The organism is Peptoniphilus hominis (ex Hitch et al. 2025), from assembly GCF_040096015.1.
GTDB lineage: Bacteria > Bacillota > Clostridia > Tissierellales > Peptoniphilaceae > Peptoniphilus_A > Peptoniphilus_A hominis.
The window spans coordinates 1-45020 of record NZ_JBBMFO010000016.1; the positions used below are offsets into that span (position 1 = coordinate 1).

43 protein-coding genes are annotated in these 45020 nt (G+C 34.3%); 12 read left to right on the forward strand and 31 right to left on the reverse strand.

The window, feature by feature from the left end:
- Positions 1 to 75: 75 nt before the first annotated feature.
- From WMO19_RS05850 to WMO19_RS05860, 3 genes are all read right to left on the reverse strand, one after another.
- On the reverse strand, positions 76 to 966 hold the full coding sequence (locus WMO19_RS05850) for a DUF368 domain-containing protein (protein WP_349170692.1): 891 nt from the start codon (positions 964 to 966) through the stop codon (positions 76 to 78).
- A gap of 133 nt (positions 967 to 1099) precedes the next feature.
- Positions 1100 to 1822, reverse strand: coding sequence for a hypothetical protein (locus tag WMO19_RS05855; protein ID WP_349170693.1), 723 nt, complete (start codon positions 1820 to 1822; stop codon positions 1100 to 1102).
- 88 nt (positions 1823 to 1910) lie between these two features.
- Entirely contained in the window at positions 1911 to 2141 is a 231-nt protein-coding gene (locus WMO19_RS05860; protein ID WP_288166862.1) for a hypothetical protein, read from the reverse strand.
- A 139-nt stretch (positions 2142 to 2280) separates the two neighbouring features.
- Between WMO19_RS05860 and WMO19_RS05865 the strand changes: the two genes are divergently transcribed.
- On the forward strand, positions 2281 to 3627 hold the full coding sequence (locus WMO19_RS05865) for a DUF438 domain-containing protein (RefSeq protein WP_349170695.1): 1347 nt from the start codon (positions 2281 to 2283) through the stop codon (positions 3625 to 3627).
- A gap of 41 nt (positions 3628 to 3668) precedes the next feature.
- On the opposite strand, the gene WMO19_RS05870 is transcribed toward WMO19_RS05865, so the two are convergent.
- Positions 3669 to 4394: a hypothetical protein gene (locus tag WMO19_RS05870; protein WP_349170696.1), complete on the reverse strand. Its 726-nt coding sequence runs from the start codon at positions 4392 to 4394 to the stop codon at positions 3669 to 3671.
- 118 nt (positions 4395 to 4512) lie between these two features.
- Between WMO19_RS05870 and WMO19_RS05875 the strand changes: the two genes are divergently transcribed.
- Positions 4513 to 4863, forward strand: coding sequence for a phage holin family protein (locus tag WMO19_RS05875; protein WP_316718912.1), 351 nt, complete (start codon positions 4513 to 4515; stop codon positions 4861 to 4863).
- Positions 4864 to 4917: 54 nt separating this feature from the next.
- Here WMO19_RS05875 and WMO19_RS05880 read toward each other — a convergent pair whose 3' ends face one another.
- From WMO19_RS05880 to WMO19_RS05935, 13 genes are all read right to left on the reverse strand, one after another.
- Positions 4918 to 5223, reverse strand: coding sequence for a DUF4298 domain-containing protein (locus WMO19_RS05880; RefSeq protein ID WP_297393094.1), 306 nt, complete (start codon positions 5221 to 5223; stop codon positions 4918 to 4920).
- Between the two features lie 130 nt (positions 5224 to 5353).
- Positions 5354 to 5962, reverse strand: a complete 609-nt coding sequence (gene ttdB / locus WMO19_RS05885; RefSeq protein WP_349170697.1) for a L(+)-tartrate dehydratase subunit beta — start codon at positions 5960 to 5962, stop codon at positions 5354 to 5356.
- On the reverse strand, positions 5959 to 6855 hold the full coding sequence (gene ttdA / locus WMO19_RS05890; protein WP_349170698.1) for a L(+)-tartrate dehydratase subunit alpha: 897 nt from the start codon (positions 6853 to 6855) through the stop codon (positions 5959 to 5961). The genes ttdB and ttdA overlap by 4 nt, the downstream gene beginning before the upstream one ends.
- Before the next feature lie 13 nt (positions 6856 to 6868).
- Positions 6869 to 8143, reverse strand: coding sequence for an SLC13 family permease (locus WMO19_RS05895; RefSeq protein ID WP_019125641.1), 1275 nt, complete (start codon positions 8141 to 8143; stop codon positions 6869 to 6871).
- A 344-nt stretch (positions 8144 to 8487) separates the two neighbouring features.
- The gene (locus WMO19_RS05900; RefSeq protein WP_349170699.1) at positions 8488 to 9534 is read right to left on the reverse strand and encodes an AraC family transcriptional regulator; all 1047 of its coding nucleotides are present in this window, start codon (positions 9532 to 9534) and stop codon (positions 8488 to 8490) included.
- Positions 9535 to 9623: 89 nt separating this feature from the next.
- The gene (locus tag WMO19_RS05905) at positions 9624 to 9932 is read right to left on the reverse strand and encodes a M20/M25/M40 family metallo-hydrolase (RefSeq protein WP_435891051.1); all 309 of its coding nucleotides are present in this window, start codon (positions 9930 to 9932) and stop codon (positions 9624 to 9626) included.
- Complete coding sequence (locus tag WMO19_RS09930) at positions 9880 to 9996, reverse strand: HNH endonuclease (RefSeq protein WP_435891049.1); 117 nt, start codon at positions 9994 to 9996, stop codon at positions 9880 to 9882. Before WMO19_RS09930 ends, WMO19_RS05905 begins: the two co-directional genes overlap by 53 nt.
- A gap of 12 nt (positions 9997 to 10008) precedes the next feature.
- Positions 10009 to 10215 carry a hypothetical protein gene (locus tag WMO19_RS09935; RefSeq protein WP_435891050.1) on the reverse strand — a complete coding sequence of 69 codons (207 nt, stop codon included), beginning with the start codon at positions 10213 to 10215 and terminating at the stop codon, positions 10009 to 10011.
- Positions 10216 to 10465: 250 nt separating this feature from the next.
- Positions 10466 to 10873: a hypothetical protein gene (locus tag WMO19_RS05915; RefSeq protein WP_349170703.1), complete on the reverse strand. Its 408-nt coding sequence runs from the start codon at positions 10871 to 10873 to the stop codon at positions 10466 to 10468.
- A 407-nt stretch (positions 10874 to 11280) separates the two neighbouring features.
- Complete coding sequence (locus tag WMO19_RS05920) at positions 11281 to 14952, reverse strand: phosphoribosylformylglycinamidine synthase (protein WP_349170705.1); 3672 nt, start codon at positions 14950 to 14952, stop codon at positions 11281 to 11283.
- A complete protein-coding gene (purF, locus tag WMO19_RS05925) occupies positions 14942 to 16303 on the reverse strand; it encodes an amidophosphoribosyltransferase (protein ID WP_332086811.1) in 1362 nt (453 codons plus the stop codon). Before purF ends, WMO19_RS05920 begins: the two co-directional genes overlap by 11 nt.
- A gap of 286 nt (positions 16304 to 16589) precedes the next feature.
- Complete coding sequence (gene mprF / locus WMO19_RS05930; protein WP_349170708.1) at positions 16590 to 19106, reverse strand: bifunctional lysylphosphatidylglycerol flippase/synthetase MprF; 2517 nt, start codon at positions 19104 to 19106, stop codon at positions 16590 to 16592.
- On the reverse strand, positions 19106 to 19819 hold the full coding sequence (locus WMO19_RS05935; protein WP_070611010.1) for an alpha/beta fold hydrolase: 714 nt from the start codon (positions 19817 to 19819) through the stop codon (positions 19106 to 19108). Before WMO19_RS05935 ends, mprF begins: the two co-directional genes overlap by 1 nt.
- 269 nt (positions 19820 to 20088) lie before the next feature.
- Between WMO19_RS05935 and WMO19_RS05940 the strand changes: the two genes are divergently transcribed.
- Positions 20089 to 20358 (forward strand): transposase, encoded by a 270-nt coding sequence (locus WMO19_RS05940; protein WP_349170738.1) that lies wholly within the window; start codon positions 20089 to 20091, stop codon positions 20356 to 20358.
- 63 nt (positions 20359 to 20421) lie between these two features.
- Here the strand turns inward: WMO19_RS05940 and WMO19_RS05945 are convergent, their stop codons facing one another.
- From WMO19_RS05945 to WMO19_RS05965, 5 genes are read right to left on the reverse strand one after another with little or no spacing between them, the layout of a single operon-like run.
- Entirely contained in the window at positions 20422 to 21810 is a 1389-nt protein-coding gene (locus WMO19_RS05945; protein ID WP_349170709.1) for an ABC transporter ATP-binding protein, read from the reverse strand.
- A gap of 10 nt (positions 21811 to 21820) precedes the next feature.
- Entirely contained in the window at positions 21821 to 22495 is a 675-nt protein-coding gene (locus WMO19_RS05950) for an energy-coupling factor transporter transmembrane component T (RefSeq protein ID WP_349170710.1), read from the reverse strand.
- Positions 22479 to 23066 carry an MptD family putative ECF transporter S component gene (locus tag WMO19_RS05955; RefSeq protein ID WP_010815637.1) on the reverse strand — a complete coding sequence of 196 codons (588 nt, stop codon included), beginning with the start codon at positions 23064 to 23066 and terminating at the stop codon, positions 22479 to 22481. The genes WMO19_RS05950 and WMO19_RS05955 overlap by 17 nt, the downstream gene beginning before the upstream one ends.
- Positions 23067 to 23076: 10 nt before the next feature.
- Complete coding sequence (locus WMO19_RS05960) at positions 23077 to 24795, reverse strand: ABC transporter ATP-binding protein (protein ID WP_010815636.1); 1719 nt, start codon at positions 24793 to 24795, stop codon at positions 23077 to 23079.
- Entirely contained in the window at positions 24779 to 26533 is a 1755-nt protein-coding gene (locus WMO19_RS05965; protein ID WP_349170712.1) for an ABC transporter ATP-binding protein, read from the reverse strand. Before WMO19_RS05965 ends, WMO19_RS05960 begins: the two co-directional genes overlap by 17 nt.
- Before the next feature lie 153 nt (positions 26534 to 26686).
- On the opposite strand from WMO19_RS05965, the gene WMO19_RS05970 reads away from it, so the two are divergent.
- Positions 26687 to 27679, forward strand: coding sequence for a helix-turn-helix domain-containing protein (locus WMO19_RS05970; RefSeq protein ID WP_265237789.1), 993 nt, complete (start codon positions 26687 to 26689; stop codon positions 27677 to 27679).
- A 288-nt stretch (positions 27680 to 27967) separates the two neighbouring features.
- On the opposite strand, the gene WMO19_RS05975 is transcribed toward WMO19_RS05970, so the two are convergent.
- The 9 genes from WMO19_RS05975 to WMO19_RS06015 form a co-directional block, all read right to left on the reverse strand.
- Positions 27968 to 29290 (reverse strand): M18 family aminopeptidase, encoded by a 1323-nt coding sequence (locus WMO19_RS05975; protein WP_349170715.1) that lies wholly within the window; start codon positions 29288 to 29290, stop codon positions 27968 to 27970.
- A gap of 20 nt (positions 29291 to 29310) precedes the next feature.
- Entirely contained in the window at positions 29311 to 30747 is a 1437-nt protein-coding gene (locus tag WMO19_RS05980) for an APC family permease (protein WP_349170717.1), read from the reverse strand.
- Between the two features lie 391 nt (positions 30748 to 31138).
- The gene (locus tag WMO19_RS05985; protein WP_349170719.1) at positions 31139 to 31543 is read right to left on the reverse strand and encodes a hypothetical protein; all 405 of its coding nucleotides are present in this window, start codon (positions 31541 to 31543) and stop codon (positions 31139 to 31141) included.
- A gap of 8 nt (positions 31544 to 31551) precedes the next feature.
- A complete protein-coding gene (locus WMO19_RS05990; protein ID WP_349170720.1) occupies positions 31552 to 33153 on the reverse strand; it encodes a potassium/proton antiporter in 1602 nt (533 codons plus the stop codon).
- Positions 33154 to 33240: 87 nt separating this feature from the next.
- Entirely contained in the window at positions 33241 to 33522 is a 282-nt protein-coding gene (locus tag WMO19_RS05995) for a hypothetical protein (RefSeq protein ID WP_349170722.1), read from the reverse strand.
- On the reverse strand, positions 33509 to 34711 hold the full coding sequence (locus WMO19_RS06000) for a pyridoxal phosphate-dependent aminotransferase (RefSeq protein ID WP_349170723.1): 1203 nt from the start codon (positions 34709 to 34711) through the stop codon (positions 33509 to 33511). The genes WMO19_RS05995 and WMO19_RS06000 overlap by 14 nt, the downstream gene beginning before the upstream one ends.
- Positions 34708 to 35679: an ATP-binding protein gene (locus WMO19_RS06005; RefSeq protein ID WP_349170725.1), complete on the reverse strand. Its 972-nt coding sequence runs from the start codon at positions 35677 to 35679 to the stop codon at positions 34708 to 34710. The genes WMO19_RS06000 and WMO19_RS06005 overlap by 4 nt, the downstream gene beginning before the upstream one ends.
- A complete protein-coding gene (locus tag WMO19_RS06010) occupies positions 35654 to 36664 on the reverse strand; it encodes a DnaD domain protein (RefSeq protein WP_349170727.1) in 1011 nt (336 codons plus the stop codon). Before WMO19_RS06010 ends, WMO19_RS06005 begins: the two co-directional genes overlap by 26 nt.
- 3 nt (positions 36665 to 36667) lie before the next feature.
- Entirely contained in the window at positions 36668 to 37240 is a 573-nt protein-coding gene (locus tag WMO19_RS06015; RefSeq protein WP_349170728.1) for a GNAT family N-acetyltransferase, read from the reverse strand.
- Positions 37241 to 37430: 190 nt separating this feature from the next.
- Between WMO19_RS06015 and WMO19_RS06020 the strand changes: the two genes are divergently transcribed.
- The 8 genes from WMO19_RS06020 (at position 37431) to WMO19_RS06055 (ending at position 44854) form a co-directional block, all read left to right on the forward strand.
- Entirely contained in the window at positions 37431 to 37916 is a 486-nt protein-coding gene (locus tag WMO19_RS06020; protein ID WP_019125379.1) for an Lrp/AsnC family transcriptional regulator, read from the forward strand.
- An 11-nt stretch (positions 37917 to 37927) separates the two neighbouring features.
- Positions 37928 to 38632, forward strand: coding sequence for a response regulator (locus WMO19_RS06025; RefSeq protein ID WP_019125378.1), 705 nt, complete (start codon positions 37928 to 37930; stop codon positions 38630 to 38632).
- The gene (locus tag WMO19_RS06030; RefSeq protein WP_349170731.1) at positions 38632 to 40431 is read left to right on the forward strand and encodes a HAMP domain-containing sensor histidine kinase; all 1800 of its coding nucleotides are present in this window, start codon (positions 38632 to 38634) and stop codon (positions 40429 to 40431) included. The genes WMO19_RS06025 and WMO19_RS06030 overlap by 1 nt, the downstream gene beginning before the upstream one ends.
- The gene (locus WMO19_RS06035; RefSeq protein WP_349170733.1) at positions 40415 to 41752 is read left to right on the forward strand and encodes a hypothetical protein; all 1338 of its coding nucleotides are present in this window, start codon (positions 40415 to 40417) and stop codon (positions 41750 to 41752) included. Before WMO19_RS06030 ends, WMO19_RS06035 begins: the two co-directional genes overlap by 17 nt.
- Positions 41753 to 41756: 4 nt before the next feature.
- Complete coding sequence (locus WMO19_RS06040) at positions 41757 to 42605, forward strand: hypothetical protein (protein WP_349170734.1); 849 nt, start codon at positions 41757 to 41759, stop codon at positions 42603 to 42605.
- 48 nt (positions 42606 to 42653) lie between these two features.
- Positions 42654 to 43439 carry an MBL fold metallo-hydrolase gene (locus WMO19_RS06045; protein ID WP_070610930.1) on the forward strand — a complete coding sequence of 262 codons (786 nt, stop codon included), beginning with the start codon at positions 42654 to 42656 and terminating at the stop codon, positions 43437 to 43439.
- 24 nt (positions 43440 to 43463) lie between these two features.
- Complete coding sequence (gene surE / locus WMO19_RS06050; protein ID WP_311566004.1) at positions 43464 to 44210, forward strand: 5'/3'-nucleotidase SurE; 747 nt, start codon at positions 43464 to 43466, stop codon at positions 44208 to 44210.
- 206 nt (positions 44211 to 44416) lie between these two features.
- Entirely contained in the window at positions 44417 to 44854 is a 438-nt protein-coding gene (locus tag WMO19_RS06055) for a DUF4825 domain-containing protein (RefSeq protein ID WP_349170736.1), read from the forward strand.
- Positions 44855 to 45020: the final 166 nt, after the last annotated feature.

Sequence of the window (45020 nt, forward strand, 5' to 3'; positions counted from 1 at the left end):
GCGTCTAAGTATTGATTTTTAAATGAAAAGAGAGACTCGAGTTAACGAGTCTCCCCAATATTTGACATAGAGCCATTAATTTTCCCCAGTCTTATTTTTTTCTGTTCTTATTTTTATAATTTCAAGAATAAATAAAATTATTATGCCTATAAAAAATCCAAGTGGGCTAAAGGTATCTCTAGTAAGTGGTGCATTTCCACCTATAGTTGTTGGACCCATGACTATGGCATAAAGAGAGCCCACCATCATGCCGATGATGAGATAGATCATCTTGTCCCTGGTCCTTCTCATCCTATCTCTTATGACTCTAATGGACATAAAAATTCCAAATAAAATGCCAAGAGACATGACAAAAAGTGGCAAAATTTTTTCGAAATTAAAGCGAAGGACTTCCCCCACAGCTTCAACGACAGGTATGTAAACTCCAGCTATTAGTAAAATAGATGAGCCAGATATGCCTGGTAGGACCATGACAGAAATTGCCAGAGCTCCTGCCAAGAATAAATAAAAATACTCAAAAATATTGGGCTCTATTAAGTCAAAATTTCCAATGAGCCTGCTCTTGCCACGAAAATAAACTAGAAGGGCAACTACAAGGATGCCAATAAAAATAAAATAAAAATCTTCCTTGTGGTACCTTAAAATTTCCCTTTCGCTATTTATTACAAAGGGAAGAGACATGGTAGTCAGCCCCAAAAAAACTGATGACATAAAATAAATTTCACTTTGAAATAATTCTGACAGGAAAAAAATACTCAAAAGTAGTCCAAAGACCCAGCCCAGACCAAGTTTTAGGAGATAAAAAAAGGCGGGCTTTCTCTTATTTTTCTCTCCCTCAAAAAATAGGTGGAGAGCTTCTATAAATTTATCATAAAATCCAAGTATGAAGGCAATAGTGCCACCACTCACTCCAGGAACGGAGTCGGCAAGAGCCATGATCATACCGTGAAAAACATCAATTAACATAATTCCTCCATGCCTCTATGATAACATTAAATGATTGGTTTTATTATTAATTAATAGTAAAACTTCTTAAAATTCTATTAAAAATCGCATAAAATAAAAAATCCACTACTAAGTAGTGGAAAATTTATATAACTTATGAGGCTTCTCTGTCTTCTCCTATTTCATCATAAATGCTTTCGATATTATCTAAGTAAATATCAGAAAGTCTTGCAATATAGTTTGGTCCCACTATAACAGCTGCAATTGCTGCAACTATTAGGGCAATAAAGGAAACTGTCAAAATCTCTGGCATAGACTTTGCAGGAATTATCATGACAAGTGCCACAAGCGAAGAAATAATTGTAACCTTGAAATTTTTTAAGCCCATGATAAAAGTCTCTGAAAATAATTTAAAGCCTGCCTTTCCAATAAGTTTTAAGCAAGTAAAAAAGGGCAGGTCCCTATATCTTTCATCAGCCATAACAAAATTTGAATAGGCAAAAATAAGTGAAAGAAATACTGTTACTAAAATAAATAAAAGTGAAGCTAATAAAATCCCTCTCATGCCAGCATCAGTTAATACAGCCCCAGTTCCTGATGTTAGAGCTGAAAATAAAAGTGCAACAGAACTTATTAGACCAATTAAAATATTCATCAAGAAGACTTTTCCCGTAATTGTCTTTATTCCTCTAAAATATTCACTGAAGCTGCCTTCTCTATTATATAAAAGACCTCTACAGATTATGTAATTAATGATCCAAGCAAATATCGTTCCAATTACAGCAAGATTTCCGTCATAAATTCTTTCAAAAACTCTCGCTATAATTCCACCTAAAATCATTAAAAGGATAACTGAACCGTAATTAAATTTTCTCATTGTGACCTCCTATCTATGTCTGTTTTTATTTTAACACAAAATATACTTTAAAAACAAAAAAAGCCACTATCAAAGTGACTTTTTATTTTTATAAATCTTCTTCAACTGTCTTGGAATAAATCCCCTCATTGTTTTCTTCATAAATATCAGCTAGGCTTGCACGAAATCTTGGTGTGCAAAGGAAAAAAGCGATAGCAGCAATTCCACCAAATAAAAATGAAAATATAAGTCCTGATGGACTTTTAAAAGATAAAAATCCTGTGACAAGGGCTATGGGTAATGTTAGCAAGGAAATCTTATAGGTCCTAATTCCTGCCATAAAAGTTTCCTTAAATAATTTTAAACCTTCCCTTAGTCTATGATAACATTAATTCAAAATTTTTATTATTTATATGAGCAATTTTAATAATTTTTTATAAAAAAGTATTATAATGTCCTTAGGAATTTTAGGAGGAAGTATGAAAAATATAAGTATAAATGAACCTGTGGCAAGTCTTGTGGAAAAATATCCTGACTTGAAAAATATCTTAAAGGATATTGGTTTTAGTGAAATTACAAATCCCTTGGCACTTTCTAGTGTCGGAAAAATTGTTTCAATAAAAAAGGGAGCTGGAATAAAAAATATTGACCTCGACATAATTAGGGAAAAATTGCAGGAAGGGGGCTTTAATCTCATTGAAGACCAAGATCCTCAAGATAATCCTTCAGATGAAGGCAAGAGGCTTGAGCTTTTAAAGTCCTATATTGAAAGAGTTTCCAAGGGCGAGGACCTGGAGGCTGTTAGAAGTGACTTTGTTAAAAATTTTAAGGATGTTTCTTCAAAGGAAATTGTTGCGGCAGAAGAAAGCCTAATAAAAAGTGGTCTTCCCCTTGAAAAGGTTCAAAAACTTTGCGACATCCACTCTGCCCTCTTCCACGAAAGCAATATTATAGACGAGAGCCAAAAGGACCTTGAAAAAATCCCTGGTCATCCCCTAAATATTTTAAGCTTAGAAAATAAAAAAATTAAGTCCTTGGCTGATGGGGTTAAGGAAGGTGAAGACAAGCTAAAAAAGATAAGTGACCTTTTAAAAATAAATTCTCACTATGGAAAAAAGGCTGGACTCATCTACCCTCTTTTGAAGACAAAGTACAAGATAAGTGGTCCAAGTGATGTAATGTGGGCTGTTGATGACGAGATAAGAAGGGACCTATCAAAGATTATTAAGGCAAATTCTTATAGCCAAGAGGACCTCAATAAAATTTTAGACAGGGTTTATGAAATGATTTATAAGGAAGAAAATATCCTCTTCCCACTTTTAAAGGAAAACTTCACAGAGGAAGAGTGGAATAAAATCTATGGCGACCTTGGGGAGTATGGACTAGACCTAGTGGGTGAGCTTCCTCTTTGGAAGGACTACAAGCCTAAAGAAATTTCCCCAAAAGAAAAAATTTCTTCTGGAAGTCTAGACTTTGAAACTGGAAGTTTAAAGCTAAATGAGGCCATGCAAATCCTAAGGACCCTTGATGCCGAGCTTACCTTTATAGATAAGGATGACTTGGTTAGATTTTATTCTGAGGGGGAAGACAAGATTTTCCCTAGGCCTAAGTCCTGTTTAAATAGGGATGTAACTTCTTGCCACCCACCAAAGGTTGTGCCAATGGTTAAGTCCTTGCTTGATGATTTTAAAAACAAGAGGAAGGACCGTCTGGTGGTGTGCAGGAATATTAAGGGTAAGAAAATTCTTGTTAAGTATCTTGCAGTCTATGAGGATGGGGAATATATAGGCACCCTAGAAACAGTTGAAGACATAAGCCAATACTAAAGAGATTAAAAAAAAGCCACTATGAAAGTGACTTTTTATTTTTATAAATCTTCTTCAACAGTATTGGAATAAATCCTCTCATTGTTTTCTTCATAAATATCAGCTAGGCTTGCACGAAATCTTGGTGTTAAGAGGAAAAAAGCGATAGCAGCAATTCCACCAAATATAAATGTAAAAATAAGTGCTGCTGGACTTTTAAGAGATAAAATTCCTGTGACAAGGGCTATGGCTCCTGTCAGCAAGGAAATCTTATAGGCTCTCACTCCTGCCATAAAACTTTCCTTAAATAATTTTAAACCTGTCCTTATAATGAGCATAAAAGTGTCAAAAAATGGAAGATCCCTGTATCTCTCATCTGCCATAAAAAAGTTCACGTAGGCAAAAAGAAGAGATAAAAGAATTGTTATTAGTATAATTAAAACTATTGCGATTATAAGAACTCTTGTATTATTTATTGCAAAAGGCGTAAATAAAAATCCTGCTCCTGATATAAGTAGGGCAAAGATAAGTAGGATAACAGTTATAACTCCCACTAAGATGTTCATCAAAAAGACCTTGCCTGTCATAGTTTTTATTCCCATAAAATATTCAGAAAAACTTCCCTCTCTCTTATAAAGAAGTCCCCTGCAAATTATGTAGTCAGAAATAAAAGTGACAAAGCCTCCAAGAATTGACAAGTTGCCGTCAAAAATATTTTGCAAGATTCCAACAATTATTGCATTGGCTATAAGTATTAAGATAATAGATCCGTAATTGTACTTTCTCATAATGACCTCCTCTTTATCTGTGATTTTATTTTATCACAAAATATATTTATAAAAAACTTATTTATATTAAGTAGAATTTTGGGTATATAATAAAAGAAATATAATAAAGGAGGAAGACATGAAGAAAATATTAGGAGCTCTAGTGGCAAACTTTTTGTCCTTTTACATATTAGACATGATATTTGAAAATATTTATTTCTCAAAACCAAGTGCCTTTATAGCAATGGCAATAATTTTCTCACTAGTTAACCTTACAATAAAACCAATACTAAAAGTTTTATCCCTTCCAATAACAATAGTAACTCTTGGACTATTTTCCTTGGTTATTAACGCAGTGGTCCTTGAAATTGCCTTTCATTTTGTGAGATCTGCATCTATTGGAAGCTTTGGCACAGCCTTTTGGGCAAGTATAGTTTTGAGTTTTATTAATAGTACTATAAGAGAAATAATGAGTAAAAACTTTAAGTAAAATTTCATAAAGAAAAAATGCCGCAGTTATGAAAAATCACTGCGGCACTTTTTATTAACGATATTTTAAAACTTCTGTGGCAAGCTCTAGCATTTCAATGGCAACATTGAAATTTTCGCCAAAAAGATCGAAGACAGCATCTTCAGAAAGAACTCCACAAGGCAGGTCCTCTGGAATTTCGCCCCTGTCATATCTTTCCAAGTCTTCAAAGTAAGTTTCAGAAGAATAATAATCGCTGAGCTTTTTGTATTCCTCTTGATGAGCTTCAAACCTTTCAATGGCAGCTCTCAAATTTTCAATGAGATCATTGTGGTCATTTAAAATCTTTTCCATTTCACTAATTCTTTTAATAGGATCCATAATATCCTCCTTATAATTAATTACATAAATCTTTATACCCTTATTATAAAAAATAAATTGCAAAAGAAAAAGATAGGACTTTCATCCTATCTCTTATGAGGTTTGGTTTTTCGATTCTATCTAATCTAACTTATTTTATATAGTGAACATGGTCAATAATATCTTTGTAAACTTCCTCTTTTCTCTCGTTATAAATAACTTTGTTTTGCTCAAAAATATTATTACCCTGGCTATCAATGGATACAATTAGGGGACCGAATTCCTCTACATCACATACCCATAGAGTCTCTGGCATTCCCAAGTCTTTCCACTGTGCATCTACAATTTTATTAACTCTTGTCGCTGCCCAAACTGCATTGCCTGCAGGTATTACTACATGAATGGCTTTATTTTTTTTGCAACCACGAGCAGTTCCTTCGCCCATGCCACCCTTGCCAATTATGACTCTTACTCCAGTTTTGTCGATAAACTCTTCTTCGAATTTTTCCATTCTCATTGAAGTAGTTGGTCCAACAGAGATCATTTCATAGTCTCCATCTTTTTCTGAAATAATAGGTCCTGCGTGTAGGATTGCCTTGTCCTTTACGTCAACTGGAAGTTCTAGTCCCTCTTCTATTACTCTTCTGTGAGCAACATCACGACAAGTTACCATTCTTCCTGAAAGATAAATTATATCTCCAACCTTTAAATCCTTTATATCTTCAGCTGATATAGGTGTTGTTAAAATTTTTTTACTCATAGTTCTATCCCCTCATGACTTAGTATTTCATAATTCATTTCTTCATCAAGTACAATTAAGCCCCTTCTGTGAGACCAACATCCAACATTAAGTGCAACAGAAAGCACGCTTGGATGTCTTGCAGTGTTTACAATATTAACACCCATTACAGAATTTTCTCCTCCAAAACCTTGAGGTCCAATTCCAATTTTATTTATGCCATCTTCAAGTCTCTTTTCTAGGTCTCTAGCTCTCTCATCTTCGCTGTGGTCTCCAACTTTTTTCATGAGAGCAAGTTTTGAATTCATGGCTGCAGTTTCAATAGATGTTCCTATTCCAACTCCCACTAAAAGTGGTGGACAAGCATTAAGTCCATAGGAAGTCATTCTGTCTAGGATGAATTTTACAACAGCTTCGTAGCCTTCGCCTGGCATAAGGGTTACACCTGCACCAGGAAGTGAGCAACCGCCACCTGCCATGTAAGTATAAATTTTTGCTGATGAGCCAGGGACAATTTTTGTAAATACTGTTGGAGTCCCCTTGCCAATATTTTTTCCTGTATTATATTCTTCAAAAGTTTCAACGCTATTGTGTCTAAGAGGCGTTTCCATAGTTGCCTTATAAGTAGCCTCTCTTAAAAGTTCTTCTAGGTTAGCCTTAAAGGGGAAGTCTTCTCCCACTTCACAGAAAAATTGTAGGACTCCTGTGTCTTGACAGGAAGGTCTCTTCATTTCCCATGCAAGCTCTTGATTCTTTTTCATAGTTTCATAAATTGTCTTTGCCATAGGATTTGTCTCTTTTTCTGAAAGTTCCTTTAATTTGTCCTCAACATCCTTGGGAAGCTTCATACTAACTACACCAACAAAGGCTGCCATTTCTTCAATAAATTTTTTTTCTAAATTTTCTCTCTTCATTTTTTACTCCTTTTTAGTTTGGAAAGAAGGGGAAGAATATTGGTAAAAGTATTAAAGCTATTGCTCCACAAATTAGCATAAGTGGCAAGCCCGCCTTAACATAATCGTTAAACTTATATCCCCCAATGTTATAAACCATAGTGTTTGCTGGCATACCAATAGGCGTTGCATATGCCATTGACCCACCAATTACTGTCGCCATTAAAACTGCTCTTGGGTCTGCTCCAATTGCCTGTGAAATAGAAAGTGAAATAGGAACCATGAGAGCTGTTGTAGCTGTATTTGACATAAAATTCGTAAGTGTTGCACAAATTATAAAGATTATAATCATAAGTGCTGTTGGCGATGGATTGTCTCCAAGCTTTGAAACAATTGTACTTGCTATTAAATCTCCTGTGCCCGTTTCCTTTAAGGCAGTTGCAAGTGCAAGGGAGCCAACAAAAAGTAAAATAGTATTCATATCAATGGACTTAATTGCATCTTTACTGGAAATTACTCCCATGACAACAAGTGCCAAGGCTCCAATCCAAGCAGAGATGAAAAGTTTTACTCCAATTTTCTTTTCAAATACCATTGCCAATACTGCCAAAATTAAAACTATAAGTGATGCCCATTGTTTCCACTGAGGCACATCCTCATAGGACTTCTCTTGGGAATAAATAGAATCAGCATCTTCATTGGCTACATTGTCTGGCAAGAGCTTGTATCCAATTGTGACAAAAAATATTATGCCAACAATCAAAACTGGAATACCAATCTTTGCATACTCGAAAAATCCAAACTCAAGTCCAATGGTTTCAAGTCCTGATTGGGCAATCATGTTGCCTGGCGCACCAATCAAACTCAAATTTCCACCCATGGCTGCTGCAAAAACAAGTGGTAACAAAATTTTTGACTTAGGAAATTTTGTAGACTGAGAAATACCTATTAAAACAGGAATCAATACTGCTGCTGTACCAGTATTTGATAAGATTCCAGACATAAGCCCCGTAATAATCATTACCGCCGCTATAAGTTGTCTCTCTGTCTTGGCAAATTTTGTAACAAGACCACCAACGCGCTGTGCCATTCCCGTTTCAAAAAAGGCAGCACCAATAATAAACATTGCCATAAATAAGAGCACATTGGAATCAGTGAAGCCTGCAAAGGCATCCTTTGGCTCCAAAACTTTAGTCACCACCAGACCTACTGCTACAATCATAGCTGTAACCCATAGTGGAATTTTTTCCCATGCAAACATAATTATTGCAAAAAGTAAAAATCCAATTGTTATTGTTTGTGTATTCATAACTTCCCCCTCATGTACTTTATGATTTCATTATATGGAAGGTCTTTTACTTAATCTATCTCATTATTAAGTAAAAGTTTTGTTGTGAAAACAAAAATTTTTATTTTCAAAAGTATTTTTATCTGAATTCAAAAATTTTAAGATTAAAATTTTACAGATTAAATTTTCTTGTTTCTCTTAAAATAGAGCTTTCAAAATTTTTTGCCTTTTTTGTCTTAGCTTTTAATCTTAAAATATATCTAGTCAAAGTTTTAATATATGAAAACATTTAAGTTTAAATATTTTAAAACTTTAGCTTGCCCTTTCAAAAACTCAAAAAAAACTTCGGACTAGCCGAAGTTAAATTAAATAATTTTACTTATGTTTTTCTCTAAATCTTCAATAATTTTTTTATAAATTTCCCTCTCAATGTCTTTATAGTCTAAGTCCCTTTCACCCTTATCTATCTCTTCATTTTCATAGACCCAATCCTTCTTTGCCCTCAGCCAATTTAGATTGTCATCACTTAAAAAAACTTTTTTAAACTGTGCATCAATTTCAAGAGTCTCCTTGTCCAAGCTTTGTCGATATTCAGAAGGAGATCTGCCAAAATTTTCCCTAAAGGCTGCATTAAAACTTCTCACATTGGGAAAGCCATGATCAAGGGCTATTTCTGCTATTTTTTTCTCGCTCTGCTTTAAATCCTTAGTGGCACCAGAAAGTCTCTTCCTCAGCAAATATTCTGTAAAAGAAATTCCCAGGGTCTTTGAAAAAATTTCAGATGTATAGTTTGGATGATAACCAGCAACTTCAGCTACATCCTCTAAACTTATCTTGTCCCTATAATTTTCATCAAGATAGGCAATAATGTTTCTTACCACTTCATTTCTATATGAAGTTTTCTTGTCATCACTGTCTTTTTCCTCTTTTAAGGCAAAATTTTCAATAGAATTTAAAAGTATTTTGTCTGTAGCGATAGACCTCTTGATTTTATTTTCCAGGGACTCCTCCTTAAAGGACTCGACAATTTCCACAAGACTTTTTCTAAGTTCCAAGGCATACTTATTGTTTCTTGTACTTCCATCACTTGCCCCCGTCCAATGGTATCTATCTCTATTATTATCAAACCCATCTAAAATTTTTGGATTGAAGTGAAATACCAAGGCTATAGTTTCCTTATCTTTTGCAAGAGTTGCGTGACCCTCATTGCTGTCAAAGAAGGCTATATCTCCCTTGGAGAGCTTATAAATTTTTCCATTGACACAAGCCTCCAGCTTGCCATTAATGACAACTAAGCACTCCACATCTTCGTGCCAATTGTAGTTAAAGGCGCCAACATAATAGGCATAACATTTAATTGGGAATTTTTTATTATTAATTTTTCTATAGTATGTAAAGTTTAATTCCTTCATCTTATCAACCTCACCCTAATTGTATCATATAGCTTAATTTATTTAGAATTATAAAATAAAAAACCTGCAAAAAACTTGCAGGCTTAAAATTATTCTTCCATTAAATATTTTACTGTAACTGCTGCCATTGATTTGGCACATATGACCATGGCATCTTCTCTTATGTCAAACTTTGGATGATGATGTGGGTAGGGTGCATCTTCTTTTTTTGCTCCCACATAGAAAAAGCAGGATGGTCTTTCCTTGGCGTAGAATGAGAAGTCTTCTGATAGTGGCTGTGGTCCTCCGTCACTTATTTCTTTTACTTCAGGAATCTTTGCCTCCCTAATGGCATCAACAACAAGATCAGTCATGGCTGGTCGTTGAGTGGCAGGACTTACATAGACTAATAAGATTATCTTCATCATTAGTTCCACCATGAGAAAGAGGAAGTATGTGATGTACTTCCTCTACCTTCGTCATTCTATTTTCTTTTTAACACATTTCACAAAGTGGATGCTCACTGACATATCTTTCTCTTATAAGTCTCCATGCTTTTCCATAACGCTTATGAGTGTTAGGGTCTCGTTTGAATTTTTCATAGTTTTTATTGTATTCTTTTTCATGTTTCTTACAGAATCGTCCATCAACTAATTCTGGGCAACCTGGATGTGAACATGGTCTCTTAGGTTTTCTCGGCACTTTATCACTCCATAAAGAAAGCCTTGAAGATTAAATCTCCAAAGCTCTCTAATTATTCTTTTGCTATTTTAATCATACTACAACTACTTACTCTCATTCTATCAACTTTACTCTCAAGTTATGTTTTTTATGCTTCACCTTTACTCTAAAAAAGATAATATCTATTGGTATATAAATTTCAAATACCAATTAACTTTATTATTCATTATAATTTTCGTCTACAATTTAAGCCCGATTTAACATTTAAAATTTAATTATAGTAATCTAAAACTAAATTACCGCCTAAAAGAAGAAGCATGTAAACAATTCCAATATTAAATTTTTGCATACCGATAACAATCGGGATACATAAAAAAGAAATATTCATTACATTTAGTAATAATTTAGTCTTTTTCTTGTCTGATTTAATAAATTTAAACAACTGTAATATTGATAACAATAATAATATTAATGTTATACAAACCACAAGGATAGGGAAAAATACTCCATATCCAAATACAGTAGGTGACAAAAAGTTAAATTTTCTTAAAATAATATTTCTAGGACCTGTAGAAAAAGTTACCCATATATAATTTTTAAATATACAGAGAAGTAGTGTCCATATCAATAAAGTAGTCTGAATAAGATATTTGTTTATTGATTTTTTCTTTATTGACATCCATCCACCGTCCTATTAATAATTAATTTGGATTAAAAAGTGTACATGATCCAATCAATCCACTATCAAGTTTGACATGTTCATATTTACTCCAACCATAATGACAGATAAAATATTCACCACTTATGCCATATGCAGTTACTGCGTGAAGTTCTTTTCCTCTAAGTGCTATTTCATTGCTTGCTGGAGAAGGATTAGATGGCAACCAGCCAAAAATTATTGCTGGTCTATTGTTTGATATTTCAGAAGATACCCCTATTTTCCCTATTCGATAATGTGCCTGCCCAGGAATTGAATATTCTGAACATAAGCTATTTATCGAGTTGCAAGATGTAACATTAAACTTAACATTACAAAAGCCTTGAAGGTTAAATTAAGGTGACCCTTGTTTTTTATTATTTTACAAATTAGTCTTCCTTAAAAAATTCTACGCCTGCTGTGAAGATGTCTTCTAATTCTATGTCTGGTATATTTTTAAAAGTTTGGTCTAATACTCTTTCGCTGTGACCCATCTTGCCAAGGATCTTGCCGTCCTTTGACATCAAGGCTTCTACATTTAACATTGAGCCATTAGGTGCGTCTTCGTAGCAAATTGCCACTTGTTCATTTTCTAGAATTTCATCAAGCTTTTCTTTACTTGCTATAAATCTTCCTTCTCCATGAGAAATTGGCACCTTGTAAGTTTTTCCAACTTCAAGTTTAGCAAGCCATGGTGAATTATTTGACACAACCTTAGTGTCTACAACTCTTGCTATGTGTCTGTTGCAAGTGTTATATGTTAAAGTTGGGTCCTCTTCTTCTAGGTCTTTAATCTCACCGTAAGGTAGAAGTCCTGTCTTAATTAGGGCTTGGAAGCCGTTACAAATTCCAAGGATTAGTCCGTCATTTTCGCCTAAAAGTTTTTCTATTGCTGCCTTAACTTTTTCAGACCTAATTACATTGGCTATAAATTTACCTGAACCGCCTGGTTCGTCACCAAGTGAAAATCCGCCAGGTATTGCCAAGATTTGTGCCTTAGAAATTTTTTCTGCCAATTCTTCTATGGATTCTTTAACTTTTTCATTGTCCTTGTTTTTAAATACTATAACTTCTGCACTTGCGCCTGCTCTTTCAAAGGCTCTTGCTGTGTCGTATTCTGAGTTTGTGCCAGGGAAGGCTGGTATTATTACCTTAACCTCATCTACTGGCTTCTTGGACTTCGTCCTTCTCTTTGGAGCTTCTTTTTGTTTAACTTCAGTTAATTTATTTGAGTCCACTGGCTTAAAGATCTTATCCATTGTCTTAAGGTAAGCCGCAGATAATTTTTCTACATCTAAGTCCTTGCCATTTACCTTCATCACATAGTCATCTCTAAATTCGCCAATCTTTATTATAAAGTCCCTGTCTTCCTTGTATTCAACTACAAAGGATCCATAAAGAGGTGAGTATAAATCTTCTACTTGAAGATCAAAGCCTACATTGTCTATTGCCATTTCAAAAATTTGTGGAAGTGTGCCCTTGTGATTTATGGCTGCTGCAGAAATTATATTGCCAGACTTTATTTCATTTTCTATATTTATAAAGTTTTCCTTAGTTTCTTCAAGATTGAGTGTGCCAATGTGCTCTCTATCTGTCCTTATTAGACCAATTTTTCCTATGCCCTTAAATTCTGGACTGATAATATTTTCTGCCTCAACTGTATTTACTGCAAAGGAAATAAGTGTTGGTGGCACGCTTATGTCTTCGAAGGTTCCACTCATGGAGTCCTTGCCCCCAATAGGCGGCGCGTCAAAATATCTTGATGCAGTTAGGGCTCCAAGAAGTGACTTAAGTGGTTTTGACCAAGCAGTTTTGTTGTCCATTTTTTCGTAAAATTCTTGGAAGGAAAGTCTTATGCCAGATAGGGGTGCCCCTGCTGCTACAAGTTTTGCAATGGATTCGATTACTGCGTAGTAGCCGCCAAGGTATTGTGACTCAACAGAGAGTTTTGGGTTAAAGCCATAGGACATAAGAGATGCAGTCTTTGACTCTCCATCATCTGTTGGAATAAGGGCTGCCATAACTTGGGCTGGGGTGTTTTGCTTTTTGCCGCCAAGAGGTTGCAATACTGTTGCTGCTCCCACTGAGGAGTCAAAGCGTTCAATCATATTTTTCTTGGAAGTAATATTTAAGTCAGATAAATATTTTTCTAAGTCTTCTACCCCATCTTTATTAACTAAAAATTCTGGGAAGTCTTCAGAAACAACTTCAACTTCTTCTCTTCTCTTTGCTCCAGTTTGGTTTACAAAGTCGTAACTCATGTCGCAGATAATTTCATCTTCGTAGTACATCTTAAGTCTATTATCGCCTGTTACTCTTGCAACTACTGTGCTTTCCAAGTTTTCCTTGTCAGCCAAGTCCATAAAGGTGTCTACATCTTCTTTGGCAACTACAACTGCCATTCTCTCTTGTGATTCAGAAATTGCAATTTCTCTTGGCTTTAAGCCCATGTATTTTAATGGAACCTTGTCAAGTTTAACTTCAATTGAATCGGCAAGTTCACCTATGGCAACGGAAACTCCGCCTGCTCCAAAGTCGTTACACTTTTTAATTAACTTTGCTGCCTTTGGATTTCTAAATAATCTTTGAATTTTTCTCTCTTCAGGTGCATTTCCCTTTTGCACTTGGGCAGATTCAGTTTGAATAGAAGAAACCTTGTGAGATTTTGATGAGCCAGTTGCTCCACCAATGCCATCTCTGCCAGTTCTGCCGCCAAGTAAAATTATTACATCGCCTTCTGTAGGCTCAATTCTCTTAACATTTTCAAGAGGACAAGCTGCTATAACTGCACCTGTTTCCATTCTCTTTGCCACATAGCCTGGGTGGTATAATTCGTCAACAAGACCAGTTGCAACGCCAACTTGGTTGCCGTAAGATGAGTAGCCTATTGCTGCTTCAGTTACAATTTTCTTTTGTGGAAGTTTTCCCTTTAAAGTTTTTTCAATTGGAGTGAAAGGGTCACCTGCGCCAGTAACTCTCATGGCTTGATATACATAGGACCTGCCAGAAAGTGGGTCTCTTATGGCACCGCCAAGGCAAGTTGAGGCACCGCCAACAGGTTCAATTTCTGTTGGGTGGTTGTGAGTTTCATTTTTAAACATAAGTAGGTAGTCACGATCTTCAAGCTTACCATCGACTTCTACCTTAGCCTTAATCTTTACAGAGCAGGCATTTATTTCTGATGAAACTTCTAAATCGTCAAGCTTGCCATTTTTTCTAAGTTCCTTGGCGAGAATTGTGCCAAGGCTCATTAGGGTAATTGGCTTTTTGATGTCAAGTTCTCTTCTCATGTCAAGATAAGCATCAAAGGCTCTCTTTATTTCCTTGTCAAGTTCAGTTACTACATCAAAGTCAATGTCAAGCTCTGTGTTAAAAGTTGTGTGTCTGCAGTGGTCTGACCAATAAGTGTCAATTATGGCAACTTCAGTTTCATTTGGGTCGCGATTTTCAGACTTGAAATAATCTTGCAAAACCTTTAAGTCTTCTGGGCTCATGGCAAGAGATTTTTCATCCACGAATTTCTTTAAGCCTTCCTCATCTAAGTCATTAAAGCCTTCATAGACAAGATTTTCGTGGTTTTTCTTGGCATCTTCTCTCAAAATAGTTTCTGCATAAACATCAACTTCTTGTGAGTCAACAGGATTTATCAAAAAGTTTTTAATTTTTTCAAGTTCACCTTCATTTACGCCGCCAATGTCGTAAACTTCTGTCACCTTTGCCCTAACTTTTTCATCAGTGAAAAGGGCAATAGTTTGAACAAGTCCATCTTCTCTGTTGTCAAATTGTCCAGCTTGGTATTGGATGCCTATTGGATTTTCAAAGGATTCTTCCAAGTTTTTGTAGTCTTCATAATAAACATCTTCCACTGGCGCTTCGTAAAAGACAGATGCCATAGTCTTATCAAGAGTTTCATCTGATACATCTATATCATATCTTCTGTAAGTTTTTAAGTAAGTGGCATCAATGCCAAGAGAAGTTTTTATTTCTTCTCTAAGGGATTTTGACTCATGATCGAATTCATCTTTCTTTGCAATATAAATTCTCTTTACATTATTTTTCATCTTCAACTAACTCCTTTGGCTCCACTGCATAATCGCCATTAAAGCAGGCTTTGCAGAAAACATCTTCTTTCATCAAAGTAGCATCTAACATCCCTTCCATGGATATAAAGGCAAGGGAATCTGCGCCGATTCTCTCTCTCATTTCTTCAACAGAATAGTTTGCGGCAATAAGTTTCTTTCTTGATGGCGTGTCAATGCCATAGAAACAAGGATATTTTACTGGAGGAGAAACTATTCTCATGTGGACTTCCTTGGCTCCAGCCTTTTTCATTCTCATGATTAGATTTTTGGAAGTTGTACCCCTAACTATGGAATCGTCTACCAAGACTATCCTCTTGTCACGCAAAACTGTTTCAAGTGGATTTAATTTTAACTTAACAGAAAGTTCTCTCTCTTCTGGTGTTGGCTTTATAAAAGTTCTGCCCATGTACCTGTTTTTTACAAGACCTTCAGCAAAGGGGATGCCTGATTCTTGTGCATAGCCCATGGCTCCAGGTGTGCCTGAGTCTGGAACTGCAAGGACAAGATCAGCTTCAACAGGTGCTTCTTTAGATAAAATTTCTCCACACCTTCTCCTAAAGTTGTAGGAGTTTACACCGTCAAGGGTTGCATCAGTTCTTGCGAAATAAACATATTCAAAGATGCAGTGCTTTTTATCTTCCTTTTCAAAAAAGTCTGAGTGGATTCCCTTTTTATCTACAACGATAATTTCTGAAGGCTCAACATCTCTTATGGCGTCAGTGCCAATTATTTCAAGAGGAGCATTTTCAGATGCAATAATAACTTCGCCATTTTTCGCTCTGCCAATTAATAGTGGTCTAAAGCCGTAGGGGTCCCTAAAGGCAATTAACTTGTCTTCGAAAAGCATTACAACGCTGTAGGCTCCCTTGATTCTTGCCATAGTTTTTTTCACAGCTTCAACAATGTCGCCCTTATAATATTTTGCAACGAGAGACAAAATTACTTCTGTGTCAATGGCAGTTTGGAAAAGCATGCCTTCGTCTTCAAGTTCTCTTCTTATTGACTTGTGATTAACAAGGTTGCCATTGTGGGCAAGGGCAAACTCCCTATTCTTTGAGAAGGCAAGTAGAGGTTGTGAATTGTATTCATAGGAGCCACCTGCAGTTGCATAGCGAACATGACCTATGCCAATATTTCCCTGTAATTTAATAAAACTTTCGTCGTCAAAATTATCGTATACAAGACCCATGCCCTTGTCTAGGACCATATTTTTTCCGTCAAAAACGCAAATACCGCTGGCTTCTTGTCCCCTATGTTGAAGAGAATTAAGTCCGTAAAATAATTTTTTGCTCACATCACTTTGTGAGTAAATGCCAATAACTCCACACATTAGCCTAACACCTCTTCCTTAAAATTAAAATTTTCTAAAAAATTAAAATAAAAATCTCCCATTCTTCCTCCAATTAAAAAAGCTCATCAAAAGATGAGCGTAAAAAACTTTTAGGTGAAAAATTAGTCGCAAAAATTGCGTCAAGAAGTCCTTGAGGTCTATCCATAAAACTATTTGTAAACGCAGGGCAAAAAAGCATACAACTAATCCTCCAAATAATAATAAAATAATTATATCATAAATTTATTAAATTGTACTAAGGCTAAACTTATTTATTACTTAAATTTCAATTATTATCCTTAGCTGCATTTATGTCCACTATAAAAATAGAAAGCATGGTATAAAGTAGCCAGGACTTGTTGGGGTAGGAGAGATAAATTGGCTCCCAAGTTGGAGCAAATTTTTCCTTATAGGCTCTCAGTCCCTCAAAGGAATAAAATTTGTAGCCAAACTTGTAAACCAAGTAGGCAAGTTTTTCCTCCACAAAACTATTTGTGTTGATGCCAACATTAGATAGGGGCGCCATGCCCAAATCAAAATAAATTTTTCCTTGGTCCTTAAAATATAAGAAGAGTTGCAAGAATAGAAAATCCATAATTCCACTTGGCGCATTTTCTCTCTCAAACCTCATTAGGTCAATTGTCACCCAAGTTTTATTGGGGTTGGGCATAATATTTGCAAAGGCGAAAATTTTCCCCTCAGCATCCTTTGCCACAGCCATCTGACATAAGTTTAAATAGTCCCTATTAAAGTAGCCAAGAGAAAATCCCTTCTCCCTCTTGCCGCCTAACCAGTCATCAGAAATTTCTTTAAGCCTATTCATAAACTCATGGTCAAAGGGCGGCTTTATAACTTCAAAAGTGTAGCCTAATTTATCAAACTTTGATAGGGCATTTCTCTGTGACTTGTGCTCTCTACCTTCTAAGTTAAATTTCTCTAAATCTAGGGCTGCCGTCTCGCCAAATTTTATAAAGGAAAAACCAAAATCGTGAAGTTTTATAGTTTCTCCTTGTCCAACTTCATAAAAAATTGGCTTGTAACCGTAGAGGTCTGCTTCTTTTACAAATTTTTCTAGAAGTTTGTCAAAGTCCTCGGTCATTCCAAAGGGCTCTCCCATGACAATGACTCTGTCCTTGTAAGTTGAAATAGAAAGACCACAAGTTATGACTCCTTCTTCTTCGTAATAATAAAGATCCTTGTCGCCAACTAGGGCAAGGGGCGCTTCGGCAGGAGCGTCATAATCACTTAAAAGCTTCCTAACTTTTTCCAGATCCATTTTTTCTCCAAGCTTAACTTTCTTTCCCTTTAAGAAAAACAAAAGTAGTCGCATGGAAATAAATAAAAGCACAAAGATAATAAAAAATCGCAAAAAACTTTTCTCAAAGGGAATTACAAAGAAGTCCCTGTAATGAATTGGCTTTAGCCTATAATTTATTGCCATAAAATAAATTGTAATTACAGAAATTACGACAAAATAAAGGCTGTCTATGGTAATGGCTTCAAAGGAATAGACTAGCTGTTTTCTGTAGGGCATTTTCCGCGTGAAAACTGCCAGAAAGATGACTAAAATTAAAAATATCATTTCAATTATTCCAAAGCCACTTAAAAAGGAATAAATAAGAGCTAAGATGAGAAAAATTATTGTAAGTCTTGGAGCGCTCTCCACCTTTTCTCTGTTGGCTCGACCTAAAATTATAAAGGATACTCCAAAGATTAGGCTTGGAAATTGGTAAATCAAGTTTGCATATAGGGGGCTAAACTGACTTAGCCAGTAATGTTCATTCATCTCTTCTGGAATAGTTGCAGATAAAATCATAAAACTTCCCGTCAAATACAAAAAGAAGGAGAGAAGGTCAAGCCCCAGAGACTTTATAAGTCTAGAAGGGATCTTATCATTTTTTTCGTCAAAGATGCTGCCCAAGTCATGAAGGAAAAATACAAGTCCAAAGATAAAAGGAATAATGTAATAAAAAATTCTGTAGAGAAGTAGCCAGGTTAAGACTCTCTCATCTTCAATTCCCATAGAAGAAAAGGCAGTTATTATTACAAGTTCAAAAGAGCCAAGTCCGCCTGGTATAAAGGAAGATATCCCAATTATGTTTGCAATTATAAAGGCAGAAATAATTATAAAAATATTAAGTCTTATGCCAAGCAAAAATCCAATGAAGGAGAAGAAAAACCCTGCACAGGTCCACTCACAAATTGACACAAGAGAAACTTCTGTGGCATATTTTTTTGAAATGGAAAGCTCTCCATCATTTCTAATTTTTGAAAGGGAAAATAAAACAGGATAGTAGAGAATTGCTCCCAGTAACCAAATTTTATAATTGATTAAAATTTTGCTCTCATAAAAAATTAAAAATACTAGAGATGTAAGTGCCAAAAAGGAAAGACCTGCAAAGTCAAAGAAAAGGGACTTCACCAAAAATTTTAAAAAGTGCTTGTCTTCCTTGCCCTCGCCAAAATATCTCATCCTAAGTCCAATATTTATGATGCCGCCAAAGCCAATTAAGTTGTTAAAAGAATTTACAGTTATAGATCTTTTTACAATGTAATTTTTGTCCCTGTCTAATTTTAAAAAATTGCTCAAGAGCAAATCGTAGAAGATCATGGGCGAAAAGGCAAGAAGACCTAAGACTGCCATGGCGAAAATATTTATTAGAGAAATTTCATTAAAAATATTTGAAACTTCTTCCAGGGAAATTTCCCTTCTAAGTTTTGTAAATTCAAAAATTACTAAAAGAATTACGCCAAAGAGAAAAATCGGCTTAATTCCCTTGGCAAATTTTTTTAATTTTTCCATTAATTAACCTCTTTCTTTAAAAAATCAAGAACCACTTGGTTGTATTCGCAAGGCTTAGTCCTTGCCACCTTGTGTCCGTGATTTTTTATAATATATAATTTAGATTTTTTTATTTTTTTAGCAATATTGTGAAAATTTTCAAGATAAATTAAGTCTCTCTCGCCAGCAATAATTAAAACTGGAAAATCAAATTTTTCGTAGTCGGAATCCACAATTTTTATTTTATCAAAATTTAATTTATAAACAGAAAAATAATTTCTAAGACCTGTAAAAATTTTGGATAATATTTTTAGGTTGTAGTAAAAAATGTAGGTGGCGATTCTTGGAATGAGTTTTATCTGTGAAAAATCCTTGTTGGGAGAATTTAAAATAAGTCTCTTAACTCTCTTGGGATAATTTTTTGCAAAAGTTAGGGCTAGATTTGCCCCGTCAGAAAAGCCCAAAATATTTATGGTCTCTATCTTTAATGCTTCCAGGACCTCATAGACATCAAGAGACAAGTCCTCCAAATTTAAAGAATAATTTTTGTCACTTTTGCCATGACCTCTTGTGTCCATGGCTATGACCAAAAAGTCCTTCTTAAAGACGACAATTTGCTTTTCAAAAAAGGAATAGTCGTCACCATTTCCATGTAGCAATAAAAGTGGCTCGCCACTTCCAAGAATTTTTACAAAAATTTTTGCACCGTCGCGCATTTCAATAAATTTATCCAAAACCCTCACCAACCATATTCTACCACCTTTAAAAGATGATGGCTTAAATTTTAACTTGCCAAGACAAAAAAATTTTTTCAAAGAAAAAAGAGGCTGTTGCAAAAGTCCCATAATAGAAAAAGACGAGGAAACATAAAAATCCTCGCCTTTTTTTGATACAATGTATTTTTGAAAACCGTTACAAATACATATAACAAGAGGGTAAAGAATTCATAATATGTAATGACAGATACAGAAAAAGAAAGATTGGATACATAACAATAACAAAAATCTACAGATCTTTCAACTGGAACAAAGAAGGACAAAAAACCAAAGTAATCTACATATCAGAAACATTTCAAAAATATAGAGAAGAATCCCTAAAAAACATAATATCCGACCAAGGAATAGAAGAAAGAATAAATAGATCAATTCAAGCCGAAGGAGCATTTTCCAAAATAAAGTTAGGCTTAAACTACAACAGATTCTACCACAGAGGAAAAGAAAACATAATAAGTGAAATATGCCTCTTATCAATAGGGCTAAACTTAAATACTTGATAAAAAAATGATGTTGCAGAGTAGAATCATCTATTCTGCAACATCACCTTCTCATTCTTATTTTCAAACCATTTCATATATTCCATCCGCTACCGTATTTAAAAACTCATAATCATGCGAAACAACAATTACAACTTTATTAGATTTTTTTGCCAAATCTTTTATAGCTTCTGATACAATTATCATATTTTTGAAATCTAAACCACTTGTAGGCTCATCAAAGATTATGATTTCTTTATTTGAAAGTAGAGCTAAGGCAATTGTTAACCTTTGTTTTTGTCCTCCTGATAGCGACATTGGATGCTTATCTTTATATTTATCTAATCCAAGCCTATTTAGAACTACATCTACCTGATTTAATCTATCCTCATGTAAATTTAATTCACATTCTTCTTTTACGCTTCGAGTGAATAATTGTGAATTAATGTCCTGTGTTACAAGGTATGTATTTTTTAACCTATCTTTATTATTTAAAAGTTTATTGTTAAAAAAAACACTTCCTGTATTTTTCTTCATAAGTCCTGAAATGCACTTTAACAGACTAGTTTTTCCTATACCATTTTTTCCTATTATTCCTAAAACTTCTCCTCTATTCAAAGAAATATTAATATCTTTAAATATGAGATTTCCATTTATTGTATACGATAAATCTTCACATAAATACTCATTATTTTTATTAAATTCTTTTTCAAGAACTTCCAACTTCGGAGTAGATAAAGTTCTGATTTTGAGATTATTTTCTTTTTTCGAGTTAAATGATTTTATCTCTTCTTGTGTGAAACAATCCTTAATTATGCCTTTATCTATATAATATGCTTTATCAATTATGTCTTTTAAATAATATAGTCGATGTTCTGCAACTATAATTGTCTTCCCTTCTTTTTTAAATATTTCAATATTATTTTTTATCGTTTCAATTGTATCCATATCAAGATTTGAAGATGGTTCGTCCAATACGACAATATCTGTGTTTAATGCAAAAATAGATGCAAAAGCTAAAATTTGTTTTTCCCCACTCGACAATGAGATGACATTTTTACCTAATAATCTATCTATATTTAAATTATTGATAGTTTTTTTAAAGCTTTTTTTTATTAACTCTGGATCAATTCCCATATTTTCAAGACCGAATACAATTTCTCCCTCAACATCAGAATTAAAAAATTGAGATTTTGGATTTTGAAATATTGAACCAACTTTTTCTGAAATTTTATATTGCGATATATTTCTAGTAGATTCTCCCTCTATTAAAACTTCTCCAACAAAGTCAGTTTCTTCTTCAAAATGTGGTATAATTCCATTTATTAATTTAGTCAATGACGTTTTGCCTGAACCACTTAGCCCCATAAGTAGTATACATTCGCCTTTTTCAACATTTAAGTTGATATCTTTTAATATTTTATATCCCGTTTTAGAGGTACAAGATACATCATTTATATTTACATAACCCATTCTAACTCACCTAAAATATAACCATAATTAAAACAACAAATAAAATAACTAATACATCATAAACAGTGAATTTAAAATCAATTATAGTTGTTTTTCTACCTGGATTCTCGACTCCTCGTGTTACAGCTGCCTTAGATAACTCTTCAGACATATCAATTGCAGAATTTATTATAGGTACAACAAATATATCCATGTTTTTAATCATACTAATCCCCCTAATCTTCATTGATTCTCTAACACAATGTATATCTTGTCTTAATGTGGGAAAATATCTATAAGTTATCATAAATGCTAAAATAAAATTTTCTGAGAATTTAAATTTTCTAAAAACTCCTGCAATTCCTCTTACGGTCACCGTTTTGTATAACAATGTTCCTGCCATTATGCAAGGAAAAATCTTCCTTGCATAAGAAACAGGTACAATAAATGTCGTTACAATCCACTTAGGTGAATAGGGAAAAACTAAATAATTTATTATTAAAAAAGTAATAAAAGTTAAATATACTTTTAATCCCGGTTTAAAATTTCCGCAAACTGTCAAAATAATCAACAAATAGCTCATTAAAATTAATTCACTTGCCAACGATCTACTTTTAAAGAAAAATATATTTACTAATAAAAGCAATATTATTGAGGTTCTAGGATCTAATTTTAATCGCTTGAACATTTTAATTTCTCGCCTCAAAATTTTTATATAGAAATGATTTTAAAATCCCACAAGATAATAATCCAAAAACAAATGGTGTTACAATTAATACAATTAACATCGGTGTGTTAATAAAAGTTTTTAATATATTAACATAATCTACTGGCATCCCCATTTTAAGAATTTTTGATATGAATTCATCTTTTAGAATCCATATTTGTGCTGGAGACCCTACCATACCTAATGAAAAGAAAGCATATGAAAGTGAATTCCATTTATAACTGTCATACTTTGATAGGTATCTTATCACTTCTGCCAAAATACTGGCAATTGCTAATGATGCAATTATTATTAAACTAAATTGACCAGTTAAGTAGTATATTATAGCAACAATAGCTCCCATTATTATGACTGCTCCTGTTTTTTTTACTTTTTGAACCATAATCATATATGGTATAGAACCAACTAAGGCTATAAAGCCAGGCATAAGTATCCACATTAATGGATGAAGACCGCCTAAAAGCATAAACCCAAAATTGATTGCAAAATATATTGCAGTAAATATACCTATCGTAATAACATCTTTTCCTTTTAACTTTTTATTATTCATTCTAATCCTCCTAATAAATAAATTCTTCTGCCATTTTTGTTTTTTCTATTAAATTCTTGTAAACTTTTGATTTTTGTAAAAGCTCTTCATGCTTACCTTCGCTTTCTACTCTTCCGTTTTCAAGAACTACTATCTTGTCAGCATTTTCTATGGATTTCATTCTGTGTGAAATGATTACAACAGTTTTATCTTTAATTAAATTATTTAAAGACTCTTGGATTTTCTTTTCATTGTCCACATCTAAACTTGCTGATATTTCATCTAATATAAGTATTGGTGCGTCCTTCAGAAAGGCTCTAGCTATAGAAAGTCTTTGTCTTTCACCACCAGAAAGCTCTGACCCATTTTCTCCTATAACTGTATCTAACCCATTAGGAAGTTTATTAATAAAATCCATACAATTTGCAAGGGTAGCTGCCTTTACAACTTCTTCATCGCTGGCATCTTTTTTACCTATACGAATATTTTCTAATATAGATGAGTTAAATAAAGTAACATCTTGAAAAACAATAGATATTTTCTTAAATAAAGAATCTGTGGAAATGTTTTTTATATCCTTTCCATCTATTAAAATTTGACCTTTATCATAATCATATAATCTTGATATTAATCTTAATATACTTGTCTTTCCAGAGCCAGAAGCTCCAACTAAAGCCGTTACCTCTCCCTGTTTCGCAGTAAAGCTAATGTCCTTTAAAACCTGATTATCATCATAAGAAAAAGCTACATTTTTGAAGACTATATCAAACATATTCAGTTCTACATCTTTACCCTCTTGAATTTTTGTTTCCTTAATCTCCCTAATCCTTTCAACACTTGGATCTATATAGAACACTTCTAATAATCCTTCTTTTGATAAATCGAAAATATCTTTTATCTTTATGGCAGCCATTAAATAACCTAAGAGATATAAAATGTCAATCTCCCCAGATAGAATAAGGCTAATCCCAACAAAACTAACTACTGCAATACTTACAAAGCCAAGAGCAGAGGATAAACCCATTACAAAAAGAGAGCCTTGTTCAACTTTAAGATGTATTTTTTCACTTTCATCCATCTGCATATATAACGAAGACCTCACTTCATCGGATAAGTTAAAACTATTTATTTCTTGTTGAAGTTCAATGGTTTCTTGGAATTTTTCTGAGTTTTCTCTAAGTACCTTGTGATATTTCTTGTTTCCTTTTACCTGCGACTTTTTAGCAATAGGTATTAGTATAAAACTTAAAATAGTTGGGATCATTACTGCAAGCCCCATCTTAAAATTACCTATCATTAACATAATTCCAATTAGTGGGAAAAATAAAACCATTCCTCCTACTTTAGGAATTGAATGACTCATAGCGTGTTCTACTTTTTCCACATCTGCCATAATCGTTTGAGATATATCTGATAAATTATGTTTTGAAAAGTAGGATAGGGGAAGTTTTGATAGAGTTTCTGCAATATCTATTCTTAAATTAGCACTCTCTTCATAAGTTGTAGTATAAAGATCATCATATTCTTTGGCTAACAAAACATACATTAATACTAATGTAACAACAGAAACACCAAAATATAAATAAGGGCTTTTAACATTTTTCAAAATAAGCTCATCTGTTAACATCATTAAAATAAAGGCAGGAACCATATTAATACAGTAGACCAAGAAACTTGATATAGTAGATTTAGTGAGATCTTTAGCCCCTTTATCAGTCAGACAAAAGCGATTTTTATAAAATTTCCTCATCTTTAACCCTCCATTGATTTGCACTGTCATAAAGCTCTAATAATTCCTTATATTTTCCACCTTTTGAAATAAGTTCTTGATCACTGCCTCTTTCAATTATTTCTCCATTCTCTAAAACTAAAATTTCATCAACAGAACGAATACTACTCATCCTATGGGCAATCATAATAACTGTTTTATCTTTCATAAGGTTTTTAAAGGCCTTTTGAAGCTCATACTCATTGTCTGGATCAATAGAAGCACTAGCTTCATCCATAATTACAATTTTAGATTTCTTGAGCATGGCTCTCGCAATAGCAATTCTCTGTTTTTCTCCTCCTGATAAATAGACTCCTTTTGAGCCAATCATGGTATTCTCCCTTTCAGGAAACTTATTTAAAATAACATTACAACCGGCAAGTTCCATAGCCTTCATAACTTCTTCTCTACTTGCCTTTCTATTAGCAAGAGCAACATTTTCGTAAATAGATGTCTTAAAAAGTTTGCTATCCTGAAAAACAAAAGAAATTGTGTTTATTAGAGCATCCTTACTATAAGATTCTAAGGGTCTCTCTCCAATCTTTATACTGCCACTATCTACTTTGTAAAAACCAGATAATAGCTTTACAATAGTCGATTTACCTGATCCTGAATGACCCACCAAAGCATATTTTTTTCCTTCTTCTAATTTAAAAGATAAATTTTCTAGTACTTTGTTTTCATTATAAGAAAAATTCACTTTTTCAAAGTCTATATTATAGTTTTTGAAATCACCAATCTCTCCATAATTTAATTTATCTTCATTCATTTTTTTATATAAGTCTTCTAAAGTATCTACAGCATACCTAGCGTTAAAGATGTTCATACTAGCCCACATAATTTTCATAAATGAAACCATCATTACTCCACTTAAAAACAAAATCATGAATAGTTCAACAATAAGCAAATTAGCATTATTAACTTTATTTATGGTAAAAACTAAAGGGATAGACAAAATTGCAATAATTCCAAAAAATATCCATTGATATAGAACATAAGGTTTTTTAGAACTAATTGAGTAATCAAGAGCATACTTAGAATAATCCTTAATCGCCTTATAAAGAGTTTTAAAAGACTCTACAGTAGCTCCGAATATTTTAACAACTTGCATGCCTCTGACATATTCAACTGTTTCACCACTTAAAATTTCTAAGGATTTTTGGTAGTATTCCATGAACTCTCCTCCACCCATCATGTTCTTTAAAATAAGAGCCCCTACTATTGTTAGTATAAGAATAACTAATCCCACTCTGCTACTAATAGAAAAGGCAAGTATTAAAGATAATACTGGAATTAAAAAAGCTTGAGAGTTATCTGGTATCATATGTGCTACTGCCGTATGAGTTTTAGCTGCATTATCATCAATAGTTTTTCTTATAATTCCAGATGGGTTTAAATCATAAAAGCGAAAACTTGCTCCTGTAAGTCCATCTATACCTTTTTTTCTTAAATTAGTTTCTAAGCGAAATCCAAGTTTATGAGAAAAAAAGTTTGACAAAAAGTAAACTAGTGCCCCTATCGTCAAATATAAGACAGCTTGAATGGACAAAGTCCTAGCTACTAATAAATCTCCTTCAACAATTGAACTTCTTAAAAGTTTATACAGTAACGAATATCCGTACACCATTAGAAATGCAGATAGTGCTGATAAAAAAACTGCTATATATCCATTATGTTTTTCTTCAGGCACATAGGAAAAAAGCCTTTTATAAATTTTCATATTTTCCTCCTTTAATATTCCTATTAGATTCAAATTCGCCTGAACGATAATAATTATCATTGCATTTTTATTATACATCAGTTATAATTACTAATACAATAGTTTTGAATTAATAAGGCTAATTGGAATATTGTCTAAAAGGGATAGTGTATTATGACATATTATGATTTTGTAAAAGAATATATGAACGTAGATGAATGTAAAAATAATAAGAAATATTCAAGTGCAGGGCATACATTTTGTTGGAGTAAAGATGATTCAATTAATGCAGAAGGCCTATATTGGTTTTATGAAGGAAATGGATTTATTATTGATATCCACGATTTTTATATCAAAGAAGAAGTTATTCAAAATAGTACTTATAGTATGGAAAACTATGTTTCGATATGCTCTAGCTATATTGTAAGTGCAAACGGCGAAAAATTTAACCCTTATCAAACTTTGACGCCAAACTCCTTATATACTCTTGATTTTGACAATATAGAAGATGACTTTCTATTTTTATTACACGAGAATAGTTACTATCTCACTGTTTCTGTTGGATTTAAAAGAGAACTTTTAGAAAAGCACCTGTCATCCATTAATATCGATCTTGAATCCTTTTATAGGGCTTTACTTCAAACAAATCAAATAATACTTACAAAGTCATTAGAAAAAGTAGCAATGGAAATATTAAATTGTAAGATGGACGCTCCTGCCGCTGATTTTTTCTTTAAAGCCAAGGCAAATGAGTGGATAAGTATAGTAATCGATACCTACTTAAATAGAAAAAAATATAAAATTGAGTCTGACGATAATAAAGCACTTGAAGATGTATCCAGGTTTTTAGATGATCATTTTGCCATGACTGTAAATCAGGAAACCCTTGAAAAAATATCTAAAATGAGCGGAACAAAATTAAAGAATTTGTTTAAAGAAAAATATGGTCAAAGTATTACAGAATACACCCAAAGAAAAAGAATGAATGTAGCTGAAACTCTTCTGTTAAATACTAAACTTCCTATAAAGGAAGTAGCAGAATCTGTTGGATATACATCCCATAGCAAATTTTCCATTTATTACAAAAGATACAAGGGAAAACTTCCTAGTGAAGTTCGTCATTTAGCTTGCAAGGATCACAAGTTAAAATGCGATTATTGTGATTAAAGTATTTTTTTATTTATAGGTCCTTATCTTATATGATTTTATAGATATTTGTATAGGTATGTATAAATTTAATAAAAAATTAGCAAAAAATAAAGGGGCTGTTGCAAAAGTCCCATAATAGAAAATATAATAAGTGAAATATGTCTCTTATCAATAGGGCTAAACTTAAATACTTGATAAAAAAATGATATTGCAGAGTAGAATCATCTATTCTGCAATATCACCTTAAAATTATTTTTGAATTTTTCCACCAAAATTATTCTTCGTCAAAATTATTTTTTAAATAAATTATTCTTCAACAGAAATTTTTGATGCGCCCTCAATTTTTACATTTGAGTTGTAATATTTTGTAAGTGCCTTAATCATGTAGGCTGGGTCCATTGCTCCTGCTGTTTCATAATTTGAGTGCATAGCAAGTTGTGGAAGTCCAATGTCAACGGCGTGAAGTGAAACTTGTGTGTTTGATAAGTTTCCAAGAGTTGAGCCACCTTGCATGTTGCTTCTGTTGGCAAAGTGTTGCACTGGAACTTCTGCCAAGGCACAAATCTTTTTGAAGACTGCTTGTGAAAAGGCATCAGATGTGTACTTTTGGTTGGCAGCTTCTTTTATTACAATACCCTTGTTCATGAAAGTTCTATTTTCATCGTCAGTTAATTCCTTGTGGTTTGGATGAACTGCGTGAGCATTGTCTGCACTAACTAGGAAGGATTTTGCCACTGCCTTGTGGTATTCTTCTTCGTCATAGCCAAGACCTGCGTTTAGTCTTTTTAGCGTGTCGTGAAGAAGGGTAGACATGGCACCTTGTTTTGTGTTTGAGCCAACTTCTTCGTTGTCAAAGCAAGCATATACATTTACTGCCTTGTCATTATTTCCTGCTATAAAGGCCTTTAGTGATGTGAAGGCACATTCTAGGTCGTCAAGCTTTGGTGATGATACAAATTCATCCTTGTAGCCCCAAATTTTTCCAACTTGTCTATTGACTAAGAATAGGTCCTTGGAAATAATTTGATCTTCCTTTACTCCAAGTTCTTCTGCAATCATCTTGTCGTAGTCGCCCTTTTTCATGCCGCCTGCTGTAAATAGTGGAAGTAAATCTACTTGTCTATTGTATTCATAGCCCTTGTTTACTTCTCTATTCATGTGAATGGCAACATTAGGGATGATTAAAAGATCCCTATCAATGTGAAGTAATTTTGAAACTATGGCGCCATCTTCTTCCACTAAAACTCTTCCTGCAAGGCTAAGTGGCTTATCAAACCAAACTGAATCAATTGGTCCACCATATACTTCAACATTTAGCTTTACATAGCCTCCTGGACCTTCAAGCTCTGGCATGCTCTTAACCTTATATGTTGGAGAGTCAGAGTGTGAAGCTACAAGTTGGTAGTGGTAGTCTGAAAGGTCACTACCAACCTTAAAGGCAATCACTGATGAATCATTTCTTGTAGTGTAATAATTCTTGCCCTTTTCAATATTCCAGCTTTCGCCTTCCTTTAATTCTATAAAATTTTCTGCGTCAAGATAGGATTTCACAGTGTCAACTGTGTGGAACATACTTGCGCTCTTTTTAATAAATTCTAACAATTCCTTTGAAGTTTCTAAATAATTCATAACTTCCTCCTTTTTGGAATTTAGCTTAATTTTTTATCTTCCTTTGCTCTAATCATTGGTAAAATTACTCCAAGTGCAACAAGTACAAGTGGTGTAATTACATTAAGTGCCATTTGCATTGGGTCGTCTGAAATCATACCCAAGATACAGCAAGCAAGTGTAACTATGAAGCACCAGAAGCCAAAGAATAAAGCAACTCCTTGGTTATGAGTAAAGTAGAATTCTCTTTCTACATCGCCCCTGTTCTTTCTCAAGAAAATATATGCCAAGAATACCCATAGGTAACGAAGTGGCATTGTAATTGAGTTAAGTTTTGTTAATTGTCTTAAAACAGTTGCAGCACCTGGCACTAGGATTTGTGCAAGGATAATTGAACCTGCAAGGACAATTATAAGTTTAATACCGTTGATGTAAGCTCCATATTTATTTTTCTTAAGAAGCTTTCTAGGTATATATTTATTTGTTCTGTCGTCATCAAGTAACATTCTAAGTGGTGCGTCAATACTTACAACAAGTGTAGAGAATTGACCGATCATGTTACAAAGAGCGTAGATGATCATAATAGTATTGCCAAGACCATAATATTCTCCAACCTTTTGGAAAGCCCAATAAGCACCATTAGCTGCATAAGAGTCAAAAGTTGCTGAGTCTGCATTGATAATAGCAGGGTCAAACATCATACCCATGGCAATAGTACCAAAGATAGCTGAAATAATTACCATGACAGCAGCAAAGATCATTGCCTTAGGGAATTCCTTAGAAGAATTTCCTTCCATGTGGTTTACATAAGGACTCATCTTTTCAATACCACCAACAGCGAAGACAAGTATTGATAAACTTGTGAAATACTTCATGTCAAAAGTTGGGATCAAATTGTTAAGAGACCAGTCCATAGCTTGGTATCCACCATCTGGATTGATCTTTGGAGCAGCTAGCATCATTAAGATGTAAAGGATACCCATGACAAACATACTTGAACCTGCAATAGTTGCTAGGTTTTTAAGTGGGTTAAGACCTCTACTTGCTACCCAGCAGAAAATTAAAAATACTGCTAGAGTTGCAATTTGTACATAAACAGTTGGAAGTGAGTCGTAAACTTCTGCGTTTTGGAAGAACATCCAGGACATTGCCTTTAGTCCACCTGAACCCTTTGAAGCGATGTAGGTAATGTGACATGCCCAATAAGTCCAACCAGCATAATAAGCTAACTTATCGCTTGAAGTTGCCCTAATCCATGAAGTAACTCCACCACCTTCGTCCTTAAAGGATGAACCAAGTTCCCCTACCATAAGTGCGTTAGGAATGAAATAAAGTGCGAACATTAGGATCCATGAAAATATTACTTGGATTCCGTTAAAGAATACGAAACCGTTAACAACATTTCCAAAGCCCCATAAAGTGGAAAATGCCATAAATGCCAGCATGGACCACTTAATTTTCTTTTGTGAATCTTGCATATTTTGTCTCCTCTCATAATATAATTGCATGATTAAATTAATTATAACCTTAAAAAAAACTCTAGTCTAGTATAATTCATAATCTTAGAAAACATTTTTACATTGAATTAAAAATTTTATAGTAGTTTAAATCAGTTAGCCTATAAAGTTTAGAGTCTTGTAAAATACATAACTATATCCATTTACAGTGCTGAGTGAATTTTTTGCTTTCGAAATATTTTTAATGATTTATATTTTAAAAAAACAATTTTATTGCCTTGGCTCTTATATGCTTCTTGCCTAGATTTTTATCTTAACTATACATATTTTCTATAAAGAAAAATTTTTGCAAATAAAAAAATCCCCGACTAATCGAAGATTTTATTCTAAATTTCACTATTAATTTTAAAATCTAATTTAATTTTCTTAAAATTTCTTCAACTCGCTCCTTTAAGTCAAATAAGTTTTCCCTTATTTCCTTTATTTCTCGATTTACGCGAAGGTCTGTGAAGATGTTGTCAAAAATAATATCTACGAAAAAATCATAAGTCGTGTCGCTAATTTCTTCATCTAAGCTCATTCTCACATCGCCAAGTTCCTTTTTGGCAATTTCTAATTTTTCGCGAATAATTTCGAGGCCTGAGTTGATGTCCTTTATCTTTCCTCTTTTTACAAAGCCAACTATACTTGAGCCTGCAAAAATGTCAAAGAGACTCCACCTGCTTGCACTATCTGTCATATTTATTACTGAGTCAATTTCTTCTCTTAAATCTAAAAGTGCCTCACGCGCTTCTTTTATTTCCTTTAAGTCTGTCATCTTTCCTCCTATTCTGGATCTTCTATTTCATTGGATTCCTTAGATATAACTGCCCTGTCTCCTGGCTTTAAAATAGTATTTCCCCTTGGCACAATTATTTCTCCACTTGGAGTCTGAACCATTATTATGAGCTCATCTTTTCCAATGTGAATGTCACGTACTCTTTTATTTGCCCACTTATGCGTTTCAGAAATTTTTATTTCCAGTAGGTCCTCTCCAGTGGCATCAAAATATCCTTCGCCGCCAAGGACAATTACATCGCCATCTCTAAGATAAGTGTTGCCCCTTGGGACAATGCTCTTGCCCTCTCTTTCTATCTTTGCAATTATTATGTTAAAGGCAATTTCTATGTCTGATATTTTTTTATTCACCCAAGGAGAAGTTTTTGATACATGAGTTTTTATAAATTCAAGATCTGTCTTGTCTGAATAATAATTAAAGGTCCTAAGAACTGTGTCGTCTGGATCATACATGTCAAGCTTTTTCGTGGCAAAGGGCAGGGCCGTTCCCTGAATTAAAAGTGAAAATATACAAATTACAAAAACTATGTGGAAGATGTCAATGGATAGGTTTATATCCCTATTTACAACCATTATGGCAAAGGCAATGGCTGCTGCTCCCCTAAGTCCTGCCAGGGAAATTAGGGTTAGCTGATTTTTTTTCATCTTAAAGGGTGCCATAAGTCCAAAGACTGTAAGTGGTCTTGCCACTAAGAGCATGAAAATTGCAATGACAAAGCCTATTGGTAGGGCCTTTATTATTAAATGTATATCTGATAAAAGTCCCAAGAGGAAGAACATTGCTATTTGGAAAATTGTTGAGAGTCCGTCGTAGAAAAATACTACATCTCTCTTTCTTCTAAACTCGTGGTTGCCAATGTAAATGCCAAGGATGTATAGTGCCAAGAATCCATTGCCGCCAACTAGTGATGTAAGGGCATAGGTTCCTATCATCATTGTGGCTATAAAAACTGAAAAGAGTCCGTCTTCGTCAAGAGATAAAATTTCTATAAGCTTTATAAAAATAAAGCCCAGCAAAAATCCTCCAATTATGCCAAGGACAACTTGTTGCAAAATTATTATTGAAATGGAGACGCTATAGCCTGATAGGAGTGACAAGAAGACCATGGTCATGGTATAGGCTGTAGGGTCGTTGGACCCACTTTCGATTTCAAGAAGTGGCGCAGTGGAATATTTTAGGTTTAGGTTTTTTGAAACTAAAATATTTGATACAGCTGCATAGTCAGTAGAGGCAACTACTGAACCAAGTAACATTGATTCTAAAAAATCAATTTTTAAAATGTAGTGGCAGAAAAGTCCCGTAAGTATGGCTGTGGCAAAGACGCCGAGACTTGCAAGGCTTATGGATTCCCTTGCAGTTGCCCGACCCATAGTCCAGTTGGTACCAAAGCCACCGTAAAAAATTATTATCATAAGGGAAAGAGTGGCAATATTTTCTGCAACTTTAAAATTGTTAAAATCATAGCCCAGGGCAGAAAAGATAACTCCCATTGCCAAGAACAAAAGCAGGGCAGGAAGGCCCGATCTATTTGAAATTTTTGTGGCTATAATTGCTAGTAAAAGTACCACAGTTATAAGTAACAGATTCATTATTTCCCTTCTTTCTTTTAAAAAAGGAACTGCCTGAAACAGTTCCATATATCTTTTTATATCCCATTTTTCTTAAAATAATCAAAATTAAATTCTATTTGCAGACTTAAAGACATAGAAAAGTAAAGCAGTTAGCGCATAAAAGCCAAGTAGTACAAAAAACAAGCTCTTGTTTTTGCTTATTATAGCCATGAGTAGTGTCAAAAAAACTATTAATATGGCAAGGACAATTTGTGCCAACCTTAGGCTCTCATTTATTGCGCCTGCACTTGTCTTTATATATTGGTTGGCAAGAACTGAAATCATTACAAGAGTTACTAGAAAAATTACTATTTTTTCTAGTATTTTTAAAATCTTATCTCTTTTCATTTTCACTATTATAGGCCTTAATGCCTTCTCTTAAAATTCTCATTGCCTTTCTCAAGGAATCAGCCTTAAGGACAAAGGCAAGTCTTATCATTTGCTTTCCTTCTTCCTTGTCTTTGAAAAATCCCTTAGCTGGTGCAAACATTAGAGTTTCACCGTCTATGTCGAAGTTTTCAATCATCCAAACGGCAAATTTTTCTGTATCGTCAACAGGAAGTTTTGGCATTACATAAAAGGCCCCCTTTGGTTTTTTTACAGTTACACCAGGAATATTAATTAGTTCTTCGTAGATTACATCTCTTCTCTTTTGATATTCCTTATTTACAGCTTCAAAATAGCTTTTGTCAATTTCATATAATTTTGCAGCAGCCACTTGTTCAATTGTTGATGAAGCAAGTCTGCAGTTGCAAAGCTTATTTATTCCGTCGTTAAATCTCTTGTTTTTTGATGCAACTGAGCCAATTCTTGCTCCACAAGCGCCAAATCTCTTGGAAATGGAATCAATTAAAATTAAATTTTCTTCTAGTCCTTCCACTTCTCCAAAGGACTTATATGTGTTGCCGTCGTAGACAAACTCCCTATAAACTTCGTCTGCAATAATGTATAGGTCGTGCTTCTTTGCAAGATTTACAATCCTCAAAATTCCTTCTTCAGAATAAAGAGCTCCCGTTGGATTAGTTGGGTTGGAAAGCAAAATTGCAACTGTCTTATCTGTAATGTGCTTTTCAATTTCTTCTTCATCTGGTAGAGCAAAGCCCTTGTCTGGATCAGTTTTAAAAGTTTCAAGTTCAATGCCCAGTTGTTCAAAAACTGTCATGTAATTTGTGTAGAAGGGATCAGTTGTAAGAATAACATCGCCTTCATTGGCAATTACTTGGAAGGTAAATAAAATTGCTTCACTTGCACCGTTGGTGATGTAAATGTCATCGGCATCAAATTTTATATTTCTCTTTTTATAATAATTTGCAGTGGCCTCTCTCAGTTCGAGAAGTCCTTGTGCATGGGCATAGGGAAGGGGTCCTCTCCTAAAATTTTGGAAAGTTTCATAATAAATATCTGGCACATCAATGTCTGGAGCCCCAATATTTAGTTCATAAATCTTTTTTCCTTCCTTTTTTGCCTTGTCAGCATAAGGTGTAAGCTTTCTTATTGCTGAATACTCTATTTTTTCAATTCTTTCTGATAGTTTCATCTTTTCTCCCTTCCTTGCCACCTTAGATCCGGTCCAAAAAAACTAATTGGCACAAATTTTTGAAAAACTCTGGAGAAAACTCTGTCTGTGTAAGTTTCTGAAAGTTCCTTCGGCGATAAATTTGTGGAAATTAATGTTTTCTTGCCTCGCAAAAGCCTTGTGTTTATAATGTTAAAAATTTCTGAAGTTGTAAAAGAATTTACAAACTCAATGCCAAGATCATCTACGATTAAAAGATCGGACTCAAAGTACAAATCATACCTATCATCATCTATATTCTTAAATTTTCTATCTTCAATTGTCTTTAAAATTTCATAGGCAGTTTGATAAATAACTATGACATCCTTATTTATCAGTTCAGCTGCTATACAGTTAAGTAAAAAGGTCTTGCCCTGACCAGTTGGTCCCCACAGGAGCAAATTCAAGTCATTCTTCTCATCAAAGGTCTTGATAAAATTCTTTGAAAGAGCCAGAATATTTCTCATATTTTCTCTTGGAGACATATTATATTTTTCATAAACTTTTTTAGAAAAAATATTTAAGTCAAACTTGTCAAAATTTTCCTTTTCCAGCATGTAAGAAATAGAGGACATGTCATATAGCTCTGAGACAATTAATTTCTTTAAGCAGTGACATTTCTCATTGTCTTCATTTATTCCTGTGTCGTGACAATCCTTGCAAGTGTATATCTCACTTAGATAGTCTCTAGGATAGCCCATTTTTTCTAAAAAGTCCATCTTTTTGAGCTTTAAATTGTAAATTTTTTCCGATTCCTCAAGGGACTTGTCCTGGTTTGGATTTTTAATCTGCTCAATTGATGCACGAAGGGCAATATCTCTTATTAGTCCATCAATTTCTCTTATTTCAGGAATTTTTTTGTAAATTTCTTCCAATCTCTTTTCCTGAATTTCTGCATTTTCCCTTCTCAGGTTTTCGTAATAACTACTTATCTTTGCCGTCAGTTCCATAATCAACACCTAATTTTTTAAAGCCTTCGCGCTGCTTTCTCATTGCCACATCAAAAAGTTCTTCTTCAGAATACTTGTCAGTGATCTGCTTAAAATTGTGAAAAGCAGTTGGCTTTCTCTTCTTTTTCTTTTGATCCTTCTCTTCGATTTCTTCCACAGAATTTATGCCTAGCTCTTTCCACTTCCTAAGAATGGCGTCAACATAGGAGACATTCGGCTTGGAAATTTTTGAAGTTCTGTTGCAGGCGGCGAGGATAAGGTCCTTTGAAAAATTAAATTCGTCAAACCAAGAATTAATAATATTAAAATCAGCTTGAGAGAATTTTTTGTCCACGCCAATATAGCGCATGACCTTTTTATACCTGTAATATTTTAGGTCGTGCTCAATGTAGGACTTCTCCACATCTTCCATGGTCCTAATGTTGTCCTTGGACCAATTTCTCACCACTTGTTCAACATAGGAAATATTGTAGATGCCCTTGATCTCTGTTGTGTAAAAAAATGCCTCTTCAATTAAATCTGCTGGCATATTGTAAGAAGTAATCCAATTTATTATGTCAATTTTTTTCATTGGAGCTATGGGCTCTCTCATTAAAAACTCAGCCCTTGTAAGTAAATTTGCATAGGTTGGATTTTCTACAATTTCTGAATAGCCCTTTTCATCCTTTTTCTCTTCCTTTAAGTTGTAGACATTGTTGATGTAAAGTTCCTTTAAGTTTATAAACTTTACCTTGTCCCCTTCAAGCTCAACTATGCCCATCTTTTGCCAATACTGCCAAGCCCTATTGACATCAGACTCCAGTATGCCAAGGTAATCGGCGAGCTTTTCGTTAGTGATGTCTTCTCTATTTTCTCTGGCAAATTTGTAGCCTAAAATATAAACTTTTACAAATTCGCCATTGGCGCCAGGCATAAAATCATTTATAAAAATATTTTCTAGGGAAGTTTCTCCTAGGTCATATTTATTTTTTTCTAGTAAAAACATATCTCACCAATCTCTTTCCAGGTCTAATTCCATTTTTATGGCATAGTTATAAGTTCTGTTAAAAATAATTTTAAAAGACTCCCTGTGCTCTTTAAAGTCGGGATTATTTTCGTCGTAATTGCCATTAGTAAAGCGCATGAGAAATTTATTTTTCTCCTTAAAGCCCAGGCTCTCATAAACTTTTATGGCTCTCTCATTATAAGTTGCGGCAAATAAAATTATCTTTCTAAAACCTCTCTTTTTTAGGTCATCTAAAAAGATCTTAAGAATTTTTTTGCCAATGCCCCTATTTATATAAGTGGGATCCAAGACTACTCCCAACACTCCTCTTTTTAAAAATTTGCTGATGTTTTTTAAAGACAGGTATCCAATAATTTTTTCTTCAAGGAGAACTACATAGTATTCCGAGAAGGCCTTGTTGGTCTTCCACCTGTACCAGTCCTCAATATCTTTTTCTCTCTCTTCAAGAAAATTATATTCTAAAAATAAAATTGAGTCATGTCTTCCCCAATTTCTAAAAGTAAAAACATCCTCTAAAGTCATTTTTCTAAAAGTCAGAGCTGAAAAATTTTCCATAGGAGCCTCCTGCAAGTTATTATATACTATTTTCTCATCTCTATAAAGAAGTATCGCCTTTTTAAATTTTTTCCTGGCAATTTTTCTTTTTATATATAAAGTTTAATTTTATTTCATTTTTTTTAATTTATGTTAAAATAAAGTAAGGTAAATAAAAAAAATTATACAATTCGTAACGGGGAGAACTTTTATGAGAAAAAATGAAAATTTAGATGAAATTGATATCGAAATTTTGGAACTCTTGAGAAAAAACGGAAGGATGAGCCACGAAGATATTTCTAAAAAATTAAATCTTACAAGGCCTGCCATCCATAGAAGAATATATAAGATGGAAGACGCTGGTTTTATTAAGGGCTACAAGGTCCTAGTTGATTGGCAAAAAATCGGCTACAATGTAGACACTTATGTCCTTGCCAAGGTCAATACAAATGACTTCAAGGGACTCATCTCCAAGATAATGGAAATAAAAGATGAAAAATTTAAAATTTTTGAATGCTATAGGGTTACAGGGGAGCACTGCATTATGCTTCGCATAAAAACTGTAAACACTTCCGACCTCACTAGGTTTTATGATATGATTTTAAAGATAGATGGAATACTTGACACGAAAACTCTATTGATTTTGTACTCAGAAAAGGGAAACGACGAAATTTTTACAAAAATTGATAAAGAATAAAGGATGGTTTTATGGAAGAGAAAATACTCGTAGTAGACGATGAATCTGCAATATCTGATATTATAAAATTTAATTTTGAAAAGGAAGGATACATCATTGACACTGCCGACAACGGCAAAAGTGCCATTGAACTTGCAGGTGAAAATAATTACGATTTAATTCTACTTGACATTATGATGCCAAAATTAAACGGCTTTGAAGCCCTAAGAGAAATTAGAAAGTCCTCTGATGTGCCTGTCATTATGTTGACAGCAAGAGAAGATGAAGTGGATAAGGTCCTTGGCCTTGAACTTGGGGCAGACGACTATGTGGTAAAGCCCTTCTCTATGAGAGAACTCCTTGCCAGAGTCAAGGCAGTACTAAGGCGCTTTGATGCCCAAGAAAAAAAGGAAGAAGACACAAGAGTTTTAAAGGTAATGGACCTTGAAATTGACTTAAATAAATACCAAGTTAGAAGAAAGGGCGAAAATATTGAGTTGACTCTTCGCGAGTTTGAACTTTTAAAATATTTAGCTTCACACCCAGGCGTTGTCTTTTCAAGAGAAGAACTCCTTGAAGAAGTTTGGGAATATGAATACTATGGCGATATAAGAACAGTGGATGTTACTGTGAGAAGACTCCGCGAAAAAATCGAAGATGAAAACAAAGACTTTAAATACATCAAGACTAAAAGAGGAGTTGGATACTTATTCGCATCAGATAATGGTGAAGGCTAATGAACCACTCTATTAAATCTAGATTTATTTTAATTTATGTTGTACTTGTTTTGATTTCCATGTTTATAGCATCTACCTTTATAATCGATAGACTTGAAAATGTGCAAATCGAAACTGCAACTACTGCCATGGTAAAAACCATGGACACCCTTGCAACTACAACATCAGCTTTTTTTAAAGATAATAATTATAAAACACTACCCCAGCTTGACCAAACCCTAAAAGACTGGGGTATTTCCAGTGAAGAATCTGCCTACATTATCTCCTCTGATGAGGCACCAAAAATTCTTGCCTCCACAAAAAATATTTCACAAAAGGACTCCATGGATGCCTATTCCTTTAAGTCCATAGAGCCAAAACTTGTCATGGACGCACTAAAGGGCAAGACTCGCGAAAAAATTGTGGAATACAAAAACGAAGGCAATGTAGAAAAACATATTGCCAGGCCAATTTTATCTGGCGACGGAAAAATTCTCGCCATTATTTATATGACGAGAAACCTAAATTCTATTTACTCTGTAATCGAAGACTCCAAGGTAATAATTACTTACGCAACAATAATTTCCCTTATCACAACTTCAATTTTGGGATATTTTATTGCCAACTCTATTACAGGTCCCATTCGTACTCTCACAAAAAAGGCAAAGGCCATGGCAAAGGGTAACTTTAACCAAAGCGTTGAGGTAAAAAGTGACGACGAAATTGGCGAACTTGGTCTCATGTTTAACTTCTTAACTAAGGAACTTCGCGAAACTATAGAAAAGATGGACCTTGAAAGGTCAAAACTTGACACAATTTTTAATTACATGGCTGAAGGCGTAATTGCCATTGACAGAAACAACAAGCTTATTCACGCCAACTCCATTGCCAAGAAAATTTTAAATATTTCTGAAAAGGACTTTAACCGTGAAATAAATTTAAAAAGTATAAACCTCTACAACATTGACTACAAAAATGAGGAGAGCTTAAAGGGTGAAGAGCTGACAAAAATTTCTGACACCTTTTATAAAATCAAGTACGCACCCTACAAATCCGATGCTCTTATAAATTCTGGACTGATAATAGTATTACAAGATGTAAATAAAGACCACATGCTGGACATTATGCGTAAAGAATTTGTGGCAAATGTAAGTCACGAGTTAAAGACTCCTATTACAACTATAAAATCCTACACAGAAACTCTTTTAGACAGCGACCTAGACAGGGAGTCTGAAAAGAAATTCTTAAAGGTTATTGACAGAGAAAATTCAAGAATGTCTAGGATTGTAACAGACCTATTATCTCTATCAAACATTGACTACAACAAGGACAACTTGCATCTTGTGAAGTTTGACACCTACGAGTTTATTGACGAGGCAATTGAGTCACAATCCCTACTCATTACGCAAAAAAATCACAAAATTGAATTTGACATAGCCCTAGACATAAAAGACATCTACGCTGACAGAAATGGGGCAGACCAAATTCTTACAAATATTATCTCCAACGCCTGCAAGTACACGCCAGAAAATGGAAAAATTTCCATCACTGCCAAAAATCTTGATGACTTTGTTGAGATAAGAGTAACTGACAACGGCATAGGCATACCTAAGGAGGACTTGCCGCGAATTACAGAGAGGTTTTACCGCGTTGAAAAGGGAAGAAGTAGAGAAATGGGCGGCACTGGTCTAGGCCTATCTATTGCCAATGAAATGATAAAATCCCTTGGCGGAAGTCTAAAGGTTGAATCAGTTTTTGGTCAGGGCACAAGTATTAGGCTCCTATTTAAAGCAGGTGATGAAGATGAAAAAATTTCATAAATCTTTATCCACCCTTGCCATAATTTTTTTGATCCTCCTCTTAGTTTTTCAATCAAAAAATCTTTGGCTCTCCTTTGACACAAGGGACGAAAGCGAAAAAACTATTGGCGATGTAAATGAATTTTTAAAGGAAATTTTAACTCCCCAAAGGGTTATTGCAAACTTTGGCGAGAGGGACCACTACATGACAACTGACCTGGGAGAATATTGGAAAGAAACTGCCGAAGACATTTCTGAAAAACTACAAAGGGCAACTTCTGAAAATTTAAAATTAATTGACACAGAAGAGTACCTAAACCTTCAAAAGGAAAAATCCCTGGTCTTTAAATTTAATTCGCCCCTATCTGGTTCAGTTTTTGTAAATTTAATTGGCGACGACAGAAATTCCAACGACATAAACCTAAGCGTGGACTCCATTTATATATCTGACACTGGAGAAATTTACATCTCTGGCAGCAAAAGTTTTTACAAGCTTATGGACATCAAGGTGGACTTTCCCATTGAGAACATTTTGGCTGAAGTAAAGGCCAAGAGTCTTCGTGCCATAAACTTTTATGAAGCCTACGGGATTAAAAAGGATATCTACATTCCCGACGAGGACTACCTCTCTCTCCAAGAGGTCTCCTATGTGTCTGGTCTATATAATTTGGAAGAGGACAAGAAGTCCACTCTTGCCGAAAGATTTTTAGATGTGCCCATTGACTACATCAGAGAAATAACTGTAGACGACAAAAACACCTACATCTACGAAAATGAGTACCTCTCCTTATCCTCTGAAGGCATAATAGAATATTCTCTGGAATCACTTTTCGATGTGAAGTCAAGAGACTTGAATAAGTGCCTAGATAGGGCTGTGGAATTTATTGCCCAAAAGACAGGCATAAGCTCAGGAATTTACCTTGAGAAAATCGAGCCTTGCGACTACAACGAAAACCTTGGTTACAGATTTTTCTTTAACCTAAAGGACGGACAAATACCTCTAGTTCTCCCTTCAAAGGACCACAGCTTTATAGAAATTGATGTCTACTCTGAATTTGTAAAAAATTATCGTGAGTACTACATCAGAAAGGACGACAACCCAATTTACAAGAGAGAAAAAATTTATCTGGAAGCCATTCACAGGATCATAAATAAAAATAGTGACCTCTTTGATGACAAAAAGGCCATGGATGTCCTAGCTTCTGTAGACAATTTAAACCTTGTCTACCTAAGCTTTAATAGCAAGGAGGCAGAGGCGCCCATGCTTGTCTACGAAATGACTTATATGGGAAATATTTATTATTTTAACACTGAAAGTGGAAAGCTAATGATGGTAAGGTAGTATTATGGATTGGAAAAAAATTAAAAAAATTTTAATAATAGCCCTCTTAGTTGCCAATGTAATTTTATTTTGCTACTCAAATTACAATAATTTTAGGCTGAGAAATGAATCCACTAGAATAGATTTTGTAAGGGAAGTTACTGACCTCTTGGCAGAAAAAAATATAAGCCTTGATACAAACATTCCAAGGCGAAGTAAAAAACTCCCTTCAGTCCTAGTTTCCTTTGAAACATCATCGGAAGAGGACATCAATGACAGATACTTCAGGGGCAAGGGCAAGGTGGCAAGACCAAGTACAGACCTTGCAGAGATTTCTCTTGGCGACGAATATATAAACCTCTTAAATGGCAGGAGGGTTTTCTATGAAAATAGGAACAAGGAAAATAAATATAAGCTAGATAGCCTTGAAGAGGCGCAAAATATTGCCCAAAAATTTTTATTGGACAAAAAATATGACACTAGAGACATTTATCTCTCCTACTACCAAGTAGATGGCGACAAATATATTTTAAATTACACAAAAATTTTTGACTCCCTACCTGTTGAGTCTTCCTACACAAATTTTGTCATTGACACGAGAGGTGTCATGTCCATGGATAGACTTTGGCTTGATGTCTTAAATAAGTCTGAACAAAAAATACATCTGGCGCCAGCAGGTCGCGCCTTACTATCTCTTTTAAATAAGACAGAATACTACAACAAGACCATAGAAAAAATTTCCCCTTGCTTTTACTTTAACCCCGAAGACCAGGGCTATATTGAAGACATAACACGGGCAGTAAATGGTCGTGCCATACCTGCCTGGAAGGTGAAGTTTACTGACGGAGAATACACTGTCCTCTCCAATTACTAAGCTTAACAAATCACTGAGCCTGTGATAAAATAAGCTTTGGAGGTTTTTATGAAATTTTGCTCTTTGGCAAGTGGCTCATCAGGCAACTGCCAATATATTGAATATAAAAATACAAAAATAATAATAGATGCTGGACTTTCTGGCAAAAAAATCGAAGAAAACTTGGAAGAAATTGGGGTAAAGGCAAGTGAACTTGACGCAATCTTTGTCACTCACGAGCACATTGACCACATAAAATCTGTGGGCGTCTTGTCAAGAAGACACAAGCTAAAAGTTTTCTCCAACATGATGACCCTAGATGCCATGCTGCCAACAGTAAAAAAGCTAGACCCAAAGAAGACCTTTATCTTTGAAAATGGCAAGAGCTTTACCTTTAAAGACTTGGAGATCATGCCAATATCCACCTTTCACGACTGTGCAAGTGGCTGTGGCTTTGTCATAAGTGGCGACAAAAAAATTTCTCTCTTGACAGACACAGGCTGGGTCAACGCCGATGCCATGGAAAAAATGGATGGGTCAGAACTTTTTTATCTTGAATCCAACCACGATGTGGACATGCTAATGCAGGGGACCTACCCCTACCAAACAAAGCAAAGGATCCTGTCCACTAAGGGCCACCTTTCCAACGAAAACGCAGGAGAAGTCCTATCAATGATCTTAAAAAAGAAAAAAGAAAAAATTCTCTTGGGCCACCTTTCAGCTGACAATAATTTGCCAGACCTTGCCCTAAAGACCATAAATGATCTTTTATTGCAAGACCACAAGGAAGAAAGCGTGGACTACACCATAGATGTTGCACCAAGATTTTCGCCATCGGAAGTCTTTGAACTTTAAAAAATTTTTAAAGGGAGGAAAAATTTGAACATATTAGTTACTAATGACGACGGAATTAACGCCGAAGGCATAGAAGTCCTTGCAAAGGCACTGATAAAAGAAGGCCACAAAGTTACAATTGCGGCACCAAATGTAGAAAACTCTGGCAAGTCTCATGCCATAACTTTTAAGAGCCCCCTAATAGTCCAAGACGCCAAGCTTGAAGGTCTTGAGGGCGTAAGAAGCCTATGCGTCTATGGAACGCCAGCTGACTGCGTAAGAGCAGCTGTGCATTTACTTGACGAAAAATTCGATTACTGCTTCTCTGGAATAAACTCTGGCTACAACACTGCCACAAATGTATTATATTCAGGCACAGTTTCAGCTGCCATTGAAGCAAATTTATTTAACATACCAGCAATTGCAGTGTCAGCCCAATGGGTGAAGGGTCACTCCAAGTTTGACTCAGCGGCAAAAGTTGCCATGGATGTATTTAATAAACTTGAGGACTTTAAAAAGCTTCAGGTCCTAAATATAAATGTGCCCTACCTTGACTACCAAGACTTAAAGGGAATAGAAGTCTGCAAGGTTGGTGCCGATGTCATGTCCATCTACGACATATCAGAAGACGGCCAAGGCTACAACATGAAGCTAAAGGGCTTTCCGAAGGAGAACAACGGCAAGGACTCAGACATTTATTATCTGGGACAAGATTATGCAACAGTTAGCCCCCTTCTTTACGATGTGACAAACCTAACTCTAATCAATGAGTTAAAGGAAATTTTAAAATAAGTTTGGAGAGAAAATCGTGAACTACAAATTTACTTTGATCTTTTTAATAATTTTTATTTTTGGAATATTTTTTAGAACTATTATGTAATGCGGAAAAAACATTGTAAGCTGCGAAAAATAATATGTGAAGACTAATATAAGATGAGATTTAAAAAGTCCTGGCGACTTTTTATTTTTTTGCTATAATTTAGTAAAGAGGTGATAGCGTGAAAAAATTTATACCTATAATTTTTGCCCTGATCTTAATATTTTCTTCTTGCAATAAAAAAGAAGAGAGCCTATATGACTTTAAGACAGATTTTGTGGGCGACAACACAAGGGTCTCACAAATAGTTTATAGACAAGCCTATCCTAAAAATTTTGAGACAGTGGAAATAAAAATCCTATCAGATAAAGAGCCCTATGGCTTAAAGGTCTTCTGCAAAAATTTTGAAGATATAGAAAAAGAAGACTTATTTAAAAACGCAGCTACGACCTTTGCCCTAATTAAAAATTTAGACAATTTATATTATGTAGATGATGACGAAAAAGAAATCTTTAGCTTTAGTCGTGCTGAAGTGGAAGAAGAACTGCAAAAAAATAATTTAAGTCTTGACAAAATATCAGAAAGCCAAGAAAGACTAGAAAATTTTATAAATAAGTAAAGAACTCTCTCAGAATAAACTGGGAGAGTTTTTGCTTGCAAATCTTTAGAAAATTATTTAGAAAATTTATTTAGAAACTAATAAAAAAATGGCTCTATAATATCTGTTGGGGAGTAAATCTCTAACAGATATTTTTATATAAAAAAATTGCACTTATACGCATTTA

What these genes read in the sequence shown, in the direction of transcription:
- WMO19_RS05850 (WP_349170692.1), bottom strand. Translation starts at nt 966, where the DNA reads ATGTTAATTGATGTTTTTCACGGTATGATCATGGCTCTTGCCGACTCC.
- WMO19_RS05855 (WP_349170693.1), bottom strand. Translation starts at nt 1,822, where the DNA reads ATGAGAAAATTTAATTACGGTTCAGTTATCCTTTTAATGATTTTAGGT.
- WMO19_RS05860 (WP_288166862.1), bottom strand. Translation starts at nt 2,141, where the DNA reads ATGGCAGGAATTAGGACCTATAAGATTTCCTTGCTAACATTACCCATA.
- WMO19_RS05865 (WP_349170695.1), top strand. Translation starts at nt 2,281, where the DNA reads ATGAAAAATATAAGTATAAATGAACCTGTGGCAAGTCTTGTGGAAAAA.
- WMO19_RS05870 (WP_349170696.1), bottom strand. Translation starts at nt 4,394, where the DNA reads ATGAGAAAGTACAATTACGGATCTATTATCTTAATACTTATAGCCAAT.
- WMO19_RS05875 (WP_316718912.1), top strand. Translation starts at nt 4,513, where the DNA reads ATGAAGAAAATATTAGGAGCTCTAGTGGCAAACTTTTTGTCCTTTTAC.
- WMO19_RS05880 (WP_297393094.1), bottom strand. Translation starts at nt 5,223, where the DNA reads ATGGATCCTATTAAAAGAATTAGTGAAATGGAAAAGATTTTAAATGAC.
- ttdB (WP_349170697.1), bottom strand. Translation starts at nt 5,962, where the DNA reads ATGAGTAAAAAAATTTTAACAACACCTATATCAGCTGAAGATATAAAG.
- ttdA (WP_349170698.1), bottom strand. Translation starts at nt 6,855, where the DNA reads ATGAAGAGAGAAAATTTAGAAAAAAAATTTATTGAAGAAATGGCAGCC.
- WMO19_RS05895 (WP_019125641.1), bottom strand. Translation starts at nt 8,143, where the DNA reads ATGAATACACAAACAATAACAATTGGATTTTTACTTTTTGCAATAATT.
- WMO19_RS05900 (WP_349170699.1), bottom strand. Translation starts at nt 9,534, where the DNA reads ATGAAGGAATTAAACTTTACATACTATAGAAAAATTAATAATAAAAAA.
- WMO19_RS09930 (WP_435891049.1), bottom strand. Translation starts at nt 9,996, where the DNA reads ATGACGAAGGTAGAGGAAGTACATCACATACTTCCTCTTTCTCATGGT.
- WMO19_RS05915 (WP_349170703.1), bottom strand. Translation starts at nt 10,873, where the DNA reads ATGTCAATAAAGAAAAAATCAATAAACAAATATCTTATTCAGACTACT.
- WMO19_RS05920 (WP_349170705.1), bottom strand. Translation starts at nt 14,952, where the DNA reads ATGAAAAATAATGTAAAGAGAATTTATATTGCAAAGAAAGATGAATTC.
- purF (WP_332086811.1), bottom strand. Translation starts at nt 16,303, where the DNA reads ATGTGTGGAGTTATTGGCATTTACTCACAAAGTGATGTGAGCAAAAAA.
- mprF (WP_349170708.1), bottom strand. Translation starts at nt 19,106, where the DNA reads ATGGAAAAATTAAAAAAATTTGCCAAGGGAATTAAGCCGATTTTTCTC.
- WMO19_RS05945 (WP_349170709.1), bottom strand. Translation starts at nt 21,810, where the DNA reads ATGGGTTATGTAAATATAAATGATGTATCTTGTACCTCTAAAACGGGA.
- WMO19_RS05955 (WP_010815637.1), bottom strand. Translation starts at nt 23,066, where the DNA reads ATGAATAATAAAAAGTTAAAAGGAAAAGATGTTATTACGATAGGTATA.
- WMO19_RS05960 (WP_010815636.1), bottom strand. Translation starts at nt 24,795, where the DNA reads ATGAGGAAATTTTATAAAAATCGCTTTTGTCTGACTGATAAAGGGGCT.
- WMO19_RS05965 (WP_349170712.1), bottom strand. Translation starts at nt 26,533, where the DNA reads ATGAAAATTTATAAAAGGCTTTTTTCCTATGTGCCTGAAGAAAAACAT.
- WMO19_RS05970 (WP_265237789.1), top strand. Translation starts at nt 26,687, where the DNA reads ATGACATATTATGATTTTGTAAAAGAATATATGAACGTAGATGAATGT.
- WMO19_RS05975 (WP_349170715.1), bottom strand. Translation starts at nt 29,290, where the DNA reads ATGAATTATTTAGAAACTTCAAAGGAATTGTTAGAATTTATTAAAAAG.
- WMO19_RS05980 (WP_349170717.1), bottom strand. Translation starts at nt 30,747, where the DNA reads ATGCAAGATTCACAAAAGAAAATTAAGTGGTCCATGCTGGCATTTATG.
- WMO19_RS05985 (WP_349170719.1), bottom strand. Translation starts at nt 31,543, where the DNA reads ATGACAGACTTAAAGGAAATAAAAGAAGCGCGTGAGGCACTTTTAGAT.
- WMO19_RS05990 (WP_349170720.1), bottom strand. Translation starts at nt 33,153, where the DNA reads ATGAATCTGTTACTTATAACTGTGGTACTTTTACTAGCAATTATAGCC.
- WMO19_RS05995 (WP_349170722.1), bottom strand. Translation starts at nt 33,522, where the DNA reads ATGAAAAGAGATAAGATTTTAAAAATACTAGAAAAAATAGTAATTTTT.
- WMO19_RS06000 (WP_349170723.1), bottom strand. Translation starts at nt 34,711, where the DNA reads ATGAAACTATCAGAAAGAATTGAAAAAATAGAGTATTCAGCAATAAGA.
- WMO19_RS06005 (WP_349170725.1), bottom strand. Translation starts at nt 35,679, where the DNA reads ATGGAACTGACGGCAAAGATAAGTAGTTATTACGAAAACCTGAGAAGG.
- WMO19_RS06010 (WP_349170727.1), bottom strand. Translation starts at nt 36,664, where the DNA reads ATGTTTTTACTAGAAAAAAATAAATATGACCTAGGAGAAACTTCCCTA.
- WMO19_RS06015 (WP_349170728.1), bottom strand. Translation starts at nt 37,240, where the DNA reads ATGGAAAATTTTTCAGCTCTGACTTTTAGAAAAATGACTTTAGAGGAT.
- WMO19_RS06020 (WP_019125379.1), top strand. Translation starts at nt 37,431, where the DNA reads ATGAGAAAAAATGAAAATTTAGATGAAATTGATATCGAAATTTTGGAA.
- WMO19_RS06025 (WP_019125378.1), top strand. Translation starts at nt 37,928, where the DNA reads ATGGAAGAGAAAATACTCGTAGTAGACGATGAATCTGCAATATCTGAT.
- WMO19_RS06030 (WP_349170731.1), top strand. Translation starts at nt 38,632, where the DNA reads ATGAACCACTCTATTAAATCTAGATTTATTTTAATTTATGTTGTACTT.
- WMO19_RS06035 (WP_349170733.1), top strand. Translation starts at nt 40,415, where the DNA reads ATGAAAAAATTTCATAAATCTTTATCCACCCTTGCCATAATTTTTTTG.
- WMO19_RS06040 (WP_349170734.1), top strand. Translation starts at nt 41,757, where the DNA reads ATGGATTGGAAAAAAATTAAAAAAATTTTAATAATAGCCCTCTTAGTT.
- WMO19_RS06045 (WP_070610930.1), top strand. Translation starts at nt 42,654, where the DNA reads ATGAAATTTTGCTCTTTGGCAAGTGGCTCATCAGGCAACTGCCAATAT.